Genomic DNA, 56,827 nt, shown 5'->3' on the forward strand with positions numbered 1-56,827 from the left:
CCGAGAGCGCATTAATCGCCAGACATCCATTCGACAGGGCAAGCGCGGAAAAAGCCGGGAAAATCGTAAGAATAAATAAAATAAAGCCCGAATATATCCGCCAGGCCCAAGAGGTCTTCCCCATGGCTTAATGACTCCAGAATGAATTAGGATTATTCCCATTCCGTCACTTTACCATAACGCACTGTTTACATTTAAGTGCCATTAATCATAGGAATACTCCCTCTTTTCGGGCCATTAACGGCGAATAGCCGTAAAAATCTCTGTCGTTGCCCTCAGGGATCCGGCGGCGCGAACCACGCCGATTTAAAATCAAACCACCCCAGCGTATTCATGTGCAGGCCGCGCATACTGCGCTGGCCGTTGAGCGTCAGCCAGTGGTAGATCAACGGCACGATGGCTTTTCCTGCCAGCATCTGCTGGCACCACGCGGCCAGATTCATCTCGCCGCGTGGTGCCATTGCGTGGCGTTTAAACGCACGCCGTCGACCATCACCATCATTGAACGACCACGCATATTCATACCGTAATTGGTACGCCTCTGGCTGCTGACATCCATACCGGGGATCAACTCCGTCAGCACTTCTTTCAGCTCTTTACCGCCCTGAACCTGCTGTTCAATTTCAGCCGGATCAATCAGTCAGAAAAGGGGAACGTTGCTGCGCCTGAGTGAGAAATTGCTGCGCATCTTCACCTGCGGCGGTGTACAGCGGGGTATTTTGATCGTTAGCCGCGGCAAAAATGGCTTCCGCCACATCTCCCTCGTGCGTCACGGGTGAATGGGCATTGCCAGCCGCCTGGATAAATTCATTCACCAGGTTTTCATAGTCTGGATCGTCCCGCCCGCCAAAATACGCCTGCGCATTTTCGCCAAACTTCGTTTCGGGCGAACGGCCCGGTAACACGACGTGAACGCGAATACCAAATGGCCTGACTTCGATGGCTAATGATTCGCTCCACGCATTCAGCGCCGCTTTACTGGCACGATAAAGCCCAATCAGCGGCATCGCTTTGGTGGTCACGGACGAAGAAACATTGATGATCACCCCTGATTTTCTCTCTCTCATCAACGGGAGAAACGCCTGAGTTAGTGACAGTGTGCCCAGGACATTGGTGTTCATTAATTGCTGCGCGGTTGTCAGGGGAGTCAGTTCAACGGGGACCGCTGCGCCAAGACCGGCGTTATTGACCAGCAGGTCAATCGTGCCAGCCTTTTTCACCACATCCGCAATGCTGTCCGTAGAAGTGATATCCAGCGGCAATATCGTCAGCCTGTCGCTTTCAGGGAAAAGCGTCGCATCCGGCGTTCTCATTGTGGCAATGACATCCCAGCCTTTAGCTAAAAAAAGTTTTGCTGTTGCCAGCCCAAAACCTGAAGAACATCCGGTAATCAGTGCAGTCGCCATGGTCAATCCTCTCTGTGGGTTAGTGCAGCCATCATAGCCACCCACGACTGGACAATATATAATCAGAAATCCACTTTTATTGAGAGAGAGTCCAGTGTCAGATCCGTTAACCGATATTGTTGCTTTGCTCAACCCCAGGCCAACGCGTGCAAAACTTGTTGAGGGGGCAGGGAAGTGGCGGGTTCTCCGCGAGTCTTCCGGAGAGGCGTTTTACTGTGCCGTGCTGCAAGGCGAATGCCTGATGAGCATTAACGGTAAAGCTCCCACTTTGCTTGTTGCCGGTGATTTTGTTCTGATCCCCGCCACGTACACATTTGAAAACACCAGTGCGGGAACTGCTCCGCCTGTTGGCATTACGGTGCCCACGCTCCTTGGCGACGGGCACGTAAGAATTGGCTCAACCACGGGGCCGGCTGAATTTCTCATGAATGTGGGTCACTGTGAGTTCGACACGCCGGACAAACAGCTTATCGTTGCTTTGCTCCCCAATGAGATCCTGATTAAAGGGCAGCGTCGTTTCGTCACTTTGTTTGAACTGCTGCTCGATGAAAGCCGGACCCGGCGACCGGGGCGTGATGCGGTATTGATGCATCTTTTGCAACTGTTGCTGGTGGAGGCGCTGCGCAGTGATCCCGAACTGTCGAATACGGCAGGTATCCTGAAAGGGTTACAACATGAAAAGATCGCCACTGCGCTGCATCTCATTCATGAAAACCCCGGCGCTGACTGGCAAATAGCGCAGCTCGCCCGGGATTGCGCGATGTCCCGATCCTCTTTTTTTGCCGTATTCAGCGAGACGGTCGGCATGTCTCCCATGCAATATCTGCTCTTCTGGCGAATGTCGTTAGCCAGGAAAGCCCTGATGAGCGGCAAGGATAAAATCGAACAGATTGCCTTCCGCACAGGTTACCAGTCTGCGAGTGCGTTCAATGTCGCATTCACAAAATACGCAGGCATGCCGCCGGGCGAATTTCGACGCCGGACTGCGGCTGACCGAACAGCGGAAGCTCTCTGAAAGTGAAGGATTCGAATGAGAGAAACACTCAGGTTTCCAGGGCAGCAAGGATAGCCGCTTCCATTTTCTCCGGGGAAGTGATTGGTGCAAAACGCCTGAGCGGTCTGCCGTCGCGCCCGACCAGGAACTTTGTGAAGTTCCATTTGATCCGCCCACCCAGCACGCCGGGCAATTCGTCTTTCAGGTAACGAAACAGCGGGTGCGTTGCGCTGCCGTTGACCTCCACTTTCTCAAACATCGGGAAGCTCACGCCGTAGTTAATGTGGCAGGTCTGCGCAATGTCGTCGGCTCCACCGGGTTCTTGCTTACCGAACTGGTTGCAGGGGAAACCCAGCACCACCAGCCCCTGAGCGGCGTACTTTTTGTAGAGCGTTTCAAGGCCGGCGTATTGCGGTGTGAAACCACAATGGCTGGCAGTATTCACCACCAGAACCAGCTTCCCCGCATAGTCGGCCATAGAGACGGGCTGCCCACGCAGGCTGGTGGCAGTCAGTTGATGAAAGGTAGTCATGTCGCAAACCTCAAAGCAGAACCCTTTTCAGCGTTCTGGATTATAGAATCTGATCTTTAATACGTCTGTTTATGGCACAAAGCAAACACGCTACCTGAACTGAAAGTCGGCTATGAGCGAAAGCGGCATTCAGAGATGAAGGCTGATACGGGGATTTACCGCAAAGAATAAGATGACTGCGTGATGGGGTTTTCTGATACGAAACAGCGCGACCTCTGGCCGCGCTGTTTGAGCATTTACGAATATTATTCCAGATGCTTATGTAATGCTGCACCCGCCTGCTCCAGCGCAGTTTTTACAGTGGGCTCCTGACTTAACGGGTTCAGCAGCCCATAGTCATGGATCATACCGTTGTAGCGTGTCACGGTCACAGGCACACCGGCGGCATCCAGCTTGCGGCCAAACGCTTCACCTTCGTCGCGCAGAACATCCAGTTCCGCCGTCTGGATTAAGGTTTGCGGGAATCCTTTCAGCTGTTCCGTGGTGGCCCGCAGCGGGGAGGCAAGAATATTATTACGGTCTGACGCGCTGGTGGTGTAGTTATCCCAGAACCATTTCATCATGTTTTTCGTCAGGAAATAGCCGTTTTCGTAACGGTTATAGGATGCGTTATCAAAATTCGCATCAGTTACCGGCCACAGCATCACGTTATAACGGATCTTCGGCCCGTTAAACTGTTTAGCCTGCAGCGCCACGGAAGCTACCATATTCCCCCCGACGCTGTTACCGACCAGGCCCAGACGGCTGCCATCTACACCAATTTCCTGACCGTGTTCAGCCACCCATTTGGTTGCTTCATATGCCTGGTTAATTGCGACAGGGAAGTGAGCTTCCGGTGACGGTGTGTAGTCCACATATACCGCAGCCGCGCCGGATGAACGAACCAGATCACGGATAAGACGTTCATGAGTCGGGAAATCTCCCAGTACCCAGCCGCCGCCATGGAAGAACATGAATACAGGAAGGGTGCCGGTAGCGTTGTCCGGTTTCACGATTTTCAGCTTTATGGATTGCCCGTTTACCGTGATGATTTTTTCTGAAACCTGCGCAGATGGCAGCGTAACGCCCTTCTGTGCCCCAACCAGTACCTGACGGGCCTCCTGCGGAGTCATTTGTTCCATGGGCTTGCCGTTACCTGAGTTCAGCACGTTGAGAAATGCCTGCACTCCGGCCGTAGGAGCGGGAAGGTTGACCGGTGTTTCGGAAGCCACAGCGGTGGCGGATGCGAAAAGAGCAGAAGTCAGGACAGCGGATACGGTTTTCATGATTAAGCCTCGTTAGATGTGTGTTGATTGTATTATTCAGTTGAGCGCCGGTTGTTTTCGGTATCTATCTTGTGTGCATAATGCTTGCACGCAATATTCTTTCAGTCAAACATTATTCTTCCATCTTTTTTGGATATCTTTGTTTCCATTAATTAAATCTTATAAATCAGTTGATTAGCAGGGACTCCATTCTCGCTATTCATCCGCCCGATGAAATTTGGGCGCGCCAAAAATTTCTCTTCAAAGCAATCGACACAGATTAGGGGCGGGTAATCCCCCTTTGTCTGCCTGGTTAACGCGGAAGCTAAAGTTCACTGGTCTCCGTCACGTTGAATATAAAAGTAAGTGATCACTTATATAAATACAACGACTATTTTATGAAAAGTTTTCAGGGGTTATGTGAAGGGGCGGCGGCAGTGGAGGATAAGCGGTCCGCTAACATTGATGAATTAAACTTGCGCGCAATATTCTTTCTATCAAATATTATTTATACTATTCAGATATCTTCCTGCCGGGACTAATTCAATGAAACAAAACAGCATCCTGGAAGAAAAGCTGTGCTTTTCTTTGTACTCGGTGACAAACGCGCTGATCCGCCAGTATCGACCTTTACTGAAAGAATTTGACCTGACCTACCCACAGTTTGTCGTGCTCATGGCCCTGTATGAGGAGGACGATATCCCGTTACGGGCGCTTGGTCAGAAGACATTGTTTGATTCAGGAACGCTGACGCCGCTTGTACAAAAACTTGAGGCAAAGGGATTTCTGAAAAGAATGGCTGTCGTCGGTGATGAAAGGATGAAAAATGTTGTCCTGACTGAAAAGGCGAATGAGATGAAAGAGGCTCTGCTGGCACTGCCCGGGAAAATGAGATGTACCATGCAGATGGAAGATGAGGAGTTAGATCTCCTTCGCAAGCTCTCATCTAACCTGCTGAAAGATTTATAAAGCCTTGTGCCGGGTTATTGCGGCCTGAGTTTGCGCATAATCTTTCCGTTTGAACGCAATAAACATGTCGTTCACTGAAGACCCGCGTTCGGGACAGTGACAATCCACCTGTAGCGGGCAGCAAAACACAAACTGCCTGCTCCATAACCACCATATCCTTACTAAAACGAGTCTCGTCCACGCCAGCGGGTTTCCCCCAACATTTCTGCGCGCAGTAAAATAGCGTTGCATTTATATAAATGATCACTTACTTTTATATTAACACGAAGCGAACGGGCAGCCTTTAGCTTCGGCGTCAACCGCTCAGACCTGGGATTACCCGCACCGCGTCTGCGTCGATCAATGCGCGGGATACTCTGAAAGGAAATACCATGGAATGCACGAATTTGACTGAAGCTGCAAAGAACTGGATCAACGGTAGCTGGAACAACGGAGGCACAATCAGGCAGGCAGTCAGCCCTTCAACCGGCCAGCCGCTGGGAAATTACCTGGACATCGGCGCTGACGAAGCACGCGAGGCGATCGAGGCCGCCCGTACGGCTTTCGACACCACAAGCTGGTCCCAGGAACGCTCCCTGCGCTCGCGTGCCCTGTTTGAGCTGGCCGACGAGGTCGCAAAGCGGGTAGATGAGATCGGACTCCAGCTCGCCCGCGAAGGGGGTAAGCTGCTGGCGCAGACGCAGTGGGAACTGGCATTAACGGTGGAGTGGCTGCGTTATGGTGCCGCCACGGCGCTGTTGCAGACCGGTGGGCGCGCCCTTGAAGCCGCGCCGGGGATGCACTTTCATTCCGATCCCGAACCTCTTGGCGTTGTGGGCGTTATCTCGCCGTGGAACTCGCCGATTATCCTGTCAGTACGCGCTGTCGCTCCCGCACTGGCTGCCGGCTGTACGGTGGTGCTGAAGCTGCCACATCAAACCGCGCTTACCAACGCCCTGTTTTCCGGTGCAATCGCCGCAGTCAAATCGCTGCCGCCGGGTGTACTGAATGTGATCACCGAAACCGGAAGTATCGGTGCCTCCATGCTGGTGGATTCACCTCTGGTGAACATGATCAGCTATACCGGCAGCACTAAGGTAGGCCGCCTCATTGCCGCCAACGGTGCCAAAACGCTTAAACGTCTGAATCTGGAACTGGGTGGCAAAGCGCCGCTGATCGTATTCGATGATGCAAACCTTGATGAAGTTGTACCGCAGATCGTCATGGCGCTGGTCGCAATGAACGGGCAGTTCTGCTGCACCGGTTCACGTGTACTGGCCCAGCGTGGCATTGCCGACCGGTTACGCGCCGCGCTGATCGAGGCTTATCAGAACGTCCGGCTCGGCGAAAGCGACGATCCACAGGCGCAGCTCGGCCCACTCATCGACAAAGCCAGTGTTCAGCGCGTTGATGCTGTAGTCGAGGAAGCAGAATCTTATGCAAACATTCTGGTGCGCGGTGGCCCGGTGGTTGAAGGCCCTCTGGCTGCGGGCGCGTTCTACCGACCCACCCTGATAGAAGTTCAGGACCTGGACGCCTGGGTCATCCAGTCCGAGGTCTTCGGGCCAGTCCAGACTTTCGAGATTTTTGAAGACGAAGCCGACGCCATCATGCGTGCAAACGCGACGGAATTTGGTCTCGCCGCTTCGGTGTTTTCGGGCGACACGGCGCGCTGCCGGCGAGTCGGCAAAGCTATTCAAGCCGGGCATATCTGGCTAAACTGCTGGGGCGTCATGTCCGAGCACTTTGAACAGAGCGGCTTCAAGCAAAGTGGTATCGGCGTCCTCTGTGGGCCACGTGCGATTGAGCAGTTTCAGGAAATCAAGGTCTATGCGAGCGTTGAGGCAACGTCGGCGTCATTCTGACGTTTATCTTTCGCTTCGATAGTTCGTACACTGTATGGCTGGCCTTACCTGCAAACTGAGGACGACGCCATCCCGGTGCCGTCCTTGTGTTACCTGAATGGAATATATTGTGAAAATGAAAACTGATGCAGACAAGCCCATGCGCGGGCGTCCCGTAAATGAGCATGCGCGTGAAGAACGCATGACTCAGATCCTCGACGGGGCCCGACGCTGCTTTATACAGCGTGGGTTTCACGCCTCATCCATTTCCGAAATCAGTGCGGCCGCAGGGGTCAGCGTTGCGAACATTTACCAGTACTTTTCGAGCAAGGACGCCCTCATCCTGGCGCTTATCGAACTCGATCTGCAGCGGCATCACAATCTGATCAGTCGTTTCTGGAGTACGGATTTCAGTCGCAAGGCGATTGAAGAACTGCTGGCAGAGATCTTCCTCACACCCGAAGGACACGCGGTGGCGGTTTTACGTGCTGAGATCGCCAGTGAAGGTGCGCGTAACCCCCATGTCGCCGAACTCCTTCGTGATTCAGAATCTGGCCTGATTAACAGTGTTCACAGCAGGATACGTGCGGCCCAGAGCAGCGGTCAGATATCTGCTGAGATCAATCCCGATGCCGTTACAGAGCGTCTTTCCCTTGTTTTTGAAGGGCTCATGCGACTGTACCTGTTCTCCCCGGACAACGGACAGAAACTCATTGAGCAATATTACCTTCAGTTCGCCGATACGCTGCAACTCAGGTCCTGACAGCAGGGTGGCGCTGTGGGTAACAATGTCATCACTGATGAGGTTATCTGGTTTTTAGCGCGGTAAGCGTACCGCGTACATTCTTACTGCACATCCACGCCAGCGCGGCCAGCACGGCACCGATAATCATCATCGCACTCAGCGCCAGTTTCTCGCTTACCGGCAGAGCCATCGCCAGTAAACCGGCAGAAGAGCCGCCCGCCATCTGAATAAATCCTGCCAGGGCCGAAGCCACGCCAGCCTGCTGCTTATAAGGTTCCAGCGCATAGCTGGTTGCCGGGCCGACCGTAAAGGCCAGACCGGTAACCGAAATAGCCACCGGGAGCATATACAACGCCCAGTTGGTTTGCATTTCTGCCGGGAAGAGGGCCATGCCTGCCAGCATCGTCAAAGCACCACAGGCCATTGCCAGACTACCCAAAGCCAGACAGATGGGCCGGCCCAGCTTGCGGATTATTTTATTTACCAGCAGGCTGCACAGCATGATCCAGAAACCGTTAGCGCCAAAGACGATAGAGAACTGCAGGGCAGAGAGTTTACCCTGGGTCATCAGCACCTGCGGGGCCAGTGACACGTAGGTGAGCACCATGCCCATTGCACCGGCATTAGCAAACGTAAAAGCAAGAAAACGGGGTTCACGCAGGATCCGGGCGTACTGGACAAGCGGAAGTCCCTTAACTGCCTGCGTTCCGGCCGGACGTGTTTCAGGCAGGAAACGGAGGATCATCAGGCCAATGACCAGCACATAGCTGACCAGAAACCAGAAGGGGGCACGCCAGCCAAACGCATCAGCCAGGAAACCACCCAACATCGGTGCCAGCGCTGGCACAATGTTCAGGGCACCGTTAAGGAAACCGTAGGCTCGTGCCGCTTCCTCGCCTTCAAGACGATCCCGGACGCCGCTGAACGCCACCACGGCGGTACAGCAAACCGCGCAACCCTGAACAATACGCGCGCTGAGGAACTGCGGCCAGCCGGTTGCAGTGGCAGCCAGAACGCTTCCCAGCAGATAAAGCAGGAGCCCGGCTATGGCGACAGGTTTGCGCCCAAAATTATCAACCAACGGACCCGCAACAATCTGACCTAAACCCATTACCAGCAAAAACAGGGGAATGGTTGTCTGGATCAGCGTGACCGGCGTGTTCAGCCCCCGCGCAATGTCTGGCAGGGTAGGAAGGTAGAGATCAATGCCCAGCGGGCCCAGTAGCACCAGACTGAGTAAAAGAAGCGTGAATTTTTGCATCGTGCTTGACGACATCCCTATAAAAGCAAGCCGCACAGGTTAGCGACAACCGTAGAGAAAGAAAAGGGGGGTAAGCACATCGCTCAGCGGCCTCGCGAACCCTCCCTTTTTTAGCGTTAATTTTCCAGAGCGACTACCAGCGCTGATGAACCCATGGGGATATTTTTTGCTGGTAAATCTTTTTCAGGGCTGTCATCACGTCATCTGAAAGCGCATTGATGTCACCTGCCTGCGCATTAGCCTCTGATTGCGCACGGTTTTTGGCACCAGGGATCACTACAGAGACGTCCTCATTCATGAGGATCCAGCGCAGGGCGAATTTGGTCATTGTGGTATCACCCGGTACAAGGCGTCGGATATCCTCCACCGCATCGAGCGCAACGTCGAAAGGCACACCTGCAAAGGTTTCCCCCTTATCAAATTGCTCCCCATTACGATTAAAAGCGCGGTGGTCATCGGCTGAGAATGCCGTGTCCGTTTTCATTTTGCCGGTCAGCAGGCCGGAAGCCAGCGGTACGCGAGCGATAATGCCCACATCCCGACGCTTTGCCTCACGCAGCAGAAGTTCGGCAGGGCGCTGCCTGAAAATGTTGTAAATCAGCTGAATAGAGGAAACGTTTGGGTACTCAAGTGCCTTAAACCCCTCTTCAACTTTTTCCACAGAAACCCCATAGCTGCGAATTTTTCCGGCGCTGATCATTTCATCCATCACCGCGAAGACTTCAGGCGTGTAATAAATTTCGGTGGGCGGACAGTGCAACTGAACCAGGTCCAGCGTTTCAGTTTGCAAATTATCGCGGGAGCGATCGACAAACTCGTTGAGATTTTTTTCGGTGTAACCTGAGGCGACATGGGGAGAAAGACGGCGGCCAGCTTTAGTCGCAATAAAGGGACGTTCGCCGCCCCGTTCCTTTAGCACCTGGGCAATGATTTTTTCAGAGCGTCCGTCGCCGTAAACGTCAGCGGTATCAATAAAGGTCATACCCGCGTCCAGTGCCGCGTGCAAAGCGCCTTTCGCATCCTCCAGGCTGACTTCCCCCCACGTTCCACCGATAGCCCAGGCTCCGAAGCCAATTTCAGATACGCTTTTACCGGTTTTACCAAGAATTCTGTTCTTCATACGTTATCCCTTACTGGCTGAACTGCAATGAACGCGTCGGCTTTAACCACCTGCGTTTACGACTGTGATAACAGAGCTTAGCGTTTACCCGGGCTGAATTCTTATGCTAAAAGATGTGCCAGATTCATTGAATCGATTAATGAGGTTCATCATATAAATGGAACGTATTGATTTCGCCGATCTTCAGGCGTTCGTGACCGTTTTACGCTGCCGAAGTTTTAAACTTGCGGCCATCGAGCTGGGCCTCTCATCTTCAGCCGTAAGCCATGCCATCAGACGGCTTGAAACCCGGCTGGGAGCCCGACTGCTTAACAGAACCAGCCGATCGGTATCGTCAACGGCGCTCGGCCAGGAGATCGCCGAAAAGCTTTCCAGCGGGTTTGATACGATTTCTTCTGCGCTGGATACTGTCAACGCGCCTGGCCGTGGTCGCTTTGGTGTACTGCGTATTAACGTCTTTGCCGATGCCGCGGCACAATTGATTGCGCCTTCCCTAACTGTAAAAGACAGCCGGCAATAATGCCTTCAGGAGAGGCAGATTACAAACCCCGGCCCGCAGTAATAACCTGCAACTATCACAGCAATACATAACGCGGCTGGCAGGATTGCCGATAAACAGATGAGCTCCTACATTACCCGGTAAATCTGATGCGTATGCTGTCACTTAAACATATTTTCTCCCTGAGTCGCCTGCGGTCAGCCGATTCTTATGAAGCCATTTGTCACAATAAGCCTGTCATTGAATTCAGTCCGCAAGGGACAATACAAAAGGCCAGCCCGCTTTTTCTCTCCACGATGGGATACCGGGCTGAGGAAATAACCGGTCAGCACCACCGTATTTTCTGCCCGCCGTCGCTTGTCAGTTCAGCGGAATACAGCCAGTTCTGGGAGCGTCTGGCCAGGGGCGAGAGCTTTAGTGGCAAGTACCTGCGGCTGGCAAAGGGAAATCGTCCCGTATGGCTTGAGGCCAGTTATATTCCCATTACTGACCGCCGTGGCCGGGTGATCAGAGTGATTAAAATTGCTGCCGATATTTCTCAGCGCATACATGCTGCGCTTGAGCAGGAAGCGATCGTCAATGCGATCAACCGCTCTATGGCGATTATTTCCTTCAGCCCTGAAGGTCACGTGCTGGAAGCAAACGAAAACTTTCTCAGCACCACGGGCTATGAACGACGTGATGTGATCGGTAAGCACCATCGTCTGTTTTGTTCATCGGAGCTGTATAAAAGTGACGAATACCGACAGTTCTGGGAGAGGCTGAATCAGGGCGAATTTTTTTCCGGTCAGTTTCCGCGCCTGAACCGTCGCGGAGAACCTCTGTGGCTCCGGGCAACGTATAACCCGGTCTTTAACAGCGACGGGCAGCTTTATAAAATTGTGAAATTCGCTACAGATGTCACGGCTGACGTTCAGCGGAACCAGAGAGAGCAGGAGGCGGCTGTGCATGCATGGGATATGGCCGTGCAGACACGAGGAAGTGCACAGAACGGTGCCAGCGTGATTGAAAACAGCATCCGTATGATTGACAGAATTGCGCAGGGGATGGGGGCGGTCTCCGCCGATGTCTCCCGGCTCAACGATCAGTCTGACAGTATCGACGATATGGTGGAAACCATCCGCAGCTTTGCCATGCAGACACGGCTTATTGCCCTGAATGCCGCGATTGAAGCCGCGAGGGCGGGCGCATCAGGAAGAAGTTTTGCAGTTGTTGCCGCAGAAGTACGCTCTCTCGCTGCAAGCGTCAGTAGTGCTACCGAAGAAATTGAGCGGGTCGTGGCGGGCAACAATCAGCTGGCTAAAGAGGTACTCAGCGGCATTGAAAACAGCCTGATGAACACCAGGGAAGGCGTTGCACTGATGCGTGAAGCGGGTGAGGTGATCGCCAGCATTCAGATGAATGCAGCAGGGGTTGAGGCTGCGGTGAAAGACGTTGCCCTGTCAGTCAAAGCCGAATAATGACAAAACGCGGCCAGGTCATGAAATAAATATTAATGACGTTGATATCAAAGCGAAATTATTGGTGATTCTCTCTGCGCGTGAGAAAAATTACAGTTTCGCTCTGATAATTCTGGCGGCAACATCTTTCGCCGCCTGAAGTTTTACTTTCCCTGCGTCAGTGTGTGCACCGGATTCAAAGGCTTTGAAATTGAGTTGAATATTTTCTATGGTTTTTTCTTTAAAAAATTCGGGCAGTTCAGAAAAAATAGACTGAAAAATTATTTCATACGCTAAAGCACGGCATTGCAGATCATCAATCGCCTCTTCAACTGTCTTCATGCTTTCTCCTTTAAAAACAATAGGGTAAAAAGTGGCTAATAAAATTTATTCTGTCGCGTGCACGCTGCGAGATGAATATTTAATATGGTTCAGTTCGGCAAATAAATCTATGGCTAAATAAAATCAGGAGGGCATCAGTTCAGCATTCCTGGCTGCGTTGATGCCACATTGTGAACCCGTACTCAGTTATTACGCATCGCGCGCTGCGCCCCCTTACGGATCCGGCGGTGCAAACCACGCCGATTTAAAGTCAAACCACCCCAGCGTATTCATGCGCAGGCCGCGCATACTGCGCTGGCCGTTGAGCGTCAGCCAGTGGTGGATCAGCGGCACGATGGCTTTTCCTGCCAGCAACTGCTGGCACCACGCCGCCAGATTCATCTCGCCGGCGCGCCATTGCGTGGCGTCCTGCTGCCAGTCGCGGGGAATGCAGTGCTGGACTAACGGCACTTCATACAGATGGGTAAACAGGGAGAAATCGAGCGGCAGAGTGAAATTAGCGCTGTTAAGCCAGATATCGCTGACGATTTCGCCGCTGTGCCATTCGTCGTAATCCACTTCCTGAATATTCAGCGTGACCTGATGCGCGGCGAGCAGGTCGATCATGGAGCGGGCGATGACTTTATGTTCGACATGTTCACGGTAGTAGGTGAGGGTGAGGGATTCCAGCCCGGCCGGTTTTTCAACGTCGTTGCCCGCCGGGCGCGCATGATGCCAGCGCGGAAGCAGACCGTAGGCCGGGAACCAGTAGCGCTGATGGTGATCGTCGGCGTGATAAAGCAGGCTGGCCGGGGAAAGAATGCGGCTTACCCACTCGCGCACCGCCTGGCTGTTGCCGCGATGGGTGCGGCTGTCAAACAGCAGGTAGTAGCACCCTTCTTCAAGACGACTTTCTGTCGCCTTTTCATCGTCGATGGGGCCTTCCAGCGTCAGGCCGTGGCCGGGATCGTCGCTGCCTTCGGGCAGGACCCAGACATTCACTTCGTCTATCAGTGCCCGGAAACCAAAATAATCCTCAAAGGCCTGGATCTTAAGCTGGCTGTGATTATTGCGCGTGACCGCGTAAGGACCTGTGCCAACGGGCTGGCTGGAAAACCGCTCCAGCGACGGCCACTCGCGCGGCAGGATCATCGACGGGACATGGCCTAACAGCCAGGGCAGCCAGCTATCCGGCTCGGAGAGATGAATATCCAGCGTCCAGGCGGTGGGCGAAGCGATATGGGTGATGTGCGAGTACAGCGGCAGCGTATTAATGCGTTGCAGGGAGGCGATCACATCGCTCATCTCCAGCTCGCGGCCATGATGAAAATGAATGCCGGGGCGCAGATAAAAGCGCCAGTGCAGCGGCGTGATCTGCTTCCAGTGGTGAGCGATATCCGCTTCCAGTTCCCCGTTTTCCTCATTTACGCGGGTAAGCGCGTTGAAAATCTGCCGGGCGATATGGGTTTCTGAACGGCGCAGCGCCGTGCCAGGGAGCAGGTTGCGCAGCGGGCGGTAATAAAGCACCCGCAAAATATGCCGCCCCTGGCGGAAACTGCGCCCCAGATGCGAAACCAGCATTTGCCGCACGGCGGTTTTGTCACCGACCAGTTGCACAAGCTGGTCGATTCTGTCCTGTTCAAGCAGATCTTCGGCCCGCTGCTGTTGCAGCGCCAGGCCGGTATACAAAAATGTCAGGCGTGAGCGCTTACCCCGCCCGGCTTCCGCTTCCCATGTCAGCCAGCCGCGCGCCTGCATGGTGTTGAGCAGCGTGCGCATATGGCGACGCGAGCAGTTGAGCAATTCCGCCAGTTCGCTCAGCGTGGTTTCCTGTGACATCCCCTCGCAGCATTGCCACAGGCGGATGAACTGTTGTTGCAGACGACCAGACGGCATAAAAGGGGAACTCCTGACAAAAACTCATCAATTTATTAATCCCTATATTAAGCCAATACTTCTCTCCGATGAAAGCGAGGAGGGGACATCTGCAATCTGAATCGCGGCCATCATGTGTGACTGAGTATTGGTGCTTTTCGCCACGCCAGCAGCTACTATCTGCTGGCTTTTTTCATTTCTAACTCGCGCAAGGGATTCATTATGCTCTGGCTTTTGACGATGGGACGACGTCTTAACGCGGTCTACGCCGCCTTTATGATTGTGGCTTTCATGATGGGCGTAGCCGGGGCATTGCAGGCACCGACACTGAGTTTATTTCTCAGCCGCGAAGTCGGCGCGCAGCCGTTCTGGGTGGGCCTGTTTTATACCGTTAATGCCATCGCCGGGATCCTGGTGAGCTTATGGCTGGCGAAACGATCCGACAGCCAGGGCGATCGGCGCAAATTGATCATGTTTTGCTGCCTGATGGCGGCGGGTAACGCGCTGCTGTTCGCCTTTAACCGCCATTATCTGACGCTGATTACCTGCGGCGTGCTGCTGGCTTCCATCGCCAATACCGCGATGCCGCAGCTTTTCGCGCTGGCGCGTGAATATGCCGACAACTCCGCGCGGGAAGTGGTGATGTTCAGCTCAATTATGCGCGCGCAGCTTTCTCTGGCATGGGTGATTGGCCCGCCGCTGGCGTTTATGCTGGCGCTCAATTACGGCTTTACCACCATGTTTTCCATCGCCGCCGGGATCTTTATCGTCAGCCTCGCGATGATTGCGCTGATGCTGCCGTCGGTGGCGCGCGTTGAACAACCCACCGACGTGCCGGTCACCCAGGTCAGCGGCTGGAGCGATAAAAACGTGCGGATGCTGTTTATCGCTTCGACCCTGATGTGGACCTGCAACACCATGTACATCATCGATATGCCGCTGTGGATCAGCCGGGATCTGGGGCTGCCGGATAAGCTGGCGGGTATTCTGATGGGCACGGCGGCGGGGCTGGAGATCCCGGCGATGATCCTCGCGGGATATTATGTGAAGCGTTTCGGCAAACGCTGCATGATGACGCTGGCGATGGCGGCAGGCGTGCTTTTTTACCTTGGGCTGATTTTCTTTCACAGCCAGCCGGCGCTGCTCGCCCTGCAACTGTTTAACGCTATTTTCATCGGTATCGTCGCCGGGATCGGCATGCTGTGGTTCCAGGATTTGATGCCGGGGCGGGCGGGTTCAGCTACCACGCTGTTCACCAATAGCATTTCAACGGGCGTGATCCTCGCCGGGGTGATTCAGGGGGCGCTGGCGCAAAGCTACGGTCACGGCGTGGTGTACTGGGTGATTGCGGCGATTTCTGTGGTGACGCTGGCGATAACCGCGCGGGTGAAGGACGTGTAGGCAGAAACCCGGCCTGCGTTGATAATCCAGGCCGGGTAAGGTGACTTAACCCATAAACGCGGGTTGTTTGCTTTCATACGCGGAAATGGCGTCTTCATGCTGTAACGTCAGGCCGATGCTGTCGAGGCCGTTCATCATGCAGTGGCGGCGGAAGGCGTCAATTTCAAAGCGGTAAGATTTGCCGCCTGCTTTCACTTCCTGTGCTTCCAGATCCACTTCAAACGTTGTCCCCGGATTAGCCTGTACCAGCGTAAACAGTTCGTCGACCTGCGCGTCGCTCAGCGTCACCGGCAGCAGCTGATTGTTGAAGCTGTTGCCGTAGAAGATGTCGGCAAAACTTGGGGCAATCACCACTTTAAAGCCGTAATCGGTCAGCGCCCACGGCGCGTGTTCACGCGAGGAGCCGCAGCCGAAGTTTTCCCGCGCCAGCAGGATCGACGCGCCTTTGTATTGCGGGAAGTTCAGCACGAACTCCGGGTTCGGCTGCTCGCCTTTGTCATCGAGAAAACGCCAGTCGTTAAACAGGTGTGCGCCAAAACCGGTGCGCGTCACTTTCTGCAAAAACTGCTTGGGAATAATGGCGTCGGTATCGACGTTGGCGGCATCCAGCGGAACCACCAGGCCTGTATGTTGAATTAATTTCTCTGCCATGATGGTGTCCTTATTTCAGGCTGCGAATATCAGCGAAGTGACCGGTGACCGCCGCAGCGGCAGCCATCGCCGGGCTGACCAGGTGCGTGCGACCGCCGCGCCCCTGACGACCTTCAAAGTTACGGTTGCTGGTGGATGCGCAACGCTCGCCAGGATTCAGACGGTCGTTGTTCATCGCCAGACACATAGAGCAGCCCGGTAAGCGCCACTCAAAGCCTGCTTCGATAAAGATCTTATCCAGACCTTCCGCTTCCGCCTGGGCTTTCACCGGGCCGGAACCGGGTACCACCAGCGCCTGCACGCCCGGTGCCACTTTGCGACCGCGGGCAATGTCTGCCGCCGCGCGCAGATCTTCGATACGCGAGTTGGTGCAGGAGCCGATAAACACTTTGTCGATTGCCACGTCGGTTAACGGCACGCCCGGTTTCAGACCCATGTAGGCCAGCGCTTTTTCAGCGGAGGCGCGTTCTACCGGATCGGCAAACGAGGTCGGATCGGGGATGAAATCGGTCACGGAAATCACCTGGCCTGGGTTCGTCCCCCAGGTGACCTGCGGGGCGATCTCTTCCGCCTGTAAGGTGACAACGGTGTCGAAAACCGCGTCGTCATCGGTGGTCAGGGTTCTCCAGTAGGCTACGGCGGCATCAAAATCTTCGCCTTTCGGCGCGTGCAGACGGCCTTTCACGTAGTTGAACGTGGTGTCGTCCGGTGCGACCAGGCCCGCTTTTGCGCCCATTTCAATCGCCATGTTGCACAGCGTCATACGGCCTTCCATGCTCAGGGCACGGATCGCGTCACCGCAAAACTCAACCACATGTCCGGTACCGCCTGCGCTGCCGGTTTTGCCGATGATCGCCAGCACGATATCTTTCGCGGTAATGCCCGGCGCGGCGGTGCCTTTCACTTCGATCTTCATGGTTTTGGCGCGGCCCTGTTTCAGGGTTTGCGTCGCCAGAACGTGTTCCACTTCTGAGGTGCCGATACCGAAGGCCAGCGCACCGAACGCGCCGTGCGTCGCAGTGTGGGAGTCGCCGCACACGATGGTCATTCCCGGCAGGGTGATGCCCTGCTCCGGGCCCATAACGTGCACGATGCCCTGATACGGGTGATTCAGGTCATACAGCTCCACGCCGAATTCGTTGCAGTTTTTGATCAGCTCCTGCATCTGGATGCGCGCCATTTCGCCGGAGGCGTTAATGTCTTTGGTCTGCGTGGAGACGTTATGATCCATGGTCGCAAACGTCTTACCCGGCTGACGCACCGGGCGGTTATGCGCGCGCAGGCCGTCGAATGCCTGCGGTGACGTCACTTCGTGCACCAGATGGCGGTCGATATACAGCAGCGGGGTTTCGTTCGGCGCTTCGTGCACGATGTGCGCGTCAAACAACTTTTCATACAAGCTCTTAGCCATGATTACACCCCTTCGGAAACATAACGGGCAACGATATCACCCATTTCATCGGTGCTGACGGCAGCGCCGCCGTGAGCCAGATCGCCGGTGCGAACGCCTTCTTCCAGCGCGCGGTTGATGGCCGCTTCGATAGCATCGGCGGCATCGTTGGCATCCAGGCTGTAACGCAACAGCAGCGCCAGCGACAGGATTTGGGCAATCGGGTTAGCAATATTTTTACCGGCGATATCCGGTGCAGAACCGCCCGCTGGCTCATACAGACCAAAACCCTGCTCGTTGAGGCTGGCAGATGGCAGCATTCCCATGGAGCCGGTGATCATCGCGCACTCGTCGGAGAGAATGTCGCCGAACAGGTTGGAGCACAGCAGCACGTCAAACTGGGACGGATCTTTAATCAGCTGCATGGTGGCGTTGTCGATATACATATGCGCCAGCTCGACATCCGGGTATTCCTGCGCCACTTCATTGACGATCTCACGCCACAACAGCGAAGTTTGCAGCACGTTGGCTTTATCAATGGAGTGCACTTTTTTACGGCGCTTGCGCGCCGATTCGAACGCGATGCGGGCGATGCGCTCGATCTCAAAACGGTGATACACCTCGGTATCAAAGGCTTTTTCATGCTGGCCGCTGCCTTCGCGACCCTTCGGCTGACCAAAGTAAATGCCGCCGGTTAATTCACGCACGCACAGGATATCGAAGCCGTTGGCGGCGATATCAGCGCGCAGCGGGCAAAAAGATTCCAGGCCCTGGTACAGCTTCGCCGGACGCAGGTTGCTGAACAGCTTGAAATGCTTACGCAGCGGCAGCAGCGCGCCGCGCTCTGGTTGTTGCGCAGGCGGTAAGTTTTCCCATTTCGGGCCGCCCACGGAGCCGAACAGCACGGCGTCGGCCTGCTCACAGCCTTCAACGGTGGCCTGCGGCAGCGGGTTGCCGTGACGGTCAATCGCAATGCCACCCACATCGTAGTGGCTGGTGGTAATGCGCATATCAAAACGACTACGAATTGCATCCAGTACTTTCAGGGCTTGCGCCATCACTTCCGGGCCAATACCGTCGCCCGGCAAAACTGCAATATGATAATTTTTAGACATCACACGGTTTCCTGATTGTTTTCTTTAATGGCTTTGCGTTGCAGCTCTTTTTCTACTTCACTGGCACGCCAGATATTGTTCAGCACGTGCACCATCGCTTTGGCGGACGATTCGACGATATCGGTCGCTAGCCCTACGCCATGGAAACGACGGCCATTGTAGTTCGCCACAATGTCTACCTGGCCCAGCGCATCTTTACCGTGACCTTTGGCGGTTAACTGATATTTGACCAGCTCGATGTTGTAATCGGTGATGCGGTTGATGGCCTGGTACACCGCGTCTACCGGACCGTTGCCGTTGGCGGCTTCGGCTTTCACGTCCTCGCCACACACCAGTTTGACCGAGGCGGTTGCCATCGCACTGGAACCGGACTGCACGCTGAAATAATCCAGACGGAAATGCTCGGGTTCTTCCTGCTGTTTGTTGATGAAGGCCAGCGCTTCCAGATCGTAATCAAAGACCTGGCCTTTTTTGTCCGCCAGTTTCAGGAAGGCGTCATACAGATTGTCCAGGTTGTAATCGCTCTCTTTATAACCCATTTCATCCATACGGTGCTTCACGGCGGCACGCCCGGAGCGGGAGGTCAGGTTCAGTTGCACCTGATTCAAACCGATGGATTCCGGGGTCATGATTTCGTAGTTTTCGCGGTTTTTCAGCACGCCATCCTGGTGGATGCCGGAGGAGTGCGCGAACGCGCCGGTGCCGACGATAGCTTTGTTGGCCGGGATCGGCATGTTGCAGATCTGGCTGACCATCTGGCTGGTGCGCCAGATTTCGTTATGGTTGATGTTGGTGTGCACGTTCATGATGTCTTTGCGCACTTTGATCGCCATGATCACTTCTTCCAGCGAGCAGTTACCGGCGCGTTCACCGATACCGTTCATAGCGCCTTCCACCTGGCGCGCCCCGGCATTGACCGCGGCAATGGCGTTACCGACCGCCAGGCCTAAATCGTCATGGGTGTGGACGGAGATGATCGCTTTATCAATATTCGGTACGCGCTCATACAGGCCGCTGATGATGCTGGCGAATTCAAACGGCATGGTGTAGCCAACGGTGTCCGGGATATTGATGGTTTTAGCTCCGGCATTAATGGCCGCTTCCACTACCCGCGCCAGGTCAGCAATTGGCGTGCGGCCTGCGTCTTCACAGGAGAATTCCACATCGTCGGTGTAATTGCGTGCGCGCTTCACCATGTAGATCGCGCGCTCAATCACCTCATCCAGCGTGCTGCGCAGCTTGGTGGCGATGTGCATCGGGGAGGTGGCAATAAACGTATGAATACGGAAGGCTTCGGCAACTTTCAGTGATTCCGCGGCAACGTCAATGTCCTTCTCAACGCAGCGCGCCAGGGCGCACACGCGGCTGTTTTTGACCTGGCGGGCGATGGTCTGAACAGATTCAAAATCGCCAGGCGAAGAAACCGGAAAGCCGACTTCCATGACGTCAACACCCATACGTTCGAGGGCCAGTGCGATTTGCAGCTTCTCTTTCACACTCAGGCTCGCCTGCAATGCCTGTTCACCGTCGCGTAACGTGGTATCGAAAATAATGACTTGTTGCTGGCTCATGGTTTAGGTCCTTGTCTGTCTGGGTTGCCTTGCTACGAGCATAAAAAAACCCGCGCAATGGCGCGGGTTTTTTGTCTACCGGAAGATGACTTAATTCTGCGTGTCGCCCACCAGTCTACCGCGCAATGAAGATGCGTTTAGTAGTAGTAGACCGGCGAAACGAATGTGGCGAATCATTTAAGTCATGCTCCAGATGAATACGTTATGCCTTTAGTGGTACTGGATACGTCCTGCGATGTCAACCCCTTGCCTGGAAAATGGCGCGGGCAATGCAAAGAAACACGTCGGGTAATTTAGGCAATTGTGCTATCTGTGATGCTATTAGCGATACTTCTACATTAACAAAAAGTGTGGGCGTTGCTTTTTGTGACATCTTTATACATTCATATATCAATATAAATAATATGAAGGAACAAAGCTGGCGCGCTTATCCCGATGATTTTACATGCTTAAATGATAACTTTTGGTATTCATGCCGTGACTAACGTTAAAAATGTAAAAAATAAAGTGAAATTAGTGGATGGAGTATGTTGTTAATTAAGTAAATCTACATGATGCGTTAATTATAAATGGTTATGTATATTCATGGCATTTATGGTTTGATCCTTCGCATATTGTATGGGTTATGAATTGCTCATTTATATCGCAGGCATAATGCACAGTTTGATCTCCTGTGTGTGCCAAAACGAGTCTTTATATATTCCTAATTTGTAATGTTCTCCTTTTGCTTGTTTTATATGCATGGTAAATAATATTTTCTGAAGTTATTACTGCACAAACAGGAAAGGGAGTTTAACGTGACGGTGGAGACAAGCATGTCAGAAGGAAAAATTATCAGTTCTAATTTAACGGATGCGATGAAGCCCAAACTTCGCATGGTTGATCTTAATCTGCTTACGGTGTTTGACGTGGTTATGCAGGAGCAAAATATCACGCGTGCCGCCGCTTATTTGCAGATGTCGCAACCGGCGGTCAGTAACGCCGTCGCGCGTCTGAAGACCATGTTTGAAGATGAGCTTTTCGTTCGCTACGGGCGCGGCATTCAGCCTACCGCACGCGCATTCCAGCTCTATGGTTCCGTGCGTCAGGCATTGCAACTGATTCAGAATGAGTTGCCGGGTGCCGGATTTGAGCCGATCAATAGCGCGCGTATTTTTAATATGTGTGTTTGCAGTCCGCTGGATAATTATTTAACGTCGGTTATATATAATCGCGTTGAAGAAATGGCTCCAAATATCCACTTGGTTTTCAAATCCTCGTTAAATCACAATACCGAACACCAGTTGCGCTATCAGGAAATTGAATTCGTCATTGGCTATGAAGAATTCCGTCGCCCTGAATTTTCTTGCGTTCCGCTGTTTAAAGATGAAATGGTACTGGTCGCCAGCAAAAAGCATCCCCGTATTAACAGCCCGCTAAGAGAGAGCGATATTTATAATGAAGAACACGCGGTCGTGGCGCTCGATCGTTATGCTTCATTTAGTCAGCCATGGTATGACACGCCGGATAAACAACGCTGTATTGCTTATCAGGGTATGGCATTAATTAGTGTATTAAATGTGGTGTCGCAAACGCATCTTGTCGCTATTGCACCGCGCTGGCTGGCCAATGAATTTGCCGAAAAGCTACAGCTACAAATTCTGCCACTGCCGTTAAAACTTAACAGCCGCACCTGTTTCCTTTCATGGCACGAAGCTGCTGGCCGCGATAAAGGGCATCAATGGATGGAGGAGCTGCTGGTTTCTGTTTGCCGCCGCTAAGCTGAAAGAAAGTTAATGGATTCAGGTTGTATTTATTCTTCTTAACTTTCAATTTGCGATATTTTCTTCTAATGCATTTTTAACGCCGTCCTGGTGACGGGGTTAAAAATGCATGAATAGCTGAGTGTCTCAGTTTTTCTGCCATGATTGGTCATCGCCTTTCCTTATCATAGTGTATTCTTCTTTTAACCTTCCCCCGACCTCTTATTTATTCTTTTAACCCCGCGTCAGGCTAATCGTTTGCCAATTGCCTGGCTCATAGCGAGCGGTTAAGGTAATCGTTAAACAACGAGAGGCAGGGATTTTCCCTGGCAGTGAGAGTGCGTGGAAATGACTTCTGCCATTCGTCGATAAATAAAGCCTGGAGGCAAAGCATGGAGATGTTGTCTGGAGCCGAGATGGTCGTCCGATCGCTTATCGATCAAGGCGTCAAGCAAGTGTTCGGTTATCCCGGAGGCGCAGTCCTGGATATCTATGATGCGCTGCACACCGTCGGGGGTATCGATCATGTGCTGGTGCGTCATGAGCAGGCCGCCGTGCATATGGCGGATGGGCTGGCGCGCGCAACGGGAGAAGTGGGGGTCGTACTCGTCACTTCAGGACCTGGGGCCACCAACGCCATCACCGGTATCGCTACAGCCTATATGGACTCCATTCCGCTTGTGGTGCTCTCAGGCCAGGTGGCGACGTCGCTCATCGGCTATGACGCCTTCCAGGAGTGCGACATGGTGGGGATCTCCCGCCCGGTGGTGAAGCACAGTTTCCTGGTTAAACAGACCGAAGATATCCCCGGCGTGTTGAAGAAAGCCTTCTGGCTGGCGGCGAGTGGTCGTCCGGGCCCGGTGGTGGTCGATTTGCCGAAAGATATCATGAACCCGGCGAACAAATTCCCGTACGTCTGGCCGGAATCGGTCAGCATGCGTTCTTATAATCCGACGACGCAGGGCCATAAAGGCCAGATCAAACGCGCGCTGCAAACGCTGATTGCCGCCAAAAATCCGGTGGTGTACGTGGGCGGCGGGGCGATAAATGCCGGATGTGAAGCGCCGCTGCGCCAGTTGATTGAAACGCTTAACCTGCCGGTCGCCTCTTCCTTAATGGGACTGGGTGCGTTTCCGGCGACCCATCGTCAGGCGCTTGGGATGCTCGGCATGCACGGCACCTATGAAGCCAACATGACGATGCACCACTCTGATGTGATTTTCGCGGTAGGGGTGCGCTTTGACGATCGCACCACCAATAATCTGGCGAAGTACTGCCCGAATGCGACGGTGCTGCATATCGACATCGATCCCACCTCGATCTCCAAAACCGTGTCAGCCGATGTGCCGATCGTAGGCGATGCCCGGATGGTGCTGGAGCAGATGCTTGAACTGTTAGGCCAGGAAGAGTACGTGCAGGCGCACGATGAGATCCGCGACTGGTGGATCAGGATTGAACAGTGGCGCGCGCGTCAGTGCCTGAAGTACGACACCCAAAGCGAAAGCATCAAACCGCAGGCAGTGATCGAAACCATCTGGCGTTTAACCCAGGGTGAGGCCTACGTCACCTCTGACGTCGGACAGCATCAAATGTTTGCCGCGCTTTATTATCCTTTTGATAAGCCGCGCCGTTGGATCAACTCCGGCGGCCTCGGCACCATGGGCTTCGGTTTACCTGCCGCCCTCGGCGTGAAAATGGCATTGCCGGAAGAAACGGTGATTTGCGTGACCGGCGACGGCAGCATCCAGATGAACATTCAGGAACTCTCTACGGCGTTGCAGTACGAACTGCCGGTGCTGGTGCTGAACCTGAATAATGGCTATCTCGGCATGGTGAAGCAGTGGCAGGACATGATTTACTCAGGCCGACACTCGCAATCGTATATGACTTCGTTGCCGGACTTTGTGCGTCTGGCGGAGGCGTACGGGCATGTGGGTATGCGCATCACGCAACCTGAAGAACTGGAAAGCAAGCTGGCAGAAGCGCTCTCAATGGTGCGCAATAACCGACTGGTGTTTGTGGACGTCAGCGTGGACGGTGGTGAACACGTTTATCCGATGCATATTCGCGGCGGCGGCATGGATGAGATGTGGCTTAGCAAAACGGAGAGGACTTGATTATGCGCCGGATATTGTCTGTTTTACTGGAAAACGAATCGGGTGCGTTATCCCGCGTGATCGGCCTCTTTTCACAGCGTGGATATAACATTGAAAGTCTGACCGTGGCCCCCACCGACGATCCGACCCTCTCACGTATGACCATCCAGACGGTAGGTGATGCAAAAGTGCTGGAGCAGATTGAAAAGCAACTGCATAAACTGGTGGATGTATTACGGGTTAATGAACTGGGGCAGGGTGCACACGTCGAGCGCGAGATCATGCTGGTGAAGATCCAGGCCAGCGGCTACGGGCGTGAAGAAGTGAAACGCAATGCGGAGATCTTCCGTGGTCAGATCATTGATGTGACGCCGTCGATTTACACGGTTCAGCTTGCGGGCACCAGCGATAAGCTGGACGCGTTTCTGGCGACGATCCGCGATGTGGCGAAAATTGTCGAAGTCGCGCGCTCAGGCGTCGTCGGATTATCGCGCGGTGATAAGATCATGCGTTAAGCCTTACGCAGTATAAAATTTAACAGCCCGACATACAGTGTCGGGTTTTTTTTGCGAAATTCCCCGGAACCCTACGCGAAAGCGGTTGCCGCAGTGACTATTCTGCGCTTAGATGTTATGGAATTTAACCTATATCCCTAAAAAGGTTATGGAGTATCTTTTATTGATTAAGGGGCAATTGTGAAACTGGATGAAATCGCCCGGCTAGCCGGCGTCTCACGAACCACAGCAAGCTATGTCATCAACGGAAAAGCCAAGCAGTATCGTGTCAGCGATAAAACCGTTGAGAAAGTCATGGCTGTTGTACGTGAGCATAACTACCATCCTAATGCGGTAGCGGCTGGGCTGCGTGCAGGACGTACGCGATCGATAGGCCTGGTGATCCCCGATCTGGAGAACACCAGTTATACGCGGATTGCCAATTATCTTGAGCGCCAGGCGCGTCAGCGTGGCTATCAGTTACTGATTGCCTGTTCAGAAGATCAGCCTGATAACGAAATGCGCTGTATTGATCATCTGCTTCAGCGGCAGGTTGATGCGATCATTGTTTCAACCTCTCTGCCGCCTGAACATCCGTTTTATCAGCGCTGGGCGAATGATTCTTTCCCGATCGTTGCCCTCGATCGGGCATTAGATCGCGAGCATTTCACAAGCGTGGTCGGGGCGGATCAGGATGATGCAGAAATGCTGGCAGCGGAGTTACGCACTTTCCCCGCTGAAAACGTGCTCTATTTAGGTGCGCTGCCAGAACTTTCGGTGAGTTTCTTGCGTGAGCAGGGTTTTCGCACCGCCTGGAAAGACGATCCGCGCGAAGTGCATTTCCTCTATGCAAACAGCTATGAGCGCGAGGCCGCGGCTGCGCTGTTTGAGAAATGGCTGGAAACGCATCCAATGCCGCAGGCGCTCTTCACCACCTCATTTGCGCTGTTACAGGGCGTCATGGACGTCACGCTGCGTCGTGAGGGTAAACTGCCGTCTGATTTAGCGATTGCGACCTTTGGCGATAATGAACTGCTCGACTTTCTGCAATGTCCTGTACTGGCTGTTGCCCAGCGCCACCGTGACGTGGCAGAACGCGTGCTGGAAATCGTCCTCGCAAGCCTTGATGAACCGCGTAAACCGAAGCCGGGTTTAAGCCGGATTCGGCGTAACCTTTATCGTCGTGGCATACTCAGCCGCTTATAATTTCGAATGAAAGGCAGCGCAAGCTGCCTGAATTTTTAAATAATGCCAAACTTAAGCAATATAATTGTTCTTAAGATTAATCCTTAAAACCCATAGGGTGCTATTTTATTAATTTGCTTTAATTCATCGAATTTTGTTTTACACAATTATTCAGGCGTAAAAAGACGTAAGTTTTGAATTGTTTTGTAACATCCTTCCTGATTTGTAGAAATAACAACCACTTTTTCTCAAGGTCTGTCATCCCCGTTAACCCCGCGACTGCTCAGGCTTACAACCTTGTACCTGGCGCTGTCATCCTGACGCAATATGTCTTAAAATGCCGCCCGCGTCGCAAAGTGACACTTTGTATTAATTAAATGTCTATTCGAAATGACGTAACGGCCATTCGCATATTTGGTTTTTTTCTTACAAATATTCATGACGTTAATTTGATAAACAGAGTGAGCGAAATTTGCACAGCGCCATTTACTGCCATTAATAAGGGTGCTTTTAATCCGCTTAGCCTCAGTGCTGGCTTGACAAGGTTTTCCTCCGCTCCGTAAACTCCTTGCGTGGGAATTTGTGGGATAAAGTGGTGAAAAGGGTCGCGGTGAGGTGAAGCTGGCATGTTCCGTGGGGCAACATTAGTCAATCTCGACAGTAAGGGACGGTTAGCCGTACCTACCCGACATCGGGAATATCTGCTCGGGCATGCTTCTGGTCAACTGGTGTGTACCATTGATATCCACCACGCTTGCCTGCTGCTTTACCCCCTCCCGGAATGGGAAATTATTGAGCAAAAATTGTCGCGTCTGTCGAGCATGAACCCGTTAGAGCGACGCGTACAGCGTTTACTTTTGGGTCATGCCAGTGAATGTCAGATGGATAACGCGGGCCGCTTACTGATACCGCCCGTTTTGCGGCAACACGCCGGGCTGAACAAAGAAGTGATGCTGGTCGGGCAGTTCAACAAATTTGAACTGTGGGATGAAACGACCTGGTATCAACAGGTCAGGGAAGATATCGACGCTGAACAATCGGGTGCTGAACAACTTTCAGAACGATTGCAGGATTTGTCTCTATAAAGATGATGGAAAATTTTAAACACACCACGGTGCTCCTGGACGAGGCCGTTAATGGCCTGAACATTCGACCAGATGGCATCTATATTGATGGCACCTTTGGCCGTGGCGGACACTCGCGCTTAATTCTTTCGCAGCTCGGCCCTGAAGGCCGCTTGCTGGCAATCGATCGCGATCCAGAAGCGATCGCCATTGCGAATACTATTGATGACCCACGCTTCTCTATTGTGCATGGTCCTTTCTCTGCGCTTGCTGATTATGTCAGTGAGCGTGATCTTACCGGCAAGATCGACGGCATTCTCCTCGATCTCGGCGTTTCTTCCCCTCAGCTTGACGATCCTGAACGCGGTTTCTCATTTATGCGCGACGGTCCACTGGATATGCGCATGGATCCGACCCGGGGTCAGTCGGCAGCGGAATGGCTGCAAACGGCTGACGAAGCGGACATCGCCTGGGTGATTAAGACCTTTGGTGAAGAACGCTTTGGCAAGCGCATCGCCCGCGCCATTGTCGAACGTAACCGTATCGAACCGATGACGCGCACCAAAGAGCTGGCAGAAGTCATCACGGCGGCGACGCCGGTAAAAGACAAATTTAAACACCCGGCGACCCGTACCTTCCAGGCGGTGCGTATCTGGGTAAACAGCGAACTCGATGAGATCGAGCAGGCGCTTAAAAATTCACTCGGCGTTCTGGCTCCGGGCGGGCGGCTGTCGATCATCAGCTTCCACTCGCTGGAAGACCGCATTGTGAAGCGCTTTATGCGTGAAAATAGCCGTGGCCCGCAGGTACCCGCCGGGCTGCCGATGACCGAAGCGCAACTCAGCAAGCTGGGTGGCCGTTATTTGCGAGCATTAGGCAAACTGATGCCGGGCGAAGAAGAAGTGGCAGAGAACCCGCGCGCCCGTAGTTCCGTGCTGCGAATTGCAGAGAGGACGAGCGCATGATCACCAGGGTGACAGAAACCTTAAGCAAAGTTAAAGGATCGTTAGGCAGCAACGAGCGTCATGCGCTGCCTTCTGTCATCGGCGATGACCTTTTGCGCTTTGGGAAACTGCCACTCTGTCTGTTCATTTGCATCATTGTCACTGCCGTCACCGTGGTCACCACGGCGCACCATACGCGTTTGTTAACCGCGCAGCGCGAGCAACTGGTTGTTGAACGCGATGCGCTGGATATCGAATGGCGTAACCTGATCCTTGAAGAAAACGCGCTCGGCGATCACAGCCGTGTTGAGCGGATCGCCAATGAGAAACTGCAATTGCAGCATGTCGATCCTTCGCAAGAAAATATCGTAGTGCAAAAATAAGGAATAACGCGGCGCATGAAAGCAGCGGCGAAGATGCAAAAACCGAAACGCCAGGAAGAACAGGCCAACTTTGTGAGTTGGCGTTTTGCGTTGCTTTGCGGTTGCATTTTGCTGGCCTTGAGCTTCCTGCTTGGGCGCGTGGCATGGCTTCAGGTCATCAACCCGGACATGCTGGTGCGGCAGGGCGACTTACGTTCCCTGCGCGTGCAGGAAGTTTCAACATCACGTGGAATGATCACTGACCGTTCCGGGCGACCGCTGGCGGTGAGTGTGCCGGTGAAAGCGATTTGGGCCGATCCCAAAGAGCTTCACGACGCAGGCGGTATCTCGCTGGATAGCCGCTGGAAAGCGCTGTCGGACGCATTAAATATGCCGCTCGATCAGCTTGCCCAGCGCGTAAACGCCAACCCCAAAGGCCGCTTTATTTATCTGGCGCGCCAGGTCAACCCGGATCTCGGTGATTACATTAAAAAGCTGAAGCTGCCGGGCATTCACCTGCGTGAAGAGTCGCGCCGCTACTATCCGTCCGGCGAAGTCACCGCGCATCTGATTGGCTTCACCAACGTTGATAGCCAGGGTATCGAAGGCGTTGAGAAAAGCTTCGATAAATGGCTCACCGGGCAGCCGGGCGAGCGTATCGTGCGTAAAGACCGCTACGGTCGCGTAATCGAAGATATCTCTTCTACTGACAGCCAGGCCGCGCATAACCTTGCGCTCAGCATCGACGAACGCCTGCAGGCGCTGGTCTACCGCGAACTGAATAACGCCGTGGCCTTCAACAAAGCCGAATCGGGCAGTGCGGTGCTGGTGGATGTGAACACCGGTGAAGTGCTGGCGATGGCGAACAGCCCGTCATACAACCCCAACAATTTCTCCGGCACCGCGAAAGACGCGATGCGTAACCGCGCCATTACCGACGTGTTCGAACCGGGTTCGACCGTCAAACCGATGGTGGTGATGACCGCCTTGCAGCGTGGCGTGGTACGCGAAAATACCGTACTCAACACAGTGCCTTATCGAATTAATGGCCACGAAATCAAAGACGTGGCGCGCTACAGCGAGTTAACCCTGACCGGGGTTTTACAGAAGTCGAGTAACGTTGGCGTTTCTAAGCTGGCGTTAGCGATGCCGTCCTCAGCGTTAGTAGATACTTACTCACGTTTTGGGCTGGGAAAAGCGACCAATTTGGGGTTGGTCGGAGAACGCAGTGGCTTATATCCTCAAAAACAACGGTGGTCTGACATAGAGAGGGCCACCTTCTCTTTCGGCTACGGGCTAATGGTAACGCCGTTACAGTTAGCGCGAGTCTACGCAACGATTGGCAGCTATGGCATTTATCGCCCGTTGTCCATTACCAAAGTTGATCCCCCGGTACCCGGTGAGCGCATCTTCCCGGAATCCATTGTCCGCACCGTGGTGCATATGATGGAAAGCGTGGCGCTGCCCGGCGGCGGCGGCGTGAAAGCAGCGATCAAAGGCTATCGCATCGCGATTAAAACCGGTACAGCGAAAAAAGTGGGGCCGGATGGCCGCTACATTAACAAATATATTGCTTACACCGCGGGCGTTGCCCCCGCCAGCCAGCCGCGTTTTGCGCTGGTGGTGGTGATCAACGATCCGCAGGCAGGTAAATACTACGGTGGTGCCGTTTCCGCACCGGTCTTTGGTGCCATCATGGGCGGCGTACTGCGCACCATGAACATCGAGCCGGATGCTCTGGCGACGGGCGAGAAAAGTGAATTCGTAATTAATCAAGGCGAGGGAACAGGTGGCAGATCGTAATTTGCGCGACCTACTCGCTCCGTGGGTACCAGCATTGCCTGCGAGAGCACTTCGGGAAATGACACTCGACAGCCGCGTGGCGGCGTCGGGCGATCTTTTTGTGGCCGTTGTTGGCCATCAGACGGACGGGCGTCGCTATATCCCGCAGGCGATTGCGCAGGGCGTTGCCGCCATTATTGCTGAGGCGAAAGGCGAAGCCTCCGACGGTGAAATCCGTGAAATGCACGGCGTGCCGGTTATCTACCTGAGTCAGTTAAATGAGCGTCTCTCGGCACTCGCCGGGCGCTTTTATGATGAGCCGTCTGAACGCTTACGTCTGATTGGCGTCACCGGGACCAACGGTAAAACCACCACCACGCAGTTAATTGCGCAGTGGAGCCAGCTGCTGGGCGAAACCAGCGCGGTAATGGGTACCGTGGGCAACGGTCTGTTGGGTAAAGTCATCCCCACCGAAAACACCACCGGTTCCGCCGTGGACGTCCAGCATGTGATTGCCGGACTGGCAGAGCAGGGCGCAACCTTTGCCGCGATGGAAGTTTCCTCGCACGGGCTGGTTCAGCATCGCGTTGCCGCCCTCAAATTTAAAGCATCGGTCTTTACCAATTTAAGCCGCGATCACCTTGATTATCATGGTGATATGGAGCAATACGAAGCGGCAAAATGGCTGCTGTTCTCCGCGCATCACTATGGTCAGGCGATTGTGAATGCCGACGATGAGATCGGACGCCGCTGGCTGGCAAAACTGCCGGACGCGATTGCCGTCTCCATGGAAGACAACATCAACCCGACCTGCCATGGTCGCTGGTTGAAAGCGGTTGACGTGAAGTATCACGACAGCGGCGCGACCATCCGTTTTGCCTCCACCTGGGGCGAAGGGGAAATCGAAAGCCGTCTGATGGGCGCATTTAACGTCAGTAACCTGCTGCTGGCGCTGGCCACGCTGCTGGCGCTGGATTTCCCGTTAAGCGATCTGCTCCGCACCGCGTCACGCCTGCAACCGGTTTGCGGTCGTATGGAAGTGTTCAGCGCGCCGGGTAAACCTACCGTAGTAGTGGATTACGCTCATACGCCGGATGCGCTGGAAAAGGCCTTGCAGGCTGCGCGTCTGCACTGCACCGGCAAACTGTGGTGCGTCTTCGGCTGCGGTGGCGACCGCGATAAAGGCAAGCGTCCGCTGATGGGAGCGATTGCCGAACAATTTTCCGATGTGCCGGTCGTGACCGATGACAACCCGCGTACTGAAGAGCCGCGCGCCATTATCAATGACATTCTGGCCGGGATGCTGGATGCCGCTCATGCCCGCGTGGTGGAAGGCCGCGCCGAAGCGGTGACCAACGCCATCATGCAGGCCAAAGAAAACGACGTCGTGCTGCTGGCAGGCAAAGGCCACGAGGATTACCAGATTGTCGGTACCCGTCGCCTTGATTATTCCGATCGCGTGACCGCGGCACGTCTGCTGGGGGCAATCGCATGATTAGCGTTAGCTTAAGCCAGCTCGCAGAAATCCTGCACGGCAAATTGCACGGTCAGGATCTGACCCTCGACGCGGTGACCACCGACACGCGCAAACTCACGCCGGGCTGCCTGTTTGTAGCCCTGAAAGGCGAGCGTTTCGACGCCCATGATTTTGTCGAAAAAGCCAAAGAGGGCGGGGCAGGTGCGCTGCTGGTGAGCCGCGAACTGGATTGCGATCTGCCGCAGGTTATCGTCGACGATACCCGCCAGGCATTCGGTGAACTGGCTGCCTGGGTGCGCCAGCAGGTGCCTGCACGCGTGGTCGCGCTGACCGGTTCTTCCGGCAAAACCTCAGTAAAAGAGATGACCGCTGCGATCCTCAGCGAATGCGGCAACACACTTTATACTGCGGGCAACCTAAATAATGACATCGGCGTGCCGATGACATTGCTGCGCCTGACGCCGGAGCACCAGTTCGCAGTCATTGAACTGGGCGCGAATCACCAGGGTGAAATCGCCTGGACCGTCGGATTGACGAAGCCGGAAGCGGCGCTGGTCAACAACCTGGCGGCGGCGCATCTGGAAGGATTTGGCTCGCTGGCAGGCGTGGCGAAAGCCAAGGGCGAGATCTATACCGGTCTGCCGCTCTCCGGCATTGCCATCATGAACGCGGACAATAACGACTGGCTTAACTGGCAGAGCGTGATTGGCGAGCGCAAAATCTGGCGTTTCTCGCCCAATGCCGCCAACAGCGATTTTACTGCCACCAATGTGCATGTGACCTCGCACGGGACAGAATTCACCCTGCAAACGCCAACGGGCGATGTCGAGGTGCTGTTACCGCTGCCGGGGCGGCATAACATTGCCAATGCGCTGGCGGCCACTGCGCTGGCGATGGCCGTGGGAGCAAGCCTTGACGCGGTAAAAGTCGGGCTGGCAAACCTGAAAGCTGTGCCAGGGCGCTTGTTCCCTATTCAGTTGGGTGAAAACAAGCTGCTGCTGGATGACTCCTACAACGCTAACGTCGGTTCCATGACGGCGGCAGCCCAGGTGCTCTCTGAGATGCCGGGCTATCGCGTGATGGTCGTGGGCGATATGGCAGAGCTTGGCGACGAGAGCGAAGCGTGTCACGCCCAGGTGGGTGAGGCGGCAAAAGCGGCGGGCCTCGACCTGGTGTTGAGCGTGGGAACATTAAGTAAAACAATCAGCGACGCCAGCGGTTCAGGCGAGCATTTTAACGATAAGTCTGCCGTGATTGCGCGTCTGAAGACGCTGGTGGCAGACCACCAGATTATCACCGTGTTGGTGAAAGGATCGCGCAGTGCTGCCATGGAAGAGGTGGTACGTGCATTACAGGAGAACGGGACATGTTAGTTTGGCTGGCCGAGCATTTGGTCAAATATTATTCTGGCTTTAACGTCTTTTCATATCTGACGTTTCGCGCCATTGTCAGCCTGCTGACCGCGCTGTTCATCTCTTTGTGGATGGGCCCGCGCATGATCGCCCGCCTGCAAAAACTCGCTTTCGGCCAGGTTGTGCGTAACGACGGCCCGGAATCTCACTTCAGTAAACGCGGTACGCCGACAATGGGTGGGATCATGATCCTGACCGCGATTGTCATTTCGGTGCTGCTTTGGGCTTATCCGTCCAACCCTTACGTCTGGTGCGTGCTGGTGGTGCTGATTGGCTACGGCATCATCGGTTTTGTCGATGACTACCGCAAAGTGGTGCGCAAAGATACCAAAGGGCTTATCGCCCGCTGGAAGTATTTCTGGATGTCGGTGATCGCGCTGGGCGTGGCATTCGCGCTCTATCTGGCCGGTAACGATACGCCTGCCACCCAACTGGTGGTGCCGTTCTTTAAAGACGTGATGCCTCAACTGGGGCTTTTCTATGTGCTGCTGGCTTACTTCGTGATTGTCGGCACCGGTAATGCGGTCAACCTGACCGACGGTCTCGACGGCCTCGCCATTATGCCAACCGTATTTGTGGCGGGCGGCTTCGCGCTGGTGGCCTGGGCAAGCGGCAACATGAATTTTGCCAACTACCTGCATATTCCTTATCTGCGTCACGCGGGTGAACTGGTGATCGTCTGTACGGCGATTGTCGGCGCGGGACTCGGTTTCTTATGGTTTAACACCTATCCGGCTCAGGTCTTTATGGGCGACGTGGGCTCGCTGGCCCTGGGCGGCGCGCTGGGCATCATTGCCGTGCTGCTGCGTCAGGAATTTTTGCTGGTGATCATGGGTGGCGTGTTCGTGGTGGAAACCCTGTCGGTGATTTTGCAGGTGGGTTCCTTCAAGCTGCGCGGTCAGCGTATTTTCCGCATGGCCCCGATTCATCACCATTACGAACTGAAAGGCTGGCCGGAACCGCGCGTGATCGTGCGCTTCTGGATTATTTCGCTGATGCTGGTCCTGATCGGACTGGCAACGCTTAAGGTGCGTTAATCATGGCAGATTACCAGGGCAAAAAAGTCGTTATCATCGGGTTAGGTTTAACCGGCCTTTCCTGCGTGGACTTTTTCCTCGCGCGCAGCGTCACACCGCGCGTTATGGATACGCGCCTCTCACCGCCGGGGCTGGATAAGCTGCCGGAAACGGTCGAGCGCCATCTTGGTAGTCTGAACGATGACTGGCTGCTGGCCGCCGATCTGATCGTCGCCAGCCCCGGCATGGCGCTGGCGCATCCGTCGTTGAGCGCCGCTGCCGACGAAGGCATTGAAATTGTTGGCGATATCGAACTGTTCTGCCGCGAGGTGCAGGCCCCGGTTATCGCTATTACCGGCTCGAACGGTAAAAGCACGGTCACCACGCTGGTGGGTGACATGGCGAAAGCCGCAGGCGTGAACGTGGGCGTGGGCGGAAATATCGGCCTGCCGGCACTGATGCTGCTGGACAACGCGCGTGAGTTGTACGTTCTGGAACTGTCCAGCTTCCAGCTGGAAACGACCTCAAGCCTGCGGGCTGTTGCCGCGACGATCCTCAACGTCACCGAAGATCATATGGACCGCTATCCGTTTGGCCTGCAGCAGTACCGCGCTGCCAAACTGAAAGTGTATGAAAACGCAAAAGTCTGCGTGGTGAATGCCGATGATGCGCTGACCATGCCGGTACGCGGAGCCGATGAGCGCTGCGTCAGCTTTGGCGTGGACGTGGGCGACTATCATCTCAACCGTCAGCAGGGCGAAACCTGGCTGCGGGTGAAGGGCGAAAAAGTGCTTAACGCCAAAGAGATGCAGATCACTGGCCAGCATAACTACACCAATGCGCTGGCGGCGCTGGCGCTGGCGGATGCCGCCGGTTTACCGCGCGCCAGCAGTCTGAAAGCGCTGACCACTTTCTCCGGGCTGGCGCACCGCTTCCAGGTTGCGCACATGCATAACGGCGTGCGCTGGATCAATGACTCCAAAGCCACCAACGTGGGCAGCACCGAAGCGGCGCTGAACGGCCTCCAGGTCGAAGGTACGTTACATCTGCTGCTCGGCGGCGATGGTAAATCAGCCGATTTCTCGCCGCTGCGTCGTTATCTCGACGGTGAACACATCCGCCTGTACTGCTTTGGCCGCGACGGTGCGGAACTTGCCGCATTGCGCCCGGATGTCGCCGTGCAGACCGACACCATGGAGCAGGCGATGCGTCTGCTGGCACCGCAGGTGAAACCGGGTGATATGGTGCTGCTCTCCCCGGCGTGCGCCAGTCTCGATCAGTTCAAGAATTTCGAACAACGTGGGGATGTCTTTACCCGCCTGGCGAAGGAGTTAGGTTGATGCGCTTAACGTTCCCTCGCCTTCGACTGCCGCGTTTGCCGGGACTGGGTGTCCTGGGATGGCTGGCATCGGCGTTACGGGGCTGGGTAATGGGCTCGCGTGACAAAGACACTGACAGTCTTGTCATGTACGACCGGATGCTGCTGTGGCTGACGCTGGGCCTTGGCGCGATCGGTTTTATTATGGTGACGTCAGCTTCTATGCCGGTCGGCCAGCGACTCACTAACGATCCATTCTTCTTCGCCAAGCGTGATGCGCTCTATCTGTTCCTCGCCTTATGTCTGGCGATGATCACCCTGCGCCTGCCGATGGAATTCTGGCAGCGCTACAGCTCGGCGATGCTGATTGTTTCAATCATCATGCTGCTGCTGGTTCTGGTGGTGGGCAGCTCGATCAACGGGGCATCGCGCTGGATTGATTTAGGCCTGATGCGCTTCCAGCCGGCGGAATTTACCAAGCTGTCGCTGTTCTGCTATCTGGCGAACTACCTGGTGCGTAAGGTTGATGAAGTGCGTAATAACCTGCGCGGCTTCTTAAAACCGATGGGCGTCATTCTGGTGCTGGCGGTGCTGCTGCTGGCCCAGCCTGACCTTGGTACGGTGGTCGTACTGTTTGTCACCACGCTGGCGATGCTGTTCCTCGCAGGCGCGAAGCTCTGGCAGTTCATCGCGATTATCGGCATGGGGATTTCAGCGGTGGTGCTGCTGATCCTCGCCGAGCCTTACCGTATCCGCCGTGTAACCTCCTTCTGGCGTCCATGGGATGACCCGTTCGGCAGCGGCTACCAGTTGACTCAGTCGCTGATGGCGTTTGGTCGCGGCGAGATGTGGGGCCAGGGCTTAGGCAACTCAGTACAAAAACTGGAATATTTACCCGAGGCGCATACCGACTTTATCTTCGCCATTATTGGCGAAGAACTGGGTTATATCGGTGTGGTACTGGCGCTTTTGATGGTATTCTTCGTCGCTTTCCGTGCCATGTCTATTGGGCGAAAAGCGCTGGAAATCGATCACCGTTTCTCCGGTTTTCTGGCCTGTTCGATCGGGATCTGGTTTAGTTTCCAGGCGCTGGTAAACGTGGGTGCGGCAGCGGGTATGCTGCCGACCAAAGGTCTGACGTTGCCGATGATAAGCTACGGTGGTTCCAGCTTATTGATTATGTCGACGGCGATCATGCTGCTGTTACGTATTGATTATGAAACGCGTCTGGAAAAAGCCCAGGCGTTTACACGAGGTTTATGATGAGTGGTCAACCGAAGCGGTTAATGGTGATGGCAGGCGGAACGGGCGGACACGTATTCCCCGGTCTGGCTGTTGCGCACCATTTAATGGCCCAGGGCTGGCAGGTTCGCTGGCTGGGTACCGCCGACCGTATGGAAGCAGACCTGGTGCCGAAGCACGGCATCGAAATCGATTTTATTCGTATCTCAGGCCTGCGGGGTAAAGGGATTAAAGCGTTACTGCTTGCACCGATGCGCATTTTTAACGCCTGGCGTCAGGCGCGCGCGATCATGAAGCGCTTTAAGCCGGACGCGGTATTAGGGATGGGTGGGTATGTCTCCGGTCCTGGCGGGCTGGCGGCATGGTCACTGGGCATTCCGGTGGTGTTGCATGAGCAGAACGGCATTGCAGGGTTGACCAATAAATGGCTCGCTAAAATTGCCAAAACGGTAATGCAGGCGTTCCCCGGCGCGTTTCCGAATGCCGAAGTGGTGGGGAATCCGGTGCGCACTGATGTGTTGGCGTTGCCGCTGCCGCAGGATCGTCTGACTGGACGTGAAGGGCCGATCCGCGTGCTTATCGTTGGTGGATCGCAGGGCGCACGTGTGCTGAATCTCACGATGCCGCAGGTCGCTGCGAAACTGGGCGATCGCATCACCATCTGGCATCAGAGTGGCAAAGGTGCGCAACAGACGGTTGAGCAGGCTTATATCGATAACGGTCAGCCGCAGCATAAAGTTACCGAATTTATCGACGATATGGCTGAGGCTTATGCCTGGGCGGACGTGGTGGTGTGCCGGTCCGGGGCGTTAACCGTCAGTGAAATTGCCGCCGCCGGACTGCCTGCGCTGTTTGTGCCTTTCCAGCACAAAGATCGCCAGCAGTACTGGAATGCCCTGCCGCTTGAAAAGGCGAGCGCGGCGAAGATCCTGGAGCAGCCGCAGTTTACAGTCGATGCAGTCGTCGAGACGCTGAAAAACTGGGATCGTGAAACATTATTAGCGATGGCTGAGCGCGCACGTGCCGCCGCCATCCCGGATGCAACTCTCAGGGTTGCCCGCGCAGTAAGCCTTGCAGCACAGGCTTAAACATCGCGACGCCTTTTGCGTCGCACGAATTTTAGAAGTCGATGGCGTTTAGAGAATGAATACACAACAACTGGCGAAACTGCGTTTAATCGTGCCCGAGATGCGTCGCGTCCGGCACATTCACTTTGTTGGCATCGGTGGTGCCGGTATGGGTGGTATTGCTGAAGTGCTGGCCAACGAAGGCTATCAGATCAGCGGTTCTGACCTCGCGCCGAATCCGGTGACGCAGCAGTTGTCTTCACTGGGCGCGACCATCTATTTCAATCACCGCCCTGAAAACGTGCGTGATGCCAGCGTCGTGGTCGTTTCAAGCGCCATTGCGGCGGACAATCCTGAGATTGTTGCGGCACACGAAGCGCGTATCCCGGTGATCCGCCGGGCAGAAATGCTGGCTGAATTAATGCGTTTTCGTCACGGTATTGCGATTGCCGGGACCCACGGTAAAACCACGACCACCGCGATGGTCTCCAGCATTTACGCCGAAGCAGGGCTGGACCCAACGTTTGTGAATGGTGGACTGGTGAAAGCCGCAGGTGTCCATGCGCGTTTAGGCCATAGCCGCTATCTCATTGCGGAAGCCGACGAGAGCGACGCGTCGTTCCTGCATTTGCAGCCGATGGTGGCAATCGTGACCAATATCGAAGCCGACCATATGGATACCTATCAGGGCGACTTTGAAAATTTAAAGCAGACGTTCATTAACTTTTTGCACAACTTGCCGTTTTACGGCCGTGCAGTGATGTGTGTGGACGATCCGGTGATCCGCGAACTGCTGCCACGCGTAGGTCGTCAAACCACGACCTACGGGTTTAGTGACGATGCAGACGTGCGGGTTGAGAACTACCGTCAGACCGGGCCGCAAGGACACTTTACGCTGGTACGCCAGGATAAGCCTGAGCTGAAGGTAACCCTGAACGCCCCTGGTCGCCACAATGCCCTGAACGCGGCGGCAGCCGTCGCGGTGGCAACCGAAGAAGGCATTGAAGACGAAGACATTTTACGCGCGCTGGAAAGTTTCCAGGGGACCGGTCGTCGTTTCGATTTCCTCGGTGAGTTCCCGCTGCAAACGGTGAACGGTAGAGAAGGCACGGCGATGCTGGTGGATGATTACGGTCACCATCCGACGGAAGTTGATGCCACCATTAAAGCTGCGCGGGCAGGCTGGCCGGATAAAAATCTGGTGATGATTTTTCAGCCGCACCGTTTTACCCGTACGCGCGATCTGTATGATGATTTTGCTAACGTGCTGACCCAGGTTGACGCATTGCTGATGCTGGATGTGTACGCCGCAGGCGAAGCGGCGATTCCTGGTGCCGACAGCCGTTCACTGTGCCGCACTATTCGTGGGCGCGGTAAAATCGACCCGATTCTGGTCTCAGACGCTGCCCAGGCTGCGGCGATGCTGGCCCCGGTGTTAACCGGAAACGATCTTATCCTGGTGCAGGGGGCCGGAAACATCGGCAAAATCGCCCGTCATCTGGCTGAAATCAAACTGAAACCGCAAAACCCGGAGGAAGAACATCATGGCTGATAAAATTGCCGTCCTCTTAGGGGGAACGTCAGCGGAGCGTGAAGTGTCGCTGAACTCGGGTGCTGCGGTCCTGGCGGGATTACGTGAAGGCGGCGTGGATGCTTATCCTGTCGATCCGCGCGAAACCGACGTAACACAGCTAAAAAACCTGGGTTTTAAGAAAGCGTTTATTGCCCTTCACGGACGCGGTGGGGAAGATGGCACGCTGCAAGGCCTGCTGGAGCTGATTGGCCTGCCTTACACCGGCAGCGGCGTCATGGCATCCGCTATCTCAATGGATAAATGGCGCAGCAAACTGCTGTGGCAGGGAGCGGGATTACCGGTTGCTCCATGGGTTGCGTTAACTCGCCAGGCGTTTGAACGTGGTCTCGATGAGTCGGTCACGTCGCGCATCACGGCGCTGGGCTTACCGCTGATCGTCAAGCCCAGCCGCGAAGGATCAAGCGTTGGAATGTCCAAAGTAGACGAAGCCAGTCAGCTTGGCGCTGCGCTTGAACTTGCATTTCAACATGATGAAGAAGTTCTTATTGAAAAATGGCTCAGTGGGCCAGAATTCACGCTCGCTGTGCTCGGTGAAGAAATTTTACCATCAATTCGCATTCAGCCCGCTGGAACCTTCTATGATTATGAGGCGAAGTATCTCTCTGATGAGACACAATATTTCTGCCCAAGCGGTTTATCCGCTGAACTTGAAGCGCAATTACGCGATCTTGTGCAGAAAGCATGGACTGTTTTAGGCTGCCAGGGTTGGGGAAGAATTGATGCAATGCAGGACAGTGATGGCACATTTTATCTGCTCGAAGCGAACACCTCACCGGGTATGACGAGCCACAGTCTGGTTCCGATGGCGGCGCGTCAGGCGGGGTTGAGCTTTTCGCAGTTAGTCGTAAAAATTCTGGCGTTGGCAGACTGATATGTCGCAGGCTGCACTGAACACGCGCAACCAGAATGAGGAAGAAATCCTGTCCTCACGGCGAAGTAATGGTACGCGTCTTGCAGGAATACTCTTTCTGCTGACGGTACTTTGCACCGTGTTTGTTAGCGGCTGGATGGTACTGGGTTGGATGGATGACGCGCAGCGTTTGCCGTTATCGAAGCTGGTGGTGACGGGGGAACGTCATTACACGCGTAACGATGATATTCGTCAGGCTATTCTGGCACTCGGCTCGCCGGGGACGTTTATGACCCAAGACGTCAATATTATTCAAAGCCAGATTGAGCGTCTGCCATGGATTAAGCAGGCGAGCGTCAGGAAACAATGGCCTGATGAATTGAAGATTCATCTGGTTGAATATGTGCCGATAGCGCGGTGGAATGATCAACATATGGTTGATGTGGACGGGAACTCGTTTAGCGTGCCCACCGATCGCATCAACAAACAGGGATTACCTCTGCTGTATGGCCCGGAAGGTAGCGAAAATGAAGTTTTGCAGGGCTACCGGGAAATGGGACAGGTGCTGATAAAGGACAGGTTCACGTTGAAAGAGGCGGCAATGACCGCACGACGTTCCTGGCAGTTGACGCTAAATAATGACATTAAGCTCAACCTTGGCCGGGGCGATACGATGAAACGGTTGTCACGCTTTGTAGAACTGTACCCGGTTCTCCAGCAGCAAGCGCAGACGGATGGCAAAGAGATTAGCTACGTTGACTTGCGCTATGACTCAGGCGCGGCAGTCGGATGGAAACCGGCTCCCATTGAGGATCCTAATCAGCAACAGAATCAGGCACAGGCAGAGCAACAATGATCAAGGCGACGGACAGAAAACTGGTAGTTGGACTGGAGATTGGCACTGCGAAGGTTGCCGCTTTAGTAGGGGAAGTTCTGCCCGACGGTATGATCAATATCATTGGCGTGGGCAGTTGCCCGTCCCGTGGTATGGATAAAGGCGGGGTTAATGACCTGGAGTCCGTGGTGAAATGCGTTCAGCGTGCCATTGACCAGGCTGAATTAATGGCAGATTGCCAGATTTCGTCAGTGTATCTGGCGCTTTCTGGTAAGCACATTAGCTGCCAGAATGAAATTGGTATGGTGCCGATTTCAGAAGAAGAAGTGACGCAGGAAGACGTGGAAAACGTGGTCCATACGGCAAAGTCTGTGCGTGTACGCGATGAACACCGCGTTCTGCACGTGATTCCGCAGGAATACGCCATTGATTACCAGGAAGGGATCAAGAACCCGGTGGGTTTGTCGGGCGTCCGTATGCAGGCAAAAGTCCATTTGATCACCTGCCACAATGATATGGCAAAAAACATTGTCAAAGCAGTTGAACGTTGTGGGCTTAAAGTTGACCAATTAATTTTTGCCGGGTTAGCGTCAAGTTATTCCGTGTTGACTGAAGATGAACGTGAGCTGGGTGTCTGCGTCGTGGACGTCGGTGGTGGTACAATGGATATCGCCGTCTATACCGGCGGTGCGCTGCGTCATACCAAAGTGATCCCGTATGCAGGGAATGTGGTGACCAGCGATATCGCCTATGCCTTCGGTACACCGCCCAGCGATGCCGAAGCCATTAAAGTTCGCCACGGTTGCGCGCTTGGCTCCATCGTCGGTAAAGACGAAAGCGTTGAGGTGCCAAGCGTCGGTGGTCGTCCGCCACGCAGTTTGCAACGACAGACGCTGGCAGAAGTGATTGAGCCTCGTTATACCGAGCTGCTTAATCTGGTAAACGAAGAGATTTTACAGTTGCAGGAGCAGCTTCGTCAGCAGGGTGTGAAGCACCACCTCGCGGCGGGGATTGTATTAACGGGTGGTGCGGCGCAAATTGAAGGTCTTGCGGCCTGCGCGCAACGTGTGTTTCACACCCAGGTGCGCATCGGCGCGCCACTCAATATTACAGGCCTGACAGATTATGCCCAGGAGCCGTACTATTCGACGGCGGTGGGCTTACTTCACTACGGGAAAGAATCCCACATGAGTGGTGAAGCGGAAGTGGAAAAACGTGTGTCAGTCGGCTCGTGGATCAAACGACTCAACAGCTGGCTGCGAAAAGAGTTTTAATTTTTTTAAAAGAGATCGACGTGTATTAGCGGTCTCAGGCGACAGGCACATACACAAATTGTTCAGGTTGCATTGAGTCAGCCTGAAGGATGAAGTGTAACAAACGGAGAGAAATTATGTTTGAACCTATGGAACTGACCAACGATGCGGTGATTAAAGTCATCGGCGTCGGTGGTGGCGGCGGTAATGCCGTCGAACACATGGTGCGCGAGCGCATCGAAGGTGTGGAATTCTTCGCGGTGAATACCGATGCTCAGGCGTTGCGTAAAACGGCGGTGGGTCAAACCATTCAGATCGGTGGCGGTATCACCAAAGGTCTGGGCGCTGGCGCAAACCCGGAAGTGGGTCGTAACGCTGCGGAAGAAGATCGTGAAGCTCTGCGCGCGGCGCTGGATGGCGCTGACATGGTCTTTATCGCTGCGGGTATGGGCGGCGGCACCGGTACGGGTGCGGCACCTGTTGTGGCTGAAGTCGCAAAAGATTTGGGTATTCTGACCGTTGCTGTCGTTACCAAGCCTTTCAATTTCGAAGGCAAAAAGCGTATGGCGTTTGCGGAGCAGGGTATCACTGAACTGTCCAAGCATGTGGACTCCCTAATTACTATTCCGAACGACAAGCTGCTGAAAGTGCTGGGTCGCGGTATCTCTCTGCTTGATGCATTTGGTGCGGCAAACGATGTACTGAAAGGTGCCGTTCAGGGTATCGCCGAACTGATTACGCGTCCGGGCCTGATGAACGTCGACTTTGCTGACGTGCGTACCGTGATGTCCGAAATGGGCTATGCGATGATGGGCTCTGGCGTGGCCAGCGGTGAAGACCGTGCAGAAGAAGCGGCAGAAATGGCAATCTCCAGCCCGCTGCTGGAAGATATCGACCTGTCTGGTGCACGTGGCGTGCTGGTCAACATCACGGCGGGCTTCGATCTGCGTCTGGATGAGTTTGAAACCGTGGGCAACACGATCCGTGCGTTTGCGTCCGATAACGCAACCGTAGTAATCGGTACGTCCCTTGACCCGGATATGAACGACGAACTGCGCGTAACCGTGGTTGCGACCGGTATTGGTATGGACAAGCGTCCTGAAATCACTCTGGTAACCAATAAACAGGCCCAGCAACCGGTGATGGATCGTTACCAGCAGCATGGTATGGCACCGTTGACGCAGGAACAGAAACCCGCAGCGAAAGTGGTTAACGACACGACGCCGCAGGCTGCCAAAGAGCCAGATTATCTGGATATCCCGGCATTTTTGCGCAAACAGGCTGATTAAGAATTAGCTGGAATTTGGGAAACGTCGCTCTTTGTGCTAAACTGGCCCGCCGAATGTATAGTACACTTCGGTTGGATAGTTAATTTGGCGAGATTATACGATGATCAAACAAAGGACACTTAAACGTATCGTTCAGGCGACTGGTGTCGGTTTACATACCGGCAAAAAGGTCACACTGACGTTGCGCCCTGCGCCGGCCAATACCGGGGTCATCTATCGTCGCACTGACTTGAATCCACCGGTGGATTTCCCGGCTGATGCCAAATCTGTGCGTGATACAATGCTCTGTACTTGCCTGGTCAACGAGCATGACGTGCGGATTTCCACCGTAGAGCACCTTAACGCTGCTCTCGCAGGGCTGGGTATCGACAACATCATGATTGAAGTCGATGCGCCTGAAATCCCGATTATGGATGGCAGTGCCGCACCGTTCGTTTACCTGTTGCTGGACGCAGGTATTGAAGAACTGAACTGCGCGAAGAAATTCGTGCGCATTAAAGAGACCGTTCGCGTCGAAGATGGCGACAAATGGGCTGAATTCAAACCGTTTAATGGTTTTTCGCTGGACTTTACCATCGATTTTAACCATCCAGCGATTGATGCCAGCAGCCAGCGCTATGCGATGAACTTCTCTGCTGATGCGTTTATGCGCCAGATTAGCCGCGCACGTACGTTTGGTTTTATGCGTGATATCGAATATTTGCAGTCCCGTGGCCTGTGCCTGGGCGGCAGCTTCGATTGTGCCATCGTTGTTGACGATTATCGCGTACTGAACGAAGACGGTCTGCGTTTTGAAGACGAGTTTGTGCGTCACAAAATGCTGGATGCGATTGGCGACCTGTTCATGTGTGGTCACAATATCATTGGTGCTTTTACCGCGTTCAAATCCGGTCATGCACTGAACAACAAACTGTTGCAGGCAGTCCTGGCAAAACAGGAAGCCTGGGAATATGTGACTTTCCAGGACGAGGCAGAAATGCCGTTGGCCTTCAAAGCACCGACAATGGTTCTGGCGTAACAGCTTAGACCATTCTATAAATTCGACTGGTTAACCTGGCACTCTCTCCGGTCAGGAGCGCCAGTCGTTTTTGTTTTTAGCCTTTTGTCTCCTGTTTTGCGCCAGCCGCGTTAATCCTGCTTTTTCTACCTTTTATGTTTATGCGTGCGATCGCTGTTTTCTTAAGCACTTTTACGGCCTCTCTTTCGTCATTACTGCTGCCGTGCCCTGGCATTAGTGGTAATATTTGGGCGCACAATTACATACATCGAATTCATCTGTGCAGGTTTGACCAATTTATGGTGGGGTAAGTGAGCGGATTACTGACGCGCTGGCGACAATTTGGCAGACGCTATTTCTGGCCGCATCTCTTGTTGGGGATGGTCGCGGCGAGTCTCGGCCTGCCCGCGCTCAATAATACCGACTCTGCTGAACCTGCTAAAACTGCTGCCAGTAATCATAACCGCATAAGGCCGGTTAATTTCACCAGCCTTGCCCTGCTGGAAGCCAATCGCCGTCCTAATTTCACTGTCGATTACTGGCATCAGCACGCGATACGCACGGTTATTCGCCATCTTTCCTTTGCGATGGCACCGCAAACGCGTTCCGTTGCTGAAGAGCCTTTACCCGTCCAGGCGCATCACCTTGCGTTGCTGGATACGCTCAACGCGCTTTTAACGCAAGAGAGCAAGCCGCCTGTCATTATTCGTCAGTCGGCGATCACCTTTTCCCTGCCGCAACCGGCGTTTACCATTGCCACCTGGTTAAGCCAGGTGCAGGGCATCCGCGCCGGACCTCAACGCCTCAGCTAAACCGTTTCACTATCCTTTATTTTATAACTCCGCACGGCGGGGCGTTTGAGATTTTATTATGCTAATCAATTTATTAACTAAAGTTTTCGGAAGTCGTAACGATCGTACGCTGCGTCGTATGCGCAAGGCAGTAAACATTATTAACGGCATGGAGCCGACCATGGAGAAGCTTTCAGACGACGAGCTGAAAGCTAAAACCAGTGAGTTTCGTGCGCGCCTGGAAAAGGGCGAAACTGTTGAAAGCCTGATCCCTGAAGCCTTCGCCGTTGTGCGTGAAGCCAGTAAACGCGTCTTTGGCATGCGTCACTTTGACGTACAGCTGCTGGGCGGTATGGTGCTTAATGAACGCTGCATCGCAGAAATGCGTACTGGTGAAGGTAAAACCCTGACCGCGACCCTGCCTGCTTATCTGAATGCGTTGAGCGGCAAAGGTGTGCACGTGGTTACCGTCAACGACTACCTGGCGCAACGTGATGCCGAAAATAACCGTCCGCTGTTTGAATTCCTCGGTCTGACCGTGGGCATCAACCTGCCAAACATGCCTGCCCCGGCAAAGCGCGAAGCCTATGCGGCCGACATCACCTACGGCACCAACAACGAATATGGCTTCGACTACCTGCGTGACAACATGGCGTTCAGCCCGGAAGAGCGCGTGCAGCGCAAACTTCACTATGCGCTGGTCGATGAGGTGGACTCCATTCTTATCGATGAAGCCCGTACGCCGCTGATCATCTCCGGTCCGGCTGAAGACAGCTCTGAGATGTACAAACGCGTTAATAAAATCATCCCTAACCTGATCCGTCAGGAAAAAGAAGATTCCGACACCTTCCAGGGTGAAGGGCACTTCTCCGTCGATGAAAAATCGCGTCAGGTTAACCTGACCGAGCGCGGCCTGGTGCTGATCGAAGAGCTGCTGGTGCAGGAAGGCATCATGGACGAAGGTGAGTCGCTGTATTCTCCGACGAACATCATGCTGATGCACCACGTTACCGCCGCCCTGCGCGCGCACGTGCTGTTCACCCGCGACGTTGACTACATCGTAAAAGATGGCGAAGTCATTATCGTCGATGAACACACAGGCCGTACCATGCAGGGCCGCCGCTGGTCCGATGGTCTGCATCAGGCTGTGGAAGCGAAAGAAGGCGTGCAGATCCAGAACGAGAACCAGACGCTGGCGTCCATCACCTTCCAGAACTACTTCCGTCTGTATGAAAAACTGGCCGGTATGACCGGTACTGCCGATACCGAAGCGTTCGAATTTAGCTCTATTTATAAACTCGATACCGTGGTGGTCCCGACCAACCGTCCGATGATCCGTAAAGATCTGCCCGATCTGGTCTACATGACCGAAGCGGAAAAAATTCAGGCGATTATTGAAGACATCAAAGAGCGTACGGCTAACGGCCAGCCGGTGCTGGTGGGGACCATCTCCATCGAAAAATCCGAAGTGGTTTCCCATGAGCTGACGAAAGCGGGCATTGCGCACAACGTACTGAACGCCAAATTCCACGCCAACGAAGCGGCAATCGTTGCTCAGGCGGGTTATCCGGCAGCGGTCACCATCGCCACCAACATGGCGGGTCGTGGTACGGATATCGTGCTCGGCGGTAGCTGGCAGGCAGAAATCGCTGACATAGACGAGCCGACGCCGGAGCAAATCGCTCAGGTGAAAGCCGACTGGCAGGTGCGTCACGAAGCGGTACTGGCTTCCGGCGGTCTGCACATCATTGGTACTGAGCGCCATGAATCGCGTCGTATCGATAACCAGTTGCGTGGCCGTTCCGGTCGTCAGGGTGATGCGGGTTCTTCGCGCTTCTACCTGTCGATGGAAGATGCCCTGATGCGCATTTTCGCCTCCGATCGCGTTTCCGGCATGATGCGTAAACTGGGGATGAAACCGGGTGAAGCAATTGAACATCCGTGGGTCACTAAAGCCATTGCCAACGCGCAGCGTAAAGTCGAAAGCCGCAACTTTGATATTCGTAAGCAACTGCTGGAATACGATGATGTGGCGAACGATCAGCGTCGTGCGATCTACAGCCAGCGTAATGAGCTGCTGGATGTGTCCGATGTGAGCGAAACCATTACCAGCATCCGTGAAGACGTGTTCAAAGCGACCATCGATGCGCATATCCCGCCGCAGTCTCTGGAAGAGATGTGGGATATCCCGGGCCTGCAAGAGCGCCTGAAAAATGATTTCGATCTCGATCTGCCGATCAAAGAGTGGCTGGATAAAGAGCCGGAACTGCACGAAGAAACGCTGCGTGAGCGTATTCTGAGCCAGGCGGTTGAAGTTTATCAGCGCAAAGAAGAAGTGGTTGGCGTCGAAATGATGCGTCACTTCGAAAAAGGCGTGATGCTGCAAACGCTGGATTCCCTGTGGAAAGAGCACCTGGCGGCGATGGATTATCTGCGTCAGGGTATCCACCTGCGCGGCTACGCGCAGAAGGATCCGAAGCAGGAATATAAGCGCGAATCCTTCTCCATGTTTGCGGCGATGCTGGAATCACTGAAATATGAAGTGATCAGCACGCTCAGCAAAGTGCAGGTGCGTATGCCGGAAGAAGTGGAAGAGATGGAGCAGCAGCGTCGTGAGGAAGCTGAGCGTCTGGCACAGATGCAGCAGCTTAGCCATCAGACCGATGATTCTGAAGCTGCGGCAGCCCTGGCGGCGCAAACCGGCGAGCGTAAAGTGGGTCGTAACGATCCGTGCCCGTGCGGTTCCGGTAAGAAATACAAACAGTGCCATGGCCGCCTGAGCTAAGCATCGTAAAGTCAAACAAAGGCGCAGAGATCTGCGCCTTTTTTATGGATTAAATATTATGAAAACACTGCAAATTTCGGTCGGTATCATTCGCAATGGGCAGGGTGAAGTTTTTATCACCCAGCGTGCAGCCGATGCGCACATGGCGAATAAAAAAGAGTTCCCGGGCGGTAAGATCGAAGCGGGTGAAACGCCCGAACAGGCGCTGGTGCGTGAACTGGAAGAAGAAGTGGGCATTAAAGTAAACACGGCGCAGCCGTTCGACAAGCTGGAGTATGCCTATACGGATCGCCACATCACGTTGTGGGTCTATCTGGTGGAAAGCTGGGAAGGGGAGCCATGGGGCCGTGAAGGTCAGCCGGGAAGCTGGATCCCGCAAGCGGCGCTGAACGCGGACGATTTCCCGCCCGCGAACGCCGCCATTATTGCCAGGTTAAACCAGCCGAATTAAGGCTGTTCCTCGCTCCAGTCGTCGCTGTCCGTGAGATCGCCGCGGCTGGGGATGCGCTTCTCCTCCGCCGCCCATTCTCCCAGGTCAATAAGCTGGCAGCGCTTAGAGCAAAAAGGGCGAAAGGGGCTGGCTTCTCCCCAGATGACTTCTTTGCCGCAGGTCGGGCAGTTTACACGCGTTTCGTCAGACATTTTCTTTCCTTCACCATTCTTTCTTAACAACACGCCAGTTCAAAATCCAGACGCTCAGGGATAAGGCCATTCTCACTGTCGAGCGGCAGAAAACGGATGGCGAAGCGGCTTTTGTGCCCGGAAATTTGCGGGTAAAGCTCATCGGCAAGCGCAAGTTGCAGACGCAGTAAATCCGCGTCATCGCCATTGTCCTGATAAAAACCATTCAGGCTGGTCTGCTTGCGAAAAGGAGCCGAGTTACGGACCAGATCCAGGATCAGGGTTAATGTCTGCGTCAGGGGCGAAAGGCTATTAATCCATGTAGTGACCTGCTCATCGCGCTGCGACTGCGGCAAATAGAGCCAGAGATGCAGCGTCGGAATATCAAAACTACAGCACCCGCCGGGAATACTCAGACGCTGGCGCACCAGGCCAACCAGTTTGTCTTCACGCAGAAGCTGACCAATGCGCGGGGCTGATATTAACGTCGTGCTGTGTTGCCTGAGCTGCTCGCGCAGGGCATCAATACGGTTCTGGTCGACGCCCGGGACTTCTGCCCAGGCTTTCAGTTTACGCTGCTGGCGCTCAAGCTCTTTTAATAATTCGGTACGAACTTCACCGCGTTCGAACACATCCAGCAACTCGCCCACATTACGGAAAAAATGTAACGCATCGGTGTGGTCACTGACCGGCAGACGGGCGGAAAGCTGTTGAGTTAAAAACTCGATGCGCAGCCAGGTGCGCATCTTCTCATTGAGCGGGTGTTCAAATAGGACGTGGGTGTGCATTACGGTTTTTCCTGTGATACGGCCTGGGACGCGTAGTGAAGATAGGCGTCATGCAGGCGGGCAACATCCGATGCCACAGCATCTGGTGCGCCATTATTGTCAATAACATCATTCGCCACGGCCAGGCGTGCTTCTCGGGTCGCTTGTGCGGCGAGAATATGTTCGGCATGTTCACGGGTGACGCCATCGCGTCCCATCGTGCGGGAAATCTGGGTTTCAGGTGAGACATCCACCACCAGCACCCGGTCGGCCTGATTCTGTAGCTGGTTTTCCACCAGCAGCGGAACGACCCAAAGTGCATAGGGTGAGGTAGTCTGTGCCAGCTGGCGCTGGGTTTCCTGATGAATCAAAGGGTGGAGCAGGGCGTTAAGCCAGGATTTTTCAGTCGGAGAGGAGAAGATACGCTCGCGCAGTACCCGGCGATTTAACGAGCCGTCAGCATTGAGAATGTCTGAACCGAAATGCGCCGAGATGGCAGTTAATGCGGGTGTGCCCGGTGCTACCACCTGACGGGCAATAATATCTGCATCAACCACGTTCACGCCGAGGCGGGAGAACGCATTTGCAACGGTCGTTTTACCGCTGCCGATTCCCCCGGTTAAGGCGACCGTATACCCCATAAAGCAAAAATCCCAAAATGGTTGGTCAAAAAATCACGCCGCTTAATTTATTTAGCACGTAAATCAATCGGTTGTCTTTTGAACAAAAAACAGGGCGACAGGTTAATCGAAATTTGCCCTTGCGCCAGGTAAATTTATAGGATTGTAGCGTAAAAAAAGAGATTTTCGCAGTCTTGCGCCGTCCTATTTAGTGCGTATGATAGCGTCACTGGAGTTGTGTGTTAGACAGTTTGCGTTTCCGCCATTAACCCCAGGAATCCGTCCATGCGTATCGAAGAAGATCTGAAGTTAGGTTTCAAAGACGTTCTTATCCGCCCTAAACGCTCTACCCTCAAAAGCCGTTCCGATGTTGAACTGGGACGCGAATTCACTTTTAAGCACTCTGGCATGGCCTGGTCTGGCGTTCCTGTTATCGCCGCTAACATGGATACCGTGGGAACGTTTGCAATGGCAAAAGTGCTGGCGTCGTTCGACATCCTGACGGCCGTGCACAAGCATTACAGCGTGGAAGACTGGAAGGCATTTGCGGAGCGTGAATCGACCGACGTGCTGAAGCATGTGATGGTTTCTACCGGTACCTCTGACGCCGACTTCGAAAAAACCAAACAGATCCTCGCTCTTAACCCGGCGCTGACTTTTGTTTGTATTGATGTGGCGAATGGTTACTCCGAGCATTTTGTGCAGTTTGTCGCGAAAGCCCGCGAAGCCTGGCCAACAAAAACCATCTGTGCAGGCAATGTGGTAACAGGCGAAATGTGTGAGGAACTGATCCTCTCCGGTGCTGACATCGTGAAAGTCGGCATTGGTCCGGGCTCCGTTTGTACCACCCGCGTTAAAACGGGCGTAGGTTATCCGCAGCTCTCTGCCGTTATCGAATGCGCGGATGCCGCACACGGTCTGGGCGGCCAAATCGTGAGTGACGGCGGCTGTACCGTACCGGGCGATGTGGCAAAAGCGTTCGGCGGCGGGGCAGATTTTGTCATGCTCGGCGGTATGCTGGCGGGCCACGATGAAAGCGGCGGCACAGTGATTGAAGAAAACGGTGAGAAATTCATGCAGTTCTACGGCATGAGCTCTGAATCCGCCATGAATCGCCATGTTGGTGGTGTCGCGGGCTACCGCGCGGCAGAAGGCAAGACCGTTAAACTGGCCCTGCGCGGTCCGGTGGAAAACACCGCCCGTGACATCCTCGGTGGCCTGCGTTCTGCCTGCACCTACGTGGGTGCATCCCGTCTGAAAGAGTTGACCAAACGCACGACCTTTATCCGCGTTGCGGAGCAGGAAAACCGCGTTTTCAACAGCCTTTAATCAGGCAACTGGCGCGGCTTCTTGCTGCGCCAGTCTTCTCCTTACCCGCTCATCGCATCACCCAGATGGAATATCGGCAGATACATTGCCACCACCAGCGTCCCGATAATCACCCCCGTAACGATCAGCATCAATGGCTCCAGTAGCGACGCCAGGTTATCAGCCTGATGCTGCGTTTTTTCACTGTGATACCCGGCAAGGTTATCGAGCATGGTATCCAGCGCCCCCGACGCCTCGCCTGTTCTGACAAGCTGGATGCACAACGGGGTAAACTGACCGCTATTTTTCAGTGCCAGCCAGATAGGGGAACCTAGGCTGACTTCCTGATGCACATCGTGCAGAACGCCACGCCAGAAGGGACAGGAGAACGTCTCCTCCACACTCTCCAGACCTTGCAGGAACGCGATACCCGCTTTTTGCGTTAAAGCCAGCACGGTAAAAATCTGGCTCAGCATTTGCCCGCGGATCAGAAGGCCAAAAACAGGGCTTCGTAAAAGTACACGCTGCCTGTAGCGCAGCCACCCCTGATGGCGGCGCAGTAGTTTTAATGCCACCGCAATCAGTCCGGTGAACGCCATGACCACTCCTCCCCACTGATGAATCACGTCTGACAGGCCCATAACGCCGCGCGTTAATGTCGGTAGCGGAACGTTGAATGTGCTGTAGATGGCGGCAAATTCCGGCAGTACCAGGTAAACCATCGCCAGAACAATCACTAACGCCAGCGACAGCACGATCAGCGGGTAACGCAACGCCTTTTTGACCTTCGCCTTTAACTGCTGCTGTGCTTTCTGCTGGCTGGCAAGCCCCAGGCAACATTCATCAAGTTTCCCCGTCAGCTCCCCGGTGCGGATCATGGCGATGTACAGCGGTGAAAACACTTCCGGCCATTGCGCCATCGCGACCGATAACGCGACACCGCTTTCAAGCTGATCCGCCAGTTCCTGGAGTAACGCCCGCCACTGATGTGCGGGATGCTGGTCGGCCAGCAGGCGTAATCCCTCCGGTAACACCAGCCCGGCCTGGAGCAGGCTTGCTAACTGGCGGATCAGTTCCAAGCCCTGCGTCCCTTGCCAAAGACGGGTATGCACCGGGCAGCGTTTCAGTTGCAGAGGATGCTGTTGCCGCGCTTCAAGGGTCAGCGTGGCGGCGATTTTATCCTCAGCCCATAACAGGCCCTCGCGATTTTCTCCGGCGTGATTCAGACCACGCCACTGCCACAGTTGTTTAGTCCGCATGGGGGATACCGAGCACGCGTAATAACTCCTCCTGGCTGGTTAAGCCCTGTTCCACCGCAAGGCACCCATTTTCGAAAAGGGTGGTCATGCCCGCCTGCTGCGCCCTGTGCTGGATGGCGCTCACCGGTTCACCATCGGCAATTGCCTGTCGTAGCGCGTTGGTGATCGTCAGCACTTCAAACAGCGCCACCCGGCCATAAAAACCGTGGTAGCAGTGTTCGCAGCCGTTGGCCTGCCAGTGCGGTAGCTCCCTCGGCCATAACGTCTGCGGGATAAGTTTCTCGCCGGGAACACGAGTGCGGCAGTGCGGGCAGAGCTTGCGCACCAGCCGCTGCGCCACCACTAAAGAGAGCGCGGAGGCGATCATCCAGCGCGAGACGCCCATTTGCTGAATGCGGGTGAGCGCCTCGCTGGTGGAGTTGGTATGTAAAGTGGAAAGCACCAGATGGCCGGTCTGCGAGGCTTTAATGGCAATTTCTGCTGTTTCGCCATCGCGGATTTCACCGACCATCACAATGTCAGGATCCTGACGGAGCAGCGCCCGCAGTACGCTCTGAAAAGTGAGTCCGGCGCGCGGGTTGATCTGCGTCTGGTTAAGTCCGGCGAGCGGGATCTCAATCGGATCTTCAACGCTGCACAGGTTAACGTCGGGGGTATTACGCATTTGCAGGGCACTGTAGAGCGTGACGGTTTTCCCGCTGCCGGTCGGCCCGGTCACCAGCAATAACCCCTGGGGTTTGGCGAGCGCTGCCTGAAATTGTGCCTGCTGTGGCGGCGTCATGCCCAACTGGAGAAGATCGAGCGCCTGGTTCACCTGATGCAGTAATCGCAGCACCACTTTTTCCCCGTAGCGACACGGCAGGGTGGCAATACGAAACGAGACGGTTCTGCCGGAAAGCTCAACGGTAAACTGCCCGTCCTGCGGCAGTCGGCGCTCGGCAATATCCAGATTGCCGAGAACTTTAAGACGCGCGATAAGCGTGGCAGCCATGGCAGGGGCCACGGGCGGCAGTGAGTGCAGCACGCCATCCACGCGCAGGCGAATGCGCAACTGCGAATCACCCGGCTCGAAGTGAATATCTGACGCCCGTTGCACGAGCGCCTGCTGCAGAGTCTGGTTCAGCACCTCTGCCGCGGAACCCGCCTCGTCAGCGACGGCCGGTAAATGCGTCTGCGCTGCCAGTTGTTGGTGCTTATCCATCTGCTCCTGCGTCCAGCAGGCTATTTCCACGCGTTTATGGCTGGCAAAACGCAGCGCCTCCATCAGTTCGGCAGAAGGGGTATCAATCACCGCAATATGAATGCTCTGCTCATCGTCGCTGAGCAGCAGGGCGTGATGGCGTTTGCATAAGGTCAGCAGTTGTTCTGGTTTCATCGGGCTTCCTTATTCGCCGTTAAAGCGAAAGACCTCTTCGCAGGCCTGCTGCAATGCACTGTTATCCTGAATGTTGCAGACGCGCTGCCAGCCGGTCACTCCCCCGGCATTATCCCAGAGCGGGCTGAGCGTGACGCCAAGCCCGTTCAGGCTCTCCTGCCCGGTCAGCGTGACCACGCCTTTGGTCACACTCATTCCTGAAACGTAGCGGGTAGTCGTCGGTGAGGGGATGCCGTTGGTGCTGGCGTCGCAGGCGTTCAGCCCGCCATGGTCGAGCGCGCACAATTCAATGGCGGTGCGGTAAGGAACGAAGGTTTGCAGCATGTCGGTCAGTGCCGCTTTGCGCAGGTAATTCTGATAGGCGGGAACGCTGATAGCGCTCAGTATTGAAATAATGCCGATGACCACCATCAGCTCGATCAGGGTAAATCCTTTTTGCTTGTCCATCATCTGACTCCTTAGTTAACCCGGAGCGACTTTGGCAGCAGCGTGTGATGCTGGCGAGGATGAAAAAATGATTTCTGAAAACGCCTTCAGGATTTTTTAGGGCGTTTGCAGGTAAAGACCAACTGTTTGCGAGCATGGCCGAAAAACAGGCGTACCCGGCCTGCAAAATGAGCGGAAATGTAAAGAGTGGAACAGGTCGGGTAAGCGCAAGCGCCACCCGACACAGTTATGTTCGAAGGGGGGTTAGCGGAAACGCATCGACAGATCGAGTGCCTGGACATGTTTTGTCAGCGCACCGACCGAGATGTAATCGACGCCGGTTTCGGCGTATTCGCGGATCGTCTCAGCCGTGACGTTGCCGGAGACTTCAAGACGCGCCTGACCGTTGGCCCGACTGACGGCTTCACGCATTTGGGTGGTGTCAAAGTTATCCAGCATGATGATGTCTGCCCCCGCTTTTAAGGCGGCATCCAGCTCATCAAGGGACTCGACTTCCACTTCCACCGGGACGTCCGGGTGCAGCCAGAAGGCTTTCTCCACCGCCTGACGCACGGAGCCTGCGGCGATAATGTGGTTCTCTTTGATCAAAAACGCATCCGACAAACCGAGGCGGTGGTTAGCGCCGCCGCCGCACAGTACCGCATATTTCAGGGCAGTGCGCAGGCCGGGCAGCGTTTTACGCGTATCCAGTAACTGCGTTTTGGTGCCCGCCAACAGAGCAACATAACGGCTGACCTCACTGGCCACGCCGGAGAGCGTCTGCACAAAGTTCAGCGCGGTGCGTTCACCGGTTAGCAGCACGCGCGCCGGGCCGTCGAGTTCAAACAGCGGCTGGTTGGCGGCGATCGCGTCGCCATCCTGCACATGCCAGGTCACGCTGACGTCATCGCCTGCCAGTTGAATAAACACTTCTTCAACCCAGCGTTTACCGCAGAAAATCCCCGCTTCGCGGGTGATCACCACCGCGTGAGCGCGATCTTCAGCGGGCAGTAATTGTGCGGTGATATCGTTACTGGCATCCACCTCGCCACCGAGGTCTTCGCGTAAGGCCTGCGCGACGGCGGCGGGGATATCCAGATTTATACGTTCAAGCAGCGCGTCACGTCGGTGGTCGGGGTTGTAGCGGCGAGGCGGCATGATAAAACTCCACAAAGGGTAACGAATCAAAAGAGTGAAACATGCTACTCTGAAGCCTGTTTTTGTACCACTGAAAGGAGATGCTGCATGCAGTTAAACAAGGGCTGGCTGGTGGAGGCGCGGCATGTGCCGTCACCGCACTACGACTGCCGCCCGATTGATGAGCAACCCTCGCTACTGGTTGTGCACAATATCAGTCTGCCGCCCGGCCAGTTTGGTGGCCCGTGGATCGATGCTCTCTTTACCGGTACGCTCGATCCTGATGCCGATCCTTTCTTTGCTGAAATTGTTCATCTGCGCGTCTCCGCCCACTGTCTTATCCGCCGCGATGGTGAAATCGTCCAGTACGTTCCGTTTGATAAACGCGCCTGGCATGCGGGCGTGTCTTGCTATGAAGGTCGTGAGCGCTGCAACGATTTTTCGATTGGTATTGAGCTGGAAGGGACGGACACGCTGCCCTATACGGACGCGCAATACCAGCAGCTTGCGGCGGTAACACAAACCCTGATCGCCCATTATCCGGCCATGGCTGACCATATGACCGGGCACAGCGATATCGCTCCCGGACGCAAAACCGATCCCGGCCCGGCGTTTGACTGGGCCACCTTCCGTGCGCTGCTCGCCCCCTCGTCAGATAAGGAGATGACATGACGTTGTTTACCCTGCTGTTGGTTTTGATTGCTGAACGCCTGTTTAAACTCGGTGAGCACTGGCAACTCGATCACCGTCTCGAAGTCCTGTTCCGCCGGGTGAAGCACTTCTCTTTGCTGCGGACGATTTTTATGACCGCGCTGGCGATGCTGGCGACATTCCTTGTGCTGCGCGCACTGTACGGCCTGTTTTTCAACGTGCCGCTGCTGGTGGTATGGATCATGTTGGGGCTGCTGTGCATCGGCGCGGGGAAAGTGCGCCTGCATTATCACGCCTACCTGAAAGCCGCCTCGCAAAACGACAGCCATGCGCGTAACGCGATGGCGAGTGAGCTGACGCTGATCCATGGCGTGCCGCCAGATTGCGACGAGCGCGAATATCTGCGGGAGCTGCAAAATGCGCTGCTGTGGATTAATTTCCGCTATTACCTGGCACCGCTGTTCTGGTTTATCGTCGGGGGCGTGTGGGGACCAGTAACGCTGGTCGGCTATGCGTTTTTACGCGCATGGCAGTCGTGGCTGGCGCGTTACCAGCTTCCGCACCAGCGTCAGCAATCCGCCATTGATGCCATTTTGCATGTGCTGGACTGGGTGCCGGTGCGTCTGGTTGGCGTGTTTTATGCCCTGATCGGCCACGGTGAAAAAGCGCTGCCCGCGTGGTTTGCGTCCCTGACCGATCGCCACTCCTCGCA

Annotated in this window: 53 protein-coding genes and 2 pseudogenes (2 of these 55 running past the window's edge); 33 read left to right on the top strand and 22 right to left on the bottom strand. The window is 54.6% G+C overall.

The window, feature by feature from the left end; genetic code table 11:
• The 4 genes and pseudogenes from BM373_RS12695 to BM373_RS12710 form a co-directional block, all read right to left on the bottom strand.
• On the bottom strand, positions 1-124 hold the 5' portion of the coding sequence (locus BM373_RS12695) for an Ig-like domain-containing protein (protein WP_090461943.1). 4,640 nt of this gene lie to the left of the window's left edge; only the first 124 of its 4,764 coding nucleotides appear in the window; the start codon lies at positions 122-124; the stop codon falls past the left edge of the window.
• Positions 125-275: 151 nt separating this feature from the next.
• Positions 276-449, bottom strand: a pseudogene (locus tag BM373_RS12700) (transcriptional regulator SgrR); the annotation flags it as partial.
• Between the two features lie 11 nt (positions 450-460).
• A pseudogene (locus BM373_RS12705) lies at positions 461-640 on the bottom strand (TonB-dependent receptor plug domain-containing protein); the annotation flags it as partial.
• Positions 633-1,406: an SDR family oxidoreductase gene (locus BM373_RS12710; RefSeq protein ID WP_090461946.1), complete on the bottom strand. Its 774-nt coding sequence runs from the start codon at positions 1,404-1,406 to the stop codon at positions 633-635. The pseudogene BM373_RS12705 and the gene BM373_RS12710, both read right to left, overlap by 8 nt.
• Before the next feature lie 94 nt (positions 1,407-1,500).
• Here BM373_RS12710 and BM373_RS12715 point away from each other — a divergent pair, with 94 nt between their 5' ends.
• Positions 1,501-2,421, top strand: a complete 921-nt coding sequence (locus BM373_RS12715) for an AraC family transcriptional regulator (RefSeq protein ID WP_090461948.1) — start codon at positions 1,501-1,503, stop codon at positions 2,419-2,421.
• A gap of 28 nt (positions 2,422-2,449) precedes the next feature.
• Here the strand turns inward: BM373_RS12715 and BM373_RS12720 are convergent, their stop codons facing one another.
• Entirely contained in the window at positions 2,450-2,932 is a 483-nt protein-coding gene (locus BM373_RS12720; RefSeq protein WP_090461950.1) for a glutathione peroxidase, read from the bottom strand.
• Positions 2,933-3,177: 245 nt separating this feature from the next.
• Positions 3,178-4,197 carry an alpha/beta hydrolase gene (locus BM373_RS12725; RefSeq protein ID WP_090461951.1) on the bottom strand — a complete coding sequence of 340 codons (1,020 nt, stop codon included), beginning with the start codon at positions 4,195-4,197 and terminating at the stop codon, positions 3,178-3,180.
• 525 nt (positions 4,198-4,722) lie between these two features.
• Here BM373_RS12725 and BM373_RS12730 point away from each other — a divergent pair.
• The 3 genes from BM373_RS12730 (at position 4,723) to BM373_RS12740 (ending at position 7,731) form a co-directional block, all read left to right on the top strand.
• Positions 4,723-5,145 (top strand): MarR family winged helix-turn-helix transcriptional regulator, encoded by a 423-nt coding sequence (locus BM373_RS12730; RefSeq protein WP_090461953.1) that lies wholly within the window; start codon positions 4,723-4,725, stop codon positions 5,143-5,145.
• A 371-nt stretch (positions 5,146-5,516) separates the two neighbouring features.
• On the top strand, positions 5,517-6,989 hold the full coding sequence (locus BM373_RS12735; protein ID WP_090461955.1) for an aldehyde dehydrogenase family protein: 1,473 nt from the start codon (positions 5,517-5,519) through the stop codon (positions 6,987-6,989).
• Between the two features lie 115 nt (positions 6,990-7,104).
• Positions 7,105-7,731 carry a TetR/AcrR family transcriptional regulator gene (locus BM373_RS12740; protein WP_256214642.1) on the top strand — a complete coding sequence of 209 codons (627 nt, stop codon included), beginning with the start codon at positions 7,105-7,107 and terminating at the stop codon, positions 7,729-7,731.
• A gap of 43 nt (positions 7,732-7,774) precedes the next feature.
• Here BM373_RS12740 and BM373_RS12745 read toward each other — a convergent pair whose 3' ends face one another.
• On the bottom strand, positions 7,775-8,974 hold the full coding sequence (locus BM373_RS12745; RefSeq protein ID WP_090461959.1) for a multidrug effflux MFS transporter: 1,200 nt from the start codon (positions 8,972-8,974) through the stop codon (positions 7,775-7,777).
• A gap of 133 nt (positions 8,975-9,107) precedes the next feature.
• Positions 9,108-10,094: an aldo/keto reductase gene (locus BM373_RS12750; RefSeq protein ID WP_090461960.1), complete on the bottom strand. Its 987-nt coding sequence runs from the start codon at positions 10,092-10,094 to the stop codon at positions 9,108-9,110.
• Positions 10,095-10,251: 157 nt separating this feature from the next.
• Between BM373_RS12750 and BM373_RS12755 the strand changes: the two genes are divergently transcribed.
• Together BM373_RS12755 and BM373_RS12760 are read left to right on the top strand one after the other, a co-directional pair.
• Positions 10,252-10,614 (top strand): LysR family transcriptional regulator, encoded by a 363-nt coding sequence (locus tag BM373_RS12755; protein WP_218159469.1) that lies wholly within the window; start codon positions 10,252-10,254, stop codon positions 10,612-10,614.
• 134 nt (positions 10,615-10,748) lie between these two features.
• Positions 10,749-12,053 carry a methyl-accepting chemotaxis protein gene (locus BM373_RS12760; protein ID WP_371261114.1) on the top strand — a complete coding sequence of 435 codons (1,305 nt, stop codon included), beginning with the start codon at positions 10,749-10,751 and terminating at the stop codon, positions 12,051-12,053.
• 90 nt (positions 12,054-12,143) lie between these two features.
• Here BM373_RS12760 and BM373_RS12765 read toward each other — a convergent pair whose 3' ends face one another.
• Positions 12,144-12,374 carry a hypothetical protein gene (locus BM373_RS12765; protein ID WP_090461963.1) on the bottom strand — a complete coding sequence of 77 codons (231 nt, stop codon included), beginning with the start codon at positions 12,372-12,374 and terminating at the stop codon, positions 12,144-12,146.
• A gap of 213 nt (positions 12,375-12,587) precedes the next feature.
• Positions 12,588-14,249, bottom strand: coding sequence for an HTH-type transcriptional regulator SgrR (gene sgrR / locus BM373_RS12770; protein ID WP_090461965.1), 1,662 nt, complete (start codon positions 14,247-14,249; stop codon positions 12,588-12,590).
• 201 nt (positions 14,250-14,450) lie between these two features.
• Between sgrR and BM373_RS12775 the strand changes: the two genes are divergently transcribed.
• Positions 14,451-15,629 carry a sugar efflux transporter gene (locus BM373_RS12775; protein WP_090461967.1) on the top strand — a complete coding sequence of 393 codons (1,179 nt, stop codon included), beginning with the start codon at positions 14,451-14,453 and terminating at the stop codon, positions 15,627-15,629.
• A gap of 45 nt (positions 15,630-15,674) precedes the next feature.
• Here BM373_RS12775 and leuD read toward each other — a convergent pair whose 3' ends face one another.
• The 5 genes from leuD to leuL form a co-directional block, all read right to left on the bottom strand.
• A complete protein-coding gene (gene leuD, locus BM373_RS12780; protein WP_090461970.1) occupies positions 15,675-16,280 on the bottom strand; it encodes a 3-isopropylmalate dehydratase small subunit in 606 nt (201 codons plus the stop codon).
• Positions 16,281-16,290: 10 nt separating this feature from the next.
• Positions 16,291-17,691, bottom strand: a complete 1,401-nt coding sequence (gene leuC / locus BM373_RS12785) for a 3-isopropylmalate dehydratase large subunit (protein WP_090461971.1) — start codon at positions 17,689-17,691, stop codon at positions 16,291-16,293.
• Positions 17,692-17,693: 2 nt separating this feature from the next.
• Positions 17,694-18,785: a 3-isopropylmalate dehydrogenase gene (gene leuB, locus BM373_RS12790; RefSeq protein WP_090461973.1), complete on the bottom strand. Its 1,092-nt coding sequence runs from the start codon at positions 18,783-18,785 to the stop codon at positions 17,694-17,696.
• Positions 18,785-20,356, bottom strand: a complete 1,572-nt coding sequence (leuA, locus tag BM373_RS12795; protein ID WP_090461974.1) for a 2-isopropylmalate synthase — start codon at positions 20,354-20,356, stop codon at positions 18,785-18,787. Before leuA ends, leuB begins: the two co-directional genes overlap by 1 nt.
• Positions 20,357-20,446: 90 nt before the next feature.
• Positions 20,447-20,533, bottom strand: coding sequence for a leu operon leader peptide (gene leuL, locus BM373_RS21985; protein ID WP_143102663.1), 87 nt, complete (start codon positions 20,531-20,533; stop codon positions 20,447-20,449).
• Positions 20,534-21,171: 638 nt separating this feature from the next.
• Between leuL and leuO the strand changes: the two genes are divergently transcribed.
• The 23 genes from leuO to mutT all read left to right on the top strand — a co-directional run bounded on the left by leuO (position 21,172) and on the right by mutT (position 48,402).
• Positions 21,172-22,116 carry a transcriptional regulator LeuO gene (leuO, locus tag BM373_RS12800; protein WP_090461976.1) on the top strand — a complete coding sequence of 315 codons (945 nt, stop codon included), beginning with the start codon at positions 21,172-21,174 and terminating at the stop codon, positions 22,114-22,116.
• A 374-nt stretch (positions 22,117-22,490) separates the two neighbouring features.
• Positions 22,491-24,215, top strand: a complete 1,725-nt coding sequence (ilvI, locus tag BM373_RS12805; RefSeq protein WP_090461978.1) for an acetolactate synthase 3 large subunit — start codon at positions 22,491-22,493, stop codon at positions 24,213-24,215.
• A gap of 2 nt (positions 24,216-24,217) precedes the next feature.
• Positions 24,218-24,709 (top strand): acetolactate synthase small subunit, encoded by a 492-nt coding sequence (gene ilvN / locus BM373_RS12810; RefSeq protein ID WP_072570582.1) that lies wholly within the window; start codon positions 24,218-24,220, stop codon positions 24,707-24,709.
• A gap of 180 nt (positions 24,710-24,889) precedes the next feature.
• Positions 24,890-25,894 (top strand): catabolite repressor/activator, encoded by a 1,005-nt coding sequence (gene cra, locus BM373_RS12815; RefSeq protein ID WP_090461980.1) that lies wholly within the window; start codon positions 24,890-24,892, stop codon positions 25,892-25,894.
• A gap of 605 nt (positions 25,895-26,499) precedes the next feature.
• Positions 26,500-26,958, top strand: a complete 459-nt coding sequence (gene mraZ / locus BM373_RS12820) for a division/cell wall cluster transcriptional repressor MraZ (protein WP_090461981.1) — start codon at positions 26,500-26,502, stop codon at positions 26,956-26,958.
• A 2-nt stretch (positions 26,959-26,960) separates the two neighbouring features.
• Positions 26,961-27,902 (top strand): 16S rRNA (cytosine(1402)-N(4))-methyltransferase RsmH, encoded by a 942-nt coding sequence (rsmH, locus tag BM373_RS12825; protein ID WP_090461983.1) that lies wholly within the window; start codon positions 26,961-26,963, stop codon positions 27,900-27,902.
• A complete protein-coding gene (gene ftsL / locus BM373_RS12830; RefSeq protein ID WP_090461985.1) occupies positions 27,899-28,264 on the top strand; it encodes a cell division protein FtsL in 366 nt (121 codons plus the stop codon). Before rsmH ends, ftsL begins: the two co-directional genes overlap by 4 nt.
• Before the next feature lie 15 nt (positions 28,265-28,279).
• Positions 28,280-30,046, top strand: a complete 1,767-nt coding sequence (gene ftsI, locus BM373_RS12835; protein ID WP_090461987.1) for a peptidoglycan glycosyltransferase FtsI — start codon at positions 28,280-28,282, stop codon at positions 30,044-30,046.
• The gene (murE, locus tag BM373_RS12840) at positions 30,033-31,520 is read left to right on the top strand and encodes a UDP-N-acetylmuramoyl-L-alanyl-D-glutamate--2,6-diaminopimelate ligase (protein ID WP_090461988.1); all 1,488 of its coding nucleotides are present in this window, start codon (positions 30,033-30,035) and stop codon (positions 31,518-31,520) included. The genes ftsI and murE overlap by 14 nt, the downstream gene beginning before the upstream one ends.
• The gene (murF, locus tag BM373_RS12845; protein WP_090461990.1) at positions 31,517-32,875 is read left to right on the top strand and encodes a UDP-N-acetylmuramoyl-tripeptide--D-alanyl-D-alanine ligase; all 1,359 of its coding nucleotides are present in this window, start codon (positions 31,517-31,519) and stop codon (positions 32,873-32,875) included. The genes murE and murF overlap by 4 nt, the downstream gene beginning before the upstream one ends.
• Positions 32,869-33,951, top strand: coding sequence for a phospho-N-acetylmuramoyl-pentapeptide-transferase (gene mraY / locus BM373_RS12850; protein ID WP_090461992.1), 1,083 nt, complete (start codon positions 32,869-32,871; stop codon positions 33,949-33,951). The genes murF and mraY overlap by 7 nt, the downstream gene beginning before the upstream one ends.
• A gap of 2 nt (positions 33,952-33,953) precedes the next feature.
• A complete protein-coding gene (gene murD / locus BM373_RS12855; RefSeq protein ID WP_090461993.1) occupies positions 33,954-35,270 on the top strand; it encodes a UDP-N-acetylmuramoyl-L-alanine--D-glutamate ligase in 1,317 nt (438 codons plus the stop codon).
• Positions 35,270-36,511, top strand: a complete 1,242-nt coding sequence (gene ftsW / locus BM373_RS12860; RefSeq protein ID WP_090461995.1) for a cell division protein FtsW — start codon at positions 35,270-35,272, stop codon at positions 36,509-36,511. The genes murD and ftsW overlap by 1 nt, the downstream gene beginning before the upstream one ends.
• A complete protein-coding gene (murG, locus tag BM373_RS12865; protein WP_090461997.1) occupies positions 36,511-37,578 on the top strand; it encodes an undecaprenyldiphospho-muramoylpentapeptide beta-N-acetylglucosaminyltransferase in 1,068 nt (355 codons plus the stop codon). The genes ftsW and murG overlap by 1 nt, the downstream gene beginning before the upstream one ends.
• 55 nt (positions 37,579-37,633) lie before the next feature.
• Complete coding sequence (murC, locus tag BM373_RS12870; RefSeq protein ID WP_090461999.1) at positions 37,634-39,109, top strand: UDP-N-acetylmuramate--L-alanine ligase; 1,476 nt, start codon at positions 37,634-37,636, stop codon at positions 39,107-39,109.
• Entirely contained in the window at positions 39,102-40,022 is a 921-nt protein-coding gene (locus BM373_RS12875) for a D-alanine--D-alanine ligase (protein WP_090462000.1), read from the top strand. Before murC ends, BM373_RS12875 begins: the two co-directional genes overlap by 8 nt.
• A gap of 1 nt (position 40,023) precedes the next feature.
• Positions 40,024-40,857, top strand: a complete 834-nt coding sequence (gene ftsQ, locus BM373_RS12880; RefSeq protein WP_090462002.1) for a cell division protein FtsQ — start codon at positions 40,024-40,026, stop codon at positions 40,855-40,857.
• Positions 40,854-42,110: a cell division protein FtsA gene (gene ftsA, locus BM373_RS12885; RefSeq protein ID WP_090462004.1), complete on the top strand. Its 1,257-nt coding sequence runs from the start codon at positions 40,854-40,856 to the stop codon at positions 42,108-42,110. Before ftsQ ends, ftsA begins: the two co-directional genes overlap by 4 nt.
• A 116-nt stretch (positions 42,111-42,226) precedes the next feature.
• Positions 42,227-43,378 carry a cell division protein FtsZ gene (gene ftsZ, locus BM373_RS12890; RefSeq protein ID WP_090462006.1) on the top strand — a complete coding sequence of 384 codons (1,152 nt, stop codon included), beginning with the start codon at positions 42,227-42,229 and terminating at the stop codon, positions 43,376-43,378.
• 100 nt (positions 43,379-43,478) lie between these two features.
• Entirely contained in the window at positions 43,479-44,396 is a 918-nt protein-coding gene (gene lpxC, locus BM373_RS12895; protein WP_090462008.1) for a UDP-3-O-acyl-N-acetylglucosamine deacetylase, read from the top strand.
• A 290-nt stretch (positions 44,397-44,686) separates the two neighbouring features.
• Entirely contained in the window at positions 44,687-45,187 is a 501-nt protein-coding gene (gene secM / locus BM373_RS12900; protein WP_090462010.1) for a secA translation cis-regulator SecM, read from the top strand.
• A 58-nt stretch (positions 45,188-45,245) separates the two neighbouring features.
• A complete protein-coding gene (secA, locus tag BM373_RS12905) occupies positions 45,246-47,951 on the top strand; it encodes a preprotein translocase subunit SecA (RefSeq protein ID WP_090462012.1) in 2,706 nt (901 codons plus the stop codon).
• Positions 47,952-48,009: 58 nt separating this feature from the next.
• Entirely contained in the window at positions 48,010-48,402 is a 393-nt protein-coding gene (mutT, locus tag BM373_RS12910; protein WP_090462013.1) for an 8-oxo-dGTP diphosphatase MutT, read from the top strand.
• Here the strand turns inward: mutT and yacG are convergent.
• From yacG to coaE, 3 genes are read right to left on the bottom strand one after another with little or no spacing between them, the layout of a single operon-like run.
• The gene (gene yacG, locus BM373_RS12915) at positions 48,399-48,593 is read right to left on the bottom strand and encodes a DNA gyrase inhibitor YacG (RefSeq protein ID WP_090462015.1); all 195 of its coding nucleotides are present in this window, start codon (positions 48,591-48,593) and stop codon (positions 48,399-48,401) included. The genes mutT and yacG overlap by 4 nt on opposite strands.
• Positions 48,594-48,616: 23 nt before the next feature.
• Positions 48,617-49,360 (bottom strand): cell division protein ZapD, encoded by a 744-nt coding sequence (gene zapD, locus BM373_RS12920; protein ID WP_090462017.1) that lies wholly within the window; start codon positions 49,358-49,360, stop codon positions 48,617-48,619.
• Positions 49,360-49,980 (bottom strand): dephospho-CoA kinase, encoded by a 621-nt coding sequence (gene coaE / locus BM373_RS12925; protein ID WP_090462019.1) that lies wholly within the window; start codon positions 49,978-49,980, stop codon positions 49,360-49,362. The genes zapD and coaE overlap by 1 nt, the downstream gene beginning before the upstream one ends.
• Positions 49,981-50,244: 264 nt before the next feature.
• On the opposite strand from coaE, the gene BM373_RS12930 reads away from it, so the two are divergent.
• On the top strand, positions 50,245-51,288 hold the full coding sequence (locus tag BM373_RS12930) for a GMP reductase (RefSeq protein WP_090462021.1): 1,044 nt from the start codon (positions 50,245-50,247) through the stop codon (positions 51,286-51,288).
• 41 nt (positions 51,289-51,329) lie between these two features.
• Here the strand turns inward: BM373_RS12930 and hofC are convergent, their stop codons facing one another.
• From hofC to nadC, 4 genes are all read right to left on the bottom strand, one after another.
• The gene (gene hofC / locus BM373_RS12935) at positions 51,330-52,526 is read right to left on the bottom strand and encodes a protein transport protein HofC (RefSeq protein ID WP_090462022.1); all 1,197 of its coding nucleotides are present in this window, start codon (positions 52,524-52,526) and stop codon (positions 51,330-51,332) included.
• Positions 52,516-53,901, bottom strand: coding sequence for a type II secretion system protein GspE (gene gspE, locus BM373_RS12940; RefSeq protein ID WP_090462024.1), 1,386 nt, complete (start codon positions 53,899-53,901; stop codon positions 52,516-52,518). Before gspE ends, hofC begins: the two co-directional genes overlap by 11 nt.
• 9 nt (positions 53,902-53,910) lie before the next feature.
• On the bottom strand, positions 53,911-54,348 hold the full coding sequence (gene ppdD / locus BM373_RS12945; protein WP_090462026.1) for a prepilin peptidase-dependent pilin: 438 nt from the start codon (positions 54,346-54,348) through the stop codon (positions 53,911-53,913).
• 243 nt (positions 54,349-54,591) lie between these two features.
• Entirely contained in the window at positions 54,592-55,485 is an 894-nt protein-coding gene (gene nadC / locus BM373_RS12950) for a carboxylating nicotinate-nucleotide diphosphorylase (RefSeq protein ID WP_090462028.1), read from the bottom strand.
• A gap of 87 nt (positions 55,486-55,572) precedes the next feature.
• Here nadC and ampD point away from each other — a divergent pair, with 87 nt between their 5' ends.
• The gene (gene ampD / locus BM373_RS12955; RefSeq protein ID WP_090462030.1) at positions 55,573-56,136 is read left to right on the top strand and encodes a 1,6-anhydro-N-acetylmuramyl-L-alanine amidase AmpD; all 564 of its coding nucleotides are present in this window, start codon (positions 55,573-55,575) and stop codon (positions 56,134-56,136) included.
• On the top strand, positions 56,133-56,827 hold the 5' portion of the coding sequence (gene ampE, locus BM373_RS12960) for a beta-lactamase regulator AmpE (protein ID WP_090462032.1). 160 nt of this gene lie beyond the right edge of the window; the window shows 695 of its 855 coding nt (coding positions 1-695); the start codon lies at positions 56,133-56,135; its stop codon lies beyond the right edge, outside the window. Before ampD ends, ampE begins: the two co-directional genes overlap by 4 nt.

The organism is Enterobacter sp. kpr-6 (genome assembly GCF_900116015.1).
Taxonomy (GTDB): Bacteria; Pseudomonadota; Gammaproteobacteria; order Enterobacterales; family Enterobacteriaceae; genus Enterobacter_D.

What these genes read in the sequence shown, in the direction of transcription:
- BM373_RS12735 (WP_090461955.1), top strand. Translation starts at nt 5,517, where the DNA reads ATGGAATGCACGAATTTGACTGAAGCTGCAAAGAACTGGATCAACGGT.
- mraY (WP_090461992.1), top strand. Translation starts at nt 32,869, where the DNA reads ATGTTAGTTTGGCTGGCCGAGCATTTGGTCAAATATTATTCTGGCTTT.
- ftsZ (WP_090462006.1), top strand. Translation starts at nt 42,227, where the DNA reads ATGTTTGAACCTATGGAACTGACCAACGATGCGGTGATTAAAGTCATC.
- murF (WP_090461990.1), top strand. Translation starts at nt 31,517, where the DNA reads ATGATTAGCGTTAGCTTAAGCCAGCTCGCAGAAATCCTGCACGGCAAA.
- hofC (WP_090462022.1), bottom strand. Translation starts at nt 52,526, where the DNA reads ATGCGGACTAAACAACTGTGGCAGTGGCGTGGTCTGAATCACGCCGGA.
- BM373_RS12720 (WP_090461950.1), bottom strand. Translation starts at nt 2,932, where the DNA reads ATGACTACCTTTCATCAACTGACTGCCACCAGCCTGCGTGGGCAGCCC.
- BM373_RS12750 (WP_090461960.1), bottom strand. Translation starts at nt 10,094, where the DNA reads ATGAAGAACAGAATTCTTGGTAAAACCGGTAAAAGCGTATCTGAAATT.
- leuA (WP_090461974.1), bottom strand. Translation starts at nt 20,356, where the DNA reads ATGAGCCAGCAACAAGTCATTATTTTCGATACCACGTTACGCGACGGT.
- BM373_RS12725 (WP_090461951.1), bottom strand. Translation starts at nt 4,197, where the DNA reads ATGAAAACCGTATCCGCTGTCCTGACTTCTGCTCTTTTCGCATCCGCC.
- nadC (WP_090462028.1), bottom strand. Translation starts at nt 55,485, where the DNA reads ATGCCGCCTCGCCGCTACAACCCCGACCACCGACGTGACGCGCTGCTT.
- ilvN (WP_072570582.1), top strand. Translation starts at nt 24,218, where the DNA reads ATGCGCCGGATATTGTCTGTTTTACTGGAAAACGAATCGGGTGCGTTA.
- secA (WP_090462012.1), top strand. Translation starts at nt 45,246, where the DNA reads ATGCTAATCAATTTATTAACTAAAGTTTTCGGAAGTCGTAACGATCGT.
- leuD (WP_090461970.1), bottom strand. Translation starts at nt 16,280, where the DNA reads ATGGCAGAGAAATTAATTCAACATACAGGCCTGGTGGTTCCGCTGGAT.
- BM373_RS12745 (WP_090461959.1), bottom strand. Translation starts at nt 8,974, where the DNA reads ATGCAAAAATTCACGCTTCTTTTACTCAGTCTGGTGCTACTGGGCCCG.
- leuB (WP_090461973.1), bottom strand. Translation starts at nt 18,785, where the DNA reads ATGTCTAAAAATTATCATATTGCAGTTTTGCCGGGCGACGGTATTGGC.
- ftsQ (WP_090462002.1), top strand. Translation starts at nt 40,024, where the DNA reads ATGTCGCAGGCTGCACTGAACACGCGCAACCAGAATGAGGAAGAAATC.
- ppdD (WP_090462026.1), bottom strand. Translation starts at nt 54,348, where the DNA reads ATGGACAAGCAAAAAGGATTTACCCTGATCGAGCTGATGGTGGTCATC.
- BM373_RS12740 (WP_256214642.1), top strand. Translation starts at nt 7,105, where the DNA reads ATGAAAACTGATGCAGACAAGCCCATGCGCGGGCGTCCCGTAAATGAG.
- ftsA (WP_090462004.1), top strand. Translation starts at nt 40,854, where the DNA reads ATGATCAAGGCGACGGACAGAAAACTGGTAGTTGGACTGGAGATTGGC.
- murD (WP_090461993.1), top strand. Translation starts at nt 33,954, where the DNA reads ATGGCAGATTACCAGGGCAAAAAAGTCGTTATCATCGGGTTAGGTTTA.
- ilvI (WP_090461978.1), top strand. Translation starts at nt 22,491, where the DNA reads ATGGAGATGTTGTCTGGAGCCGAGATGGTCGTCCGATCGCTTATCGAT.
- BM373_RS12710 (WP_090461946.1), bottom strand. Translation starts at nt 1,406, where the DNA reads ATGGCGACTGCACTGATTACCGGATGTTCTTCAGGTTTTGGGCTGGCA.
- BM373_RS12755 (WP_218159469.1), top strand. Translation starts at nt 10,252, where the DNA reads ATGGAACGTATTGATTTCGCCGATCTTCAGGCGTTCGTGACCGTTTTA.
- mutT (WP_090462013.1), top strand. Translation starts at nt 48,010, where the DNA reads ATGAAAACACTGCAAATTTCGGTCGGTATCATTCGCAATGGGCAGGGT.
- rsmH (WP_090461983.1), top strand. Translation starts at nt 26,961, where the DNA reads ATGATGGAAAATTTTAAACACACCACGGTGCTCCTGGACGAGGCCGTT.
- murG (WP_090461997.1), top strand. Translation starts at nt 36,511, where the DNA reads ATGAGTGGTCAACCGAAGCGGTTAATGGTGATGGCAGGCGGAACGGGC.
- coaE (WP_090462019.1), bottom strand. Translation starts at nt 49,980, where the DNA reads ATGGGGTATACGGTCGCCTTAACCGGGGGAATCGGCAGCGGTAAAACG.
- BM373_RS12930 (WP_090462021.1), top strand. Translation starts at nt 50,245, where the DNA reads ATGCGTATCGAAGAAGATCTGAAGTTAGGTTTCAAAGACGTTCTTATC.
- ftsL (WP_090461985.1), top strand. Translation starts at nt 27,899, where the DNA reads ATGATCACCAGGGTGACAGAAACCTTAAGCAAAGTTAAAGGATCGTTA.
- BM373_RS12765 (WP_090461963.1), bottom strand. Translation starts at nt 12,374, where the DNA reads ATGAAGACAGTTGAAGAGGCGATTGATGATCTGCAATGCCGTGCTTTA.
- sgrR (WP_090461965.1), bottom strand. Translation starts at nt 14,249, where the DNA reads ATGCCGTCTGGTCGTCTGCAACAACAGTTCATCCGCCTGTGGCAATGC.
- yacG (WP_090462015.1), bottom strand. Translation starts at nt 48,593, where the DNA reads ATGTCTGACGAAACGCGTGTAAACTGCCCGACCTGCGGCAAAGAAGTC.
- leuC (WP_090461971.1), bottom strand. Translation starts at nt 17,691, where the DNA reads ATGGCTAAGAGCTTGTATGAAAAGTTGTTTGACGCGCACATCGTGCAC.
- leuL (WP_143102663.1), bottom strand. Translation starts at nt 20,533, where the DNA reads ATGATTCGCCACATTCGTTTCGCCGGTCTACTACTACTAAACGCATCT.
- leuO (WP_090461976.1), top strand. Translation starts at nt 21,172, where the DNA reads ATGTCAGAAGGAAAAATTATCAGTTCTAATTTAACGGATGCGATGAAG.
- ampD (WP_090462030.1), top strand. Translation starts at nt 55,573, where the DNA reads ATGCAGTTAAACAAGGGCTGGCTGGTGGAGGCGCGGCATGTGCCGTCA.
- BM373_RS12775 (WP_090461967.1), top strand. Translation starts at nt 14,451, where the DNA reads ATGCTCTGGCTTTTGACGATGGGACGACGTCTTAACGCGGTCTACGCC.
- BM373_RS12730 (WP_090461953.1), top strand. Translation starts at nt 4,723, where the DNA reads ATGAAACAAAACAGCATCCTGGAAGAAAAGCTGTGCTTTTCTTTGTAC.
- ftsI (WP_090461987.1), top strand. Translation starts at nt 28,280, where the DNA reads ATGAAAGCAGCGGCGAAGATGCAAAAACCGAAACGCCAGGAAGAACAG.
- BM373_RS12875 (WP_090462000.1), top strand. Translation starts at nt 39,102, where the DNA reads ATGGCTGATAAAATTGCCGTCCTCTTAGGGGGAACGTCAGCGGAGCGT.
- zapD (WP_090462017.1), bottom strand. Translation starts at nt 49,360, where the DNA reads ATGCACACCCACGTCCTATTTGAACACCCGCTCAATGAGAAGATGCGC.
- mraZ (WP_090461981.1), top strand. Translation starts at nt 26,500, where the DNA reads ATGTTCCGTGGGGCAACATTAGTCAATCTCGACAGTAAGGGACGGTTA.
- BM373_RS12760 (WP_371261114.1), top strand. Translation starts at nt 10,749, where the DNA reads ATGCTGTCACTTAAACATATTTTCTCCCTGAGTCGCCTGCGGTCAGCC.
- gspE (WP_090462024.1), bottom strand. Translation starts at nt 53,901, where the DNA reads ATGAAACCAGAACAACTGCTGACCTTATGCAAACGCCATCACGCCCTG.
- murC (WP_090461999.1), top strand. Translation starts at nt 37,634, where the DNA reads ATGAATACACAACAACTGGCGAAACTGCGTTTAATCGTGCCCGAGATG.
- ftsW (WP_090461995.1), top strand. Translation starts at nt 35,270, where the DNA reads ATGCGCTTAACGTTCCCTCGCCTTCGACTGCCGCGTTTGCCGGGACTG.
- lpxC (WP_090462008.1), top strand. Translation starts at nt 43,479, where the DNA reads ATGATCAAACAAAGGACACTTAAACGTATCGTTCAGGCGACTGGTGTC.